The 54954-nt window shown below is 65.6% G+C and carries 58 protein-coding genes and 6 pseudogenes (1 of these 64 only partly in view); 35 read left to right on the top strand and 29 right to left on the bottom strand.

All coding sequences use genetic code 11. The features are described 5' to 3' along the window. A protein-coding gene (locus tag AAHG09_RS27630) for a hypothetical protein (RefSeq protein ID WP_342110844.1) crosses the window boundary here: on the top strand, nt 1-50 show its 3' end. 223 nt of this gene lie to the left of the window's left edge; the window shows 50 of its 273 coding nt (coding positions 224-273); the start codon falls outside the window, past its left edge; it ends in the stop codon at nt 48-50. A gap of 217 nt (nt 51-267) precedes the next feature. Here the strand turns inward: AAHG09_RS27630 and AAHG09_RS27625 are convergent, their stop codons facing one another. The 7 genes from AAHG09_RS27625 to AAHG09_RS27595 form a co-directional block, all read right to left on the bottom strand. Beyond that, on the bottom strand, nt 268-507 hold the full coding sequence (locus AAHG09_RS27625) for a hypothetical protein (RefSeq protein WP_342110842.1): 240 nt from the start codon (nt 505-507) through the stop codon (nt 268-270). Nucleotides 508-757: 250 nt separating this feature from the next. Beyond that, nucleotides 758-1180 carry an SRPBCC family protein gene (locus AAHG09_RS27620; protein WP_342110841.1) on the bottom strand — a complete coding sequence of 141 codons (423 nt, stop codon included), beginning with the start codon at nt 1178-1180 and terminating at the stop codon, nt 758-760. A 9-nt stretch (nt 1181-1189) separates the two neighbouring features. After that, entirely contained in the window at nt 1190-2203 is a 1014-nt protein-coding gene (locus AAHG09_RS27615; protein ID WP_342110839.1) for an aldo/keto reductase, read from the bottom strand. Nucleotides 2204-2391: 188 nt separating this feature from the next. Then, nucleotides 2392-3270: an AraC family transcriptional regulator gene (locus AAHG09_RS27610; protein ID WP_342110837.1), complete on the bottom strand. Its 879-nt coding sequence runs from the start codon at nt 3268-3270 to the stop codon at nt 2392-2394. Between the two features lie 358 nt (nt 3271-3628). Next, nucleotides 3629-4240, bottom strand: coding sequence for a DUF892 family protein (locus AAHG09_RS27605; RefSeq protein ID WP_342110835.1), 612 nt, complete (start codon nt 4238-4240; stop codon nt 3629-3631). A gap of 459 nt (nt 4241-4699) precedes the next feature. Next, nucleotides 4700-5269 (bottom strand): type 1 glutamine amidotransferase domain-containing protein, encoded by a 570-nt coding sequence (locus AAHG09_RS27600; protein ID WP_342110833.1) that lies wholly within the window; start codon nt 5267-5269, stop codon nt 4700-4702. Nucleotides 5270-5306: 37 nt separating this feature from the next. Next, nucleotides 5307-6389 (bottom strand): catalase family protein, encoded by a 1083-nt coding sequence (locus AAHG09_RS27595; RefSeq protein WP_342110830.1) that lies wholly within the window; start codon nt 6387-6389, stop codon nt 5307-5309. A gap of 255 nt (nt 6390-6644) precedes the next feature. Between AAHG09_RS27595 and AAHG09_RS27590 the strand changes: the two genes are divergently transcribed. Beyond that, entirely contained in the window at nt 6645-7709 is a 1065-nt protein-coding gene (locus AAHG09_RS27590) for a catalase family protein (protein WP_342110828.1), read from the top strand. Nucleotides 7710-8552: 843 nt separating this feature from the next. Here AAHG09_RS27590 and AAHG09_RS27585 read toward each other — a convergent pair. After that, the gene (locus tag AAHG09_RS27585; RefSeq protein ID WP_342110826.1) at nt 8553-9311 is read right to left on the bottom strand and encodes a S1 family peptidase; all 759 of its coding nucleotides are present in this window, start codon (nt 9309-9311) and stop codon (nt 8553-8555) included. 399 nt (nt 9312-9710) lie between these two features. On the opposite strand from AAHG09_RS27585, the gene AAHG09_RS27580 reads away from it, so the two are divergent. The 18 genes from AAHG09_RS27580 to AAHG09_RS27495 all read left to right on the top strand — a co-directional run bounded on the left by AAHG09_RS27580 (nt 9711) and on the right by AAHG09_RS27495 (nt 23862). Further along, nucleotides 9711-11600, top strand: coding sequence for a methanol/ethanol family PQQ-dependent dehydrogenase (locus AAHG09_RS27580; protein ID WP_342110824.1), 1890 nt, complete (start codon nt 9711-9713; stop codon nt 11598-11600). A 125-nt stretch (nt 11601-11725) separates the two neighbouring features. Next, entirely contained in the window at nt 11726-12628 is a 903-nt protein-coding gene (moxJ, locus tag AAHG09_RS27575; RefSeq protein ID WP_342110852.1) for a methanol oxidation system protein MoxJ, read from the top strand. A gap of 49 nt (nt 12629-12677) precedes the next feature. Beyond that, nucleotides 12678-13277 (top strand): cytochrome c(L), periplasmic, encoded by a 600-nt coding sequence (moxG, locus tag AAHG09_RS27570; RefSeq protein WP_342110822.1) that lies wholly within the window; start codon nt 12678-12680, stop codon nt 13275-13277. 79 nt (nt 13278-13356) lie between these two features. Continuing rightward, nucleotides 13357-13647 carry a methanol dehydrogenase [cytochrome c] subunit gene (locus tag AAHG09_RS27565; RefSeq protein WP_342110820.1) on the top strand — a complete coding sequence of 97 codons (291 nt, stop codon included), beginning with the start codon at nt 13357-13359 and terminating at the stop codon, nt 13645-13647. Between the two features lie 69 nt (nt 13648-13716). After that, nucleotides 13717-14748, top strand: coding sequence for an AAA family ATPase (locus AAHG09_RS27560; protein WP_342110817.1), 1032 nt, complete (start codon nt 13717-13719; stop codon nt 14746-14748). After that, nucleotides 14745-15602, top strand: a complete 858-nt coding sequence (locus AAHG09_RS27555) for a DUF58 domain-containing protein (RefSeq protein WP_342110815.1) — start codon at nt 14745-14747, stop codon at nt 15600-15602. The genes AAHG09_RS27560 and AAHG09_RS27555 overlap by 4 nt, the downstream gene beginning before the upstream one ends. 2 nt (nt 15603-15604) lie before the next feature. Next, complete coding sequence (locus AAHG09_RS27550; RefSeq protein WP_342110813.1) at nt 15605-16510, top strand: nonribosomal peptide synthetase MxaA; 906 nt, start codon at nt 15605-15607, stop codon at nt 16508-16510. 1 nt (nt 16511) lies between these two features. Continuing rightward, a complete protein-coding gene (locus AAHG09_RS27545) occupies nt 16512-17588 on the top strand; it encodes a vWA domain-containing protein (protein WP_342110810.1) in 1077 nt (358 codons plus the stop codon). Next, nucleotides 17585-18181: an MxaK protein gene (locus AAHG09_RS27540; protein WP_342110809.1), complete on the top strand. Its 597-nt coding sequence runs from the start codon at nt 17585-17587 to the stop codon at nt 18179-18181. The genes AAHG09_RS27545 and AAHG09_RS27540 overlap by 4 nt, the downstream gene beginning before the upstream one ends. Beyond that, a complete protein-coding gene (locus AAHG09_RS27535) occupies nt 18178-19182 on the top strand; it encodes a vWA domain-containing protein (RefSeq protein ID WP_342110806.1) in 1005 nt (334 codons plus the stop codon). Before AAHG09_RS27540 ends, AAHG09_RS27535 begins: the two co-directional genes overlap by 4 nt. Nucleotides 19183-19184: 2 nt before the next feature. Further along, nucleotides 19185-19718, top strand: a complete 534-nt coding sequence (locus tag AAHG09_RS27530) for an SRPBCC family protein (protein ID WP_342110804.1) — start codon at nt 19185-19187, stop codon at nt 19716-19718. A 38-nt stretch (nt 19719-19756) separates the two neighbouring features. After that, nucleotides 19757-20734: a YncE family protein gene (locus AAHG09_RS27525; protein WP_412760099.1), complete on the top strand. Its 978-nt coding sequence runs from the start codon at nt 19757-19759 to the stop codon at nt 20732-20734. Further along, nucleotides 20731-21258, top strand: coding sequence for an MxaH protein (locus tag AAHG09_RS27520; protein ID WP_342110800.1), 528 nt, complete (start codon nt 20731-20733; stop codon nt 21256-21258). The genes AAHG09_RS27525 and AAHG09_RS27520 overlap by 4 nt, the downstream gene beginning before the upstream one ends. Beyond that, complete coding sequence (locus tag AAHG09_RS27515) at nt 21255-21944, top strand: response regulator transcription factor (RefSeq protein WP_342110798.1); 690 nt, start codon at nt 21255-21257, stop codon at nt 21942-21944. The genes AAHG09_RS27520 and AAHG09_RS27515 overlap by 4 nt, the downstream gene beginning before the upstream one ends. A 323-nt stretch (nt 21945-22267) precedes the next feature. Continuing rightward, a complete protein-coding gene (locus AAHG09_RS27510) occupies nt 22268-22459 on the top strand; it encodes a hypothetical protein (protein WP_342110796.1) in 192 nt (63 codons plus the stop codon). 61 nt (nt 22460-22520) lie between these two features. Beyond that, nucleotides 22521-23012 (top strand): hypothetical protein, encoded by a 492-nt coding sequence (locus AAHG09_RS27505; protein ID WP_342110794.1) that lies wholly within the window; start codon nt 22521-22523, stop codon nt 23010-23012. Further along, nucleotides 23009-23479: a hypothetical protein gene (locus tag AAHG09_RS27500; protein WP_342110792.1), complete on the top strand. Its 471-nt coding sequence runs from the start codon at nt 23009-23011 to the stop codon at nt 23477-23479. Before AAHG09_RS27505 ends, AAHG09_RS27500 begins: the two co-directional genes overlap by 4 nt. A gap of 29 nt (nt 23480-23508) precedes the next feature. After that, nucleotides 23509-23862 (top strand): hypothetical protein, encoded by a 354-nt coding sequence (locus tag AAHG09_RS27495; RefSeq protein WP_342110790.1) that lies wholly within the window; start codon nt 23509-23511, stop codon nt 23860-23862. A gap of 241 nt (nt 23863-24103) precedes the next feature. Here AAHG09_RS27495 and AAHG09_RS27490 read toward each other — a convergent pair whose 3' ends face one another. Next, nucleotides 24104-24805, bottom strand: a complete 702-nt coding sequence (locus AAHG09_RS27490) for a response regulator transcription factor (protein ID WP_342110788.1) — start codon at nt 24803-24805, stop codon at nt 24104-24106. 395 nt (nt 24806-25200) lie between these two features. On the opposite strand from AAHG09_RS27490, the pseudogene AAHG09_RS27485 reads away from it, so the two are divergent. After that, nucleotides 25201-25421, top strand: a pseudogene (locus tag AAHG09_RS27485) (transposase); the annotation flags it as partial. Nucleotides 25422-25713: 292 nt separating this feature from the next. Here the strand turns inward: AAHG09_RS27485 and AAHG09_RS27480 are convergent. Continuing rightward, nucleotides 25714-28398 (bottom strand): MHYT domain-containing protein, encoded by a 2685-nt coding sequence (locus tag AAHG09_RS27480; RefSeq protein WP_342110786.1) that lies wholly within the window; start codon nt 28396-28398, stop codon nt 25714-25716. A gap of 473 nt (nt 28399-28871) precedes the next feature. Here AAHG09_RS27480 and AAHG09_RS27475 point away from each other — a divergent pair, with 473 nt between their 5' ends. Together AAHG09_RS27475 and AAHG09_RS27470 are read left to right on the top strand one after the other, a co-directional pair. Then, nucleotides 28872-29366, top strand: a complete 495-nt coding sequence (locus AAHG09_RS27475) for a hypothetical protein (protein WP_342110784.1) — start codon at nt 28872-28874, stop codon at nt 29364-29366. A gap of 2 nt (nt 29367-29368) precedes the next feature. Next, nucleotides 29369-29809 (top strand): DUF421 domain-containing protein, encoded by a 441-nt coding sequence (locus AAHG09_RS27470; protein ID WP_132368816.1) that lies wholly within the window; start codon nt 29369-29371, stop codon nt 29807-29809. A gap of 432 nt (nt 29810-30241) precedes the next feature. On the opposite strand, the gene AAHG09_RS27465 is transcribed toward AAHG09_RS27470, so the two are convergent. After that, nucleotides 30242-31447, bottom strand: a complete 1206-nt coding sequence (locus tag AAHG09_RS27465) for an L-dopachrome tautomerase-related protein (protein WP_342110778.1) — start codon at nt 31445-31447, stop codon at nt 30242-30244. A 306-nt stretch (nt 31448-31753) separates the two neighbouring features. Here AAHG09_RS27465 and AAHG09_RS27460 point away from each other — a divergent pair, with 306 nt between their 5' ends. Then, nucleotides 31754-32452, top strand: a complete 699-nt coding sequence (locus tag AAHG09_RS27460) for a glutathione S-transferase family protein (protein ID WP_342110776.1) — start codon at nt 31754-31756, stop codon at nt 32450-32452. 180 nt (nt 32453-32632) lie between these two features. On the opposite strand, the gene AAHG09_RS27455 is transcribed toward AAHG09_RS27460, so the two are convergent. The 4 genes and pseudogenes from AAHG09_RS27455 to AAHG09_RS27440 form a co-directional block, all read right to left on the bottom strand. Beyond that, on the bottom strand, nt 32633-33271 hold the full coding sequence (locus tag AAHG09_RS27455; protein WP_342110774.1) for a glutathione S-transferase family protein: 639 nt from the start codon (nt 33269-33271) through the stop codon (nt 32633-32635). Between the two features lie 409 nt (nt 33272-33680). After that, a pseudogene (locus AAHG09_RS27450) lies at nt 33681-35118 on the bottom strand (IS1182 family transposase). Nucleotides 35119-35394: 276 nt separating this feature from the next. Beyond that, nucleotides 35395-35484: a hypothetical protein gene (locus AAHG09_RS27445; protein ID WP_342110772.1), complete on the bottom strand. Its 90-nt coding sequence runs from the start codon at nt 35482-35484 to the stop codon at nt 35395-35397. Nucleotides 35485-35519: 35 nt separating this feature from the next. After that, a complete protein-coding gene (locus AAHG09_RS27440; RefSeq protein WP_342110770.1) occupies nt 35520-36260 on the bottom strand; it encodes a response regulator in 741 nt (246 codons plus the stop codon). Between AAHG09_RS27440 and AAHG09_RS27435 the strand changes: the two are divergent. Further along, a pseudogene (locus AAHG09_RS27435) lies at nt 36261-36464 on the top strand (LuxR C-terminal-related transcriptional regulator); the annotation flags it as partial. It abuts the gene before it with no gap. A 39-nt stretch (nt 36465-36503) separates the two neighbouring features. Here AAHG09_RS27435 and AAHG09_RS27430 read toward each other — a convergent pair. Beyond that, nucleotides 36504-36809, bottom strand: a complete 306-nt coding sequence (locus AAHG09_RS27430) for a hypothetical protein (protein ID WP_342110768.1) — start codon at nt 36807-36809, stop codon at nt 36504-36506. 187 nt (nt 36810-36996) lie between these two features. Between AAHG09_RS27430 and AAHG09_RS27425 the strand changes: the two genes are divergently transcribed. The 5 genes from AAHG09_RS27425 (at nt 36997) to AAHG09_RS27405 (ending at nt 39913) form a co-directional block, all read left to right on the top strand. Then, nucleotides 36997-37197, top strand: coding sequence for a hypothetical protein (locus AAHG09_RS27425; RefSeq protein ID WP_342110766.1), 201 nt, complete (start codon nt 36997-36999; stop codon nt 37195-37197). 236 nt (nt 37198-37433) lie between these two features. Next, a complete protein-coding gene (locus AAHG09_RS27420) occupies nt 37434-37760 on the top strand; it encodes a hypothetical protein (protein WP_342110764.1) in 327 nt (108 codons plus the stop codon). Nucleotides 37761-37801: 41 nt separating this feature from the next. Then, a complete protein-coding gene (locus AAHG09_RS27415) occupies nt 37802-38101 on the top strand; it encodes a DUF2171 domain-containing protein (RefSeq protein ID WP_342110762.1) in 300 nt (99 codons plus the stop codon). A 223-nt stretch (nt 38102-38324) separates the two neighbouring features. Continuing rightward, nucleotides 38325-38732, top strand: a complete 408-nt coding sequence (locus AAHG09_RS27410; RefSeq protein ID WP_342110760.1) for a hypothetical protein — start codon at nt 38325-38327, stop codon at nt 38730-38732. Between the two features lie 83 nt (nt 38733-38815). Further along, a complete protein-coding gene (locus AAHG09_RS27405) occupies nt 38816-39913 on the top strand; it encodes an NADH:flavin oxidoreductase (RefSeq protein WP_342110758.1) in 1098 nt (365 codons plus the stop codon). A 16-nt stretch (nt 39914-39929) separates the two neighbouring features. Here the strand turns inward: AAHG09_RS27405 and AAHG09_RS27400 are convergent, their stop codons facing one another. Beyond that, nucleotides 39930-40382: a hypothetical protein gene (locus tag AAHG09_RS27400; RefSeq protein ID WP_342110756.1), complete on the bottom strand. Its 453-nt coding sequence runs from the start codon at nt 40380-40382 to the stop codon at nt 39930-39932. Between the two features lie 805 nt (nt 40383-41187). Here AAHG09_RS27400 and AAHG09_RS27395 point away from each other — a divergent pair. Beyond that, complete coding sequence (locus tag AAHG09_RS27395; protein ID WP_342110850.1) at nt 41188-42279, top strand: AI-2E family transporter; 1092 nt, start codon at nt 41188-41190, stop codon at nt 42277-42279. A 100-nt stretch (nt 42280-42379) separates the two neighbouring features. Here AAHG09_RS27395 and AAHG09_RS27390 read toward each other — a convergent pair. Beyond that, nucleotides 42380-42634: pseudogene (locus tag AAHG09_RS27390) on the bottom strand (YihY/virulence factor BrkB family protein); the annotation flags it as partial. 209 nt (nt 42635-42843) lie between these two features. Here AAHG09_RS27390 and AAHG09_RS27385 point away from each other — a divergent pair. Further along, complete coding sequence (locus AAHG09_RS27385) at nt 42844-43035, top strand: hypothetical protein (RefSeq protein WP_342110754.1); 192 nt, start codon at nt 42844-42846, stop codon at nt 43033-43035. Nucleotides 43036-43065: 30 nt separating this feature from the next. Here AAHG09_RS27385 and AAHG09_RS27380 read toward each other — a convergent pair whose 3' ends face one another. The 6 genes and pseudogenes from AAHG09_RS27380 to AAHG09_RS27355 all read right to left on the bottom strand — a co-directional run bounded on the left by AAHG09_RS27380 (nt 43066) and on the right by AAHG09_RS27355 (nt 48159). Next, complete coding sequence (locus AAHG09_RS27380) at nt 43066-43392, bottom strand: hypothetical protein (RefSeq protein ID WP_342110752.1); 327 nt, start codon at nt 43390-43392, stop codon at nt 43066-43068. Next, nucleotides 43389-43592: pseudogene (locus AAHG09_RS27375) on the bottom strand (transposase); the annotation flags it as partial. The pseudogene AAHG09_RS27375 and the gene AAHG09_RS27380, both read right to left, overlap by 4 nt. 376 nt (nt 43593-43968) lie before the next feature. After that, nucleotides 43969-44214 (bottom strand): hypothetical protein, encoded by a 246-nt coding sequence (locus tag AAHG09_RS27370; RefSeq protein WP_342110750.1) that lies wholly within the window; start codon nt 44212-44214, stop codon nt 43969-43971. Between the two features lie 581 nt (nt 44215-44795). Then, complete coding sequence (locus AAHG09_RS27365; protein WP_342110748.1) at nt 44796-46535, bottom strand: hypothetical protein; 1740 nt, start codon at nt 46533-46535, stop codon at nt 44796-44798. A 134-nt stretch (nt 46536-46669) separates the two neighbouring features. After that, nucleotides 46670-47158, bottom strand: a complete 489-nt coding sequence (locus AAHG09_RS27360; RefSeq protein ID WP_342110747.1) for an ABC-three component system middle component 2 — start codon at nt 47156-47158, stop codon at nt 46670-46672. Continuing rightward, on the bottom strand, nt 47155-48159 hold the full coding sequence (locus AAHG09_RS27355; protein ID WP_342110745.1) for an ABC-three component system protein: 1005 nt from the start codon (nt 48157-48159) through the stop codon (nt 47155-47157). The genes AAHG09_RS27360 and AAHG09_RS27355 overlap by 4 nt, the downstream gene beginning before the upstream one ends. 405 nt (nt 48160-48564) lie before the next feature. Between AAHG09_RS27355 and AAHG09_RS27350 the strand changes: the two genes are divergently transcribed. Both AAHG09_RS27350 and AAHG09_RS27345 read left to right on the top strand, forming a co-directional pair. Next, on the top strand, nt 48565-49173 hold the full coding sequence (locus tag AAHG09_RS27350; RefSeq protein ID WP_342110743.1) for a hypothetical protein: 609 nt from the start codon (nt 48565-48567) through the stop codon (nt 49171-49173). Then, nucleotides 49170-50090: a Kiwa anti-phage protein KwaB-like domain-containing protein gene (locus AAHG09_RS27345; RefSeq protein WP_342110741.1), complete on the top strand. Its 921-nt coding sequence runs from the start codon at nt 49170-49172 to the stop codon at nt 50088-50090. Before AAHG09_RS27350 ends, AAHG09_RS27345 begins: the two co-directional genes overlap by 4 nt. A gap of 637 nt (nt 50091-50727) precedes the next feature. Here the strand turns inward: AAHG09_RS27345 and AAHG09_RS27340 are convergent. Genes AAHG09_RS27340 through AAHG09_RS27325 form a run of 4 tightly spaced genes read right to left on the bottom strand, consistent with a single transcriptional unit; the run spans nt 50728 to nt 53711 of the window. Continuing rightward, complete coding sequence (locus AAHG09_RS27340) at nt 50728-51060, bottom strand: hypothetical protein (RefSeq protein ID WP_342110739.1); 333 nt, start codon at nt 51058-51060, stop codon at nt 50728-50730. Then, on the bottom strand, nt 51060-51425 hold the full coding sequence (locus AAHG09_RS27335; RefSeq protein ID WP_342110737.1) for a hypothetical protein: 366 nt from the start codon (nt 51423-51425) through the stop codon (nt 51060-51062). Before AAHG09_RS27335 ends, AAHG09_RS27340 begins: the two co-directional genes overlap by 1 nt. After that, nucleotides 51400-51990, bottom strand: a complete 591-nt coding sequence (locus AAHG09_RS27330) for a hypothetical protein (protein WP_342110735.1) — start codon at nt 51988-51990, stop codon at nt 51400-51402. Before AAHG09_RS27330 ends, AAHG09_RS27335 begins: the two co-directional genes overlap by 26 nt. Before the next feature lie 23 nt (nt 51991-52013). Further along, a complete protein-coding gene (locus AAHG09_RS27325; RefSeq protein WP_342110733.1) occupies nt 52014-53711 on the bottom strand; it encodes an AAA family ATPase in 1698 nt (565 codons plus the stop codon). 419 nt (nt 53712-54130) lie between these two features. Between AAHG09_RS27325 and AAHG09_RS27320 the strand changes: the two genes are divergently transcribed. Next, entirely contained in the window at nt 54131-54544 is a 414-nt protein-coding gene (locus tag AAHG09_RS27320; protein WP_342110731.1) for a hypothetical protein, read from the top strand. Nucleotides 54545-54840: 296 nt separating this feature from the next. Here the strand turns inward: AAHG09_RS27320 and AAHG09_RS27315 are convergent. Next, nucleotides 54841-54954, bottom strand: a pseudogene (locus tag AAHG09_RS27315) (IS5/IS1182 family transposase); the annotation flags it as partial.

Below are 54954 nucleotides of genomic sequence, written 5' to 3'. Positions count from 1 at the left end.
AAGACGCTACGCGGTGGGTGCGAAAGCGGTTCAGAGAGAACGCAAGCTGAGGGCTGTAAGCCAAAGTCGGCTTTACGAACTTAATACCCAAAAGCAGACGGGCGGGAATCCACCCTTCTCGGACGTTCACCCGTTCCCTTCGCCGCGGCCGATGCTGGCCGAAAGCGGAACGGCCGCTTCCGAGCGCGGCGCTGATAAAAGCGGACGGCCTCCTATCGACCCACCGCAGTCGTTCACGGCAGCATCCGCGCTTCTCGAAAGCGGCCGTTAGTCGACCTTCTCAGGGAGCGGCGGCCAGCGATGTGAAAGGGCGGTGCCGCGAGCAAATTCGAAGGAGAACACGAACTCACGTAGGACGCCGGGCTCGTCAATCTCCTTCGCGAGCTTGATCTTGAGCGACTTCATCGCCGGCAGCAGCGTGTCTGGTGGAAACACCTTGTAGGCCCCATCCTGACGCGCGAGCCGCTCCTCGCCCTTCGCGAAGTCCTGAACGAGGTAGAAATCCACCGTGATCGGTGCCGGCCTGTCCTGGGGCTTATCCATTGCCTTTTCTTGCAGCCGACCGCCACGTCCGCAACAGGACGTGAGAGGTCCTCGTGGCTACGCATCGGCCTTCGGAAGCGGACAGACCGCAAACCACCCTGAACAGCCGTCCCGCTACCGACCCAACGTGGTCGTTCATGCACAGCCGCGCCTTCCCTGAAAGCGGACGCAAGTTCCGCCGCCACTATGACAGTGATGCGGTGGCCTCAGCCGTTCAGCCCTTGTCGGCGTAGTGCTGCCTCAGGGCGGCGAGACCATCCTCGTAGATGCCCTGAAAAAGCTTCGAGATTTCCGCGTCGCTGACCCCGACCGGCTGGAATTCGCCGGACCAGTCAACGCGCGACCGCTGCCCGTCGCCAGTCTCTCGGACTCGTAAAGTTGAGAGGTAACCCTGTTGCGGAAAGGGGGACTGTAGGATGTGGTAGCTGTAGCTCCGTCCGGTCTCATCGAAAGCCATCAGCCGCTCGACGATGAGGCCACCGTCGGGGTTCGCTAGGTGCCGAACGCGACCGCCCTCGTGCAACTCAGACTTGGGGATGTAAGGCAGCCAGTCGGGCAGGGAGCCGAACCCGCCGATGAGCCGCCATACCTCGGAGGCTGGAGCTGGGATCTCGACGCTTGCCGATGCCGTCGCCATGGCCGCCCCCTACTGACCGGACGGGAGGGGCGCGTCAGGCGCCACGACTCCGCTTTGGCGCAGGTCGCGCCAGAAATCCCCGGGCACCTCGAAGCTGATGGCGGCATGGTCCTCAGCGATCCGCTCCGGCCGGCTCGCCCCGGGGATGACCGCCGCGGAGGCGGGGTGGGCGAGCGAGAAGTGGAGTACCGCAGCCTTGATCGGCACGCCGTGCCTTCCGCACAGCCCCTTGATGGTCTCGACCTTAGCGGCGATCTCCGGCGGCACCGAGCCGTACTCGAAGTGCTTGCCGCCCGCGAGCACGCCTGAGCTGTACGGGCCGCCGATGACGATCTCGACCCTCTTCTCGACCGCAGTGGGCATAAGGCGCTCAAGCGCCCTCCCGTGGTCGAGGACCGTGTATCGGCCCGCGAGCAGGGTGCCGTTCGGGTGCACCTCGTCGAGCGAGAGCAGGAGCTCCACCGGCTCGACGTTGTTTACCCCGAGCCCCCAGGCCTCGATCACGCCCTCGTCGCGCAGGCGGTCGAGGGCGGGAAAGGCTCCGGTGCGCGCCTGCTCGAACAGCCCGATCCACTTGTCGCCGTGGAAATCCTTGGCGATGTCGTGGACCCACACGAAGTCGAGCCGGTCGACGCCCATGCGCTTCAGGCTGTCCTCGATGGACCGCTTCGCGCCGTCAGCCGTGTAGTCGTAGATGACCTTGTTCGGGCGCCCGTACTTGAAGATCTCGCCCTTCTCGCCCTGGTCGCGCGCGCCTGTCTCGACCTCGTCGAGGATGATGCGCCCCACCTTGGTGCTGAGGCGGTACGCGTCGCGCGGGTACTTCGACAGGGCCTTGCCGAGCCTGATCTCAGACAGGCCACTCCCGTAGAACGGGGCGGTATCGAAGTAGCGCGTTCCGGCCTGCCACGCCGCGTCGACCGTAGCTTCCGCCTCGTCGTCGGGAATGTCGCGGAACATGTTGCCGAGCGGTGCAGCGCCGAAGCCGAGCGGGCCGGCGAGCAGGGCGTCCCTGATGGTCATGGCTCCTCCGAGCGTGGGGAAGTCAGCGCGACATCGGGGCCATTGTCTGCAAGCCGGTCGCCGCAGACCGTGCCGCCAAGCCCCGCATGACGGCGTACATTTCCGCGGCACCGACGTATCGGCCGTTCTTGCGGTCCTACCGGCCGTTCTTGCGGTGTTTGGGTCGAACGATGAGGGGATGTGCCGCTTCAGCGGCGGAACATGGCCCGGTACTGCCCAGGTGTCATGCCGGTGCTTCTCCGGAACACCCTGGTGAAGTTGTCCTGGGAGCCGAAGCCCTGCTCTACGGCCACCTCATGAAGCGTGGCCCGGTCGAGCGCCAACGCCTCTCGGGCGGCGCGGACCCGTCGCTCCGTCACGTAGCGGTGCGGGGCCAGGCCGGTCGCCTCCCGGAATAGGCGCGCGAAGTGGAAGGGGCTGAGGCAGGCTTCGGCGGCGAGGCGTTCGAGCGGTATGGGTTCGGCGTAGTGGGCATCGATGTAGTCGGTCACTCGCCTGAGCCGTCGCTCGTCGAGCTTCCGGGCCGCGGTGGACGGCTTCCAGCGGTCGACCGTGTAGTTGGCGATTAGGTGGGCTGCCAGCGCGGTCGTCAGACCGTCGACGAACAGCCGGTCCGTCGGCAACTGCGGTCTGACCAGCATGCCCTCGAACGCCCGTGCGAAGGTGACGAGGAGCGGATCGGCCAAGCCACCGACGAAGGCGAGCTCGATCAAGGAGGCGTCAATGCCGTAGTCCGCCAGGGCACTGTGCTCGATGAGGGCCGGCGGCAGGCACACGTGCAGGCACGAGATCGCCTCCGAGAGCTCAGCCTTCTCCATGAAGCCGACCGGTCCGGTCCAGGCCGTTCCGGCCCCGGCAAGGCATTTCTCGTCCCGGCCGTCACCGCTCCGTCGTACGACCGCGCGGCCCTCCAGCATCACGATGAGCTCGTTGCAGGGGTAAGCTTGCCTCGGGTGCGAGCCGGCGCCGTTGATACGGCGTTCGACGACTAGGCGGGCCCGATGGTCGACCCGACCGAGCACCTGGCATGTACCTCGCCGCTGGTCCCCCATCGTCTCGAACGACATCAAGGCACCTCGGGTAGTAGCGCTGGCGCATCAAAGCCGCGCACAGTCTTCCAGGCAGATCCTGATCCATCGCAAGCCGTTACGGCAAGGGTGCGCGCGATCAGTTCGGCGATGCGGGAGGACCTGGCGCCGCTGGGGAGGCAGGGTGCGCAATGTCTACCCGAGCGTCACGGTGGCGTGAGAAATTGTCGTGAGAAGGTCCGCTTCAATACATTTGCCGCTCGGCAGCGGACGGGCAGGAAACCACCCGTAGCCGCCATTCGGCTTCCGACCCAACCTGGCCATTCGAGATATATTGGCCCGTCCCCTGAAGCAGACGGCAGCTGGCCCCACATAAGAGCCATGCTGCGTCCGCCCTTCAGCGTCGCTTGGATCGCCCTGCTTCCGAGAGCGCGACCGCAACCAAGATACCGCCAAGCGCTAGCCCAACCGTAAGGCGGGGGTGCATGTACGCCGTGGTGGCGAGCGCGGTTTCGTCCGGATAGCGGGTCGAGGTGCGGCGTGCCAGTAGATGATTGTAGAGCTGTGTGAAGGCCTGATCGATCGCTCGGGTCTCGACAAGCGTACGATCTAAAAGCTTGGCGGCTTTGGTATGTCCGAGCGCGTGTGCAGCACTACGGAGTGTCCCATACCGGGCGATGTAGAAATGTGCCGCAACTTGACCATACTCAATGTTGATGAGGTCGCGGTCGGCGGCATTCCTGTGCTTGGTTATTTCTGCTTCGTTGAGATCGCAGATGCCCTGCATGGCCGGATCTTGTTTGGGATCGGGCCTGATGCTGATTAATTCAAATACTTCGTCCAACCGCTTCTGCTGGACGATGTTCTGCTTAGATCCCGCCTCGAGCATCTGCTTGAGCTTTGGCAGCGTCGACGTCTTGTAGTTGCGTGCCGCCTGTGCCGCCCCCTGCCGATGCGCTTCGTGGAGCAGATGTAACCCGTCCCCGAAAAGTCGCCGGTTCCCTGACATCGTTTCACGCCTCGTGTTCGCCGTTCTTGGCTCAATGTCTGTTTGACAGACCTGACCACGCGAGCCGTTCGGTTGATGCGAGCGACCACGACGGCCAACGCGTCGGGCGAACGCCGGGTCCAACTCGGGATCCCTTCGGCTCTGCGAGCGATAGTCCGGGCTGGTGGAGTTCACTCACGGTCGACCTTTCCAACGATCTGGAACGGTTGTGAATAGCTCTGGCTGCGAGGTCCGTTTTGCCGCAGGATCTGCCCCGCAGCGGACCCTCATCAATCCACCCCAAGCCGCCGATCCGGTGTCGACCCAACCCAGCCGTCGTTGTGAGGAAGCAGAGCTCCATAAAGCAGCCGTCCGGTGCGTGCATCAGCACCGAACGGCTGCTGGTCTGGGAAAGCGGTGTTCGGTCGACTGGCGTCGAGCGCCGGGGCTCGCCGATGCCGAAGCTGACGTCAGACGGCTTCAAGCGCTGCGGGCTTGGTCCGGATGACGCCCTTCCGCAAACTCCTCGACTATCTTGGCGCAGAACGCCGGCAGGTCCTTCGGGTTGCGGCTGGTGACGAGGCCCTTGTCGACCACCACCTCCGCGTCGACCCATTCCCCGCCCGCGTTGCGGATGTCGGTCTTCACGGTCGGGAACGACGTCAGCTTGCGCCCTTTCACGACGTCGGCCTCCACCAGCGTCCAGGGCCCGTGGCAGATGACGCCAACCGGCTTGGCCTGCTGGAAGAAGTCCCGGACGAAGCCGACCACAGCCTCGCTGCCCCGGAGCTTGTCGGCTCCCACGCTACCGCCGGGGATGACGAGGCCGTCAAAGTCTGAGGCGGACAAGCCGTCGATGACCTTGTCGACCGGATATTTTCCAGCCGGGTCGAGGTCGTTGTTGACCGTCTCGGCCTCGCCCGCCTCAAGCCCGACCACCGTTACCGTCGCGCCGGCCGCGAGCAGTGCGTCGCGGGGCTTTGTGAACTCCGGCTCCTCCGTTCCCCTGGGGGCGATCAGGATCGCGATGGTCTTGCCCTGAAGAGACATGGGTCGTTCTTTCTGCGTGATGTGGGCAGGGGTTGGCTCAAGCCGGGATGCTCTCCGGCGAGGCGGTGTTCTCGGCGGTCACACCGTTCTCCCGGTGGCGGAAGTCGCTCAGCGCTCGGTAGACCTGGAGCCGCGCCCGCATCACCGAACCGAGCGGCTGGTGTGCCGCGAGGCTGTGCGCGGGGCGGAAGGTCATCACCTCGTCGAAGTAGCGAACCCGCCCGGGGGAGTAGGCATCCTGCCGGGGCAGGCGGAGCGTCGCCACCGTGCGGTACGGACTGATTGCGACCGGCCAATCGACCGAGGCATCCTCGATGGGTTGCCGCTCGGCATCGGCCCAGAGCTGCGCCTTTAGATCGTAGACCACCGTGTTGTCGCGGAAGAAGGCCGCAGCCGCGTGGCGGAAACCGTCCTCGTCACTGTGCGGGTCGAGCTGCCATTCAGCGAGGTTCCGTTGCGCGGGCGAAGCCGGCACCGCCCCGAGCTTGGCGACGTAATCGCCGAACCGCATCGGGGCCTGACTGAAGTAGCTGTCGGCGAGCGGGTGGCTGTAGGGATGGCCGAGGAAATCGGCCATGGCGCTCTCGGTGCCGAACGCGTGCAGCACTCGGTTGAGGTTGCGAGCCGTGGCCGCGACGGCACTCTTCACGCCCTCCGGAAGGCCCGTCGATTTCCCGACGACCGTGCCGTCGCGCAGGAAGCCCGCCGCGGTGCCCGACGGGAAGGTCGTGCCCGTGGCGAGCACGAAGTCCTGAGTGTCGACGTCGTGCCCGGGGAGCTTCTCGCCCGGCACTCCGAAGACCTTGATCGACATCCCGCGGTGGGTCGACACCCGGTCGCCCAGGATCTCCCCGGGCCCTTGCGCGAAGCGCACGGCCACCTCGTACGTACCCGGCCTAGCGAACAGGCCCTGCGCGAGTTCCGGGGGCTGGTTCTCCGGAACGATCAACTCCCCGACGACGCAGGCCGAGCTCTTGGCGTGGCTCGCGCGCACCGCGCGGTGCTCACGCTTCTCCACGACCTGCGACTGCTGGGTCATCCCCTGGATGATGCCGTCGATGGACTTCTGCTCGTCCGGGGCGGGCGTCTCGATATCGGGAGCGTAGCGAAGGAATGTCATCGGCGTATCCTCGACGTGTCGTCCGCCTGCGGGGTGATTTCACGAAGGCTGGGATCGGGACGCGGGGTCGGAAGGCCGCCGGATCGCGGCCGCGCCCTGGCAAATAGAAAGACCGCACCGCCGACAAGCCGCGCCGGCCCCCTGCCGTTCCCCACCTCGTTCATGGGCGATTGAATGCCGCACAACCCGGAACGTCGTCGGGTGAGCGGGTGTTCTGTCCTGGCCGCCAGCGGGAGACAGACCTTGCGATCACCGGTGCGATACACTCCCGACGTCGAGGCGGTGCTGCCGGACGAAGGACAGACCATCGAGCAGCTCAACCAGACCTTCGATAAGATCCTGAACCGGGTCGCGGAGGATTCTGGGCACGCCGTGCGCTCGGTTCACGCCAAGTCCCACGGCATCCTCGAAGGGGTGCTCACCATTGATGCTGGCCTTCCGCCGGAACTGGCCCAAGGCCTGTTCGCCACTCCCGGCCAGCACAAGGTCTACATGCGGTTGTCGACCAACGCCGGCGACATCCTCCCCGATGCGGTCTCCCTGCCCCGAGGCCTCGCCCTCAAGGTGCTGGACGTCGAGGGCGAGCGCCTGCCGGATGCGGAGGGGACGACCCAGAACTTCATCATGGTGAACGGCAAGGTGTTCCAGGCGCCGAACGCCGAGAAGTTTTTGGGCAGCCTCAAGCTGCTGGCCGGCACCACGGACCGCGCCGAGGGGCTGAAGGTCGCCGCCTCTACGGTCCTGCGCGGCGTCAACAAGGCTCTGCATGCGGTGGGCATCGACAGCCCCACCATCGGCTCTCTGGGCGGTGCGCCCAATGTCGACCCGCTCGGCGAGACCTACTACAGCCTGACCCCGTTCCGGTACGGCGATTACATCGCCAAGTTCTCGCTGGCCCCCGTCGCGCCGGCTCTCACCGCCCTGACCGGCACCGAGATCGATGCCTCCGGCCGCCCGAACGCCATCCGCGAAACCGTTCAATCCGAGATGACCGGCATCGCCGGCGAGTGGGAATTCCGCGTGCAACTCTGCCGTGACCTCGAACGGCAGCCGGTCGAGGACCCGACGGTGGAGTGGAAGGAGGACGAGGCACCGTTCCAGCGGGTCGGGATTGTCTGGGTTCAACCGCAAGACAGTTGGGATCCTGCACGGGTCCAGGCCGTGGACGAGGAGATGCGGTTCAGCGTGTGGACCGGCCTTGCGGCGCACCGGCCTCTCGGCAACATCAACCGCGCCCGCAACGCCCCCTATCGGCATTCGGCCGAGTTCCGTGAGCGGTTCAACCGCTGCCCGATCCACGAGCCATGTGCGGTGCGCTGAAGCGACATCCTGAAGATGCAACGCTGCAGATCTTAGCTCGGGCGCAACGGCGATGTCTGCTTCATCGCTAATCCGCTCGAAAGCGGTCGGACAGGAAACCACCCGACGCAGTCATTCAAAGGCAAACGCCTGCGTGACGGGGGCTGGCCGTAAGCAGAATGGCCGCTTCGAAGCAGTTCTCCTAGAAAAGCGGACGGCCTCCTAACGACCCAGACTGGCCATGCGGACCGTCGTTGGCATTTCCCGATAGCCGATCTTCTTCGACCATGTGGCACTATTGGCTCAGAGTGGCGTCTTCCCTGTCCTACTTCTACCGGAGGTGCACAGCACGAGCCGACGCTGAAATGCCATACCTCAAGCTAGCCGGCTTCTGGCAGTGCGCCGTCTGTTGATTCTGGCCTGTCGCTTTGTGTTGCGGTAGCAGCCCTTGGGCGGGGAGTAGGATGCTGACGCAATCCATCATTGGGATGTCACGGCGGCGCTGGCAAGCGGAGCGGCCGTTCGAAGGGCACACGAAAGAAAGCCTTCGACGCAAGCTTCAGAGCCCAGCCGTGCGCGATGACGTAAAAGAGCGAGTGCGCCAGGAGCTGGCCCGGCGCGAGCGGGATCCGATCTCTGACTAAAGCCTCACCGTGTGAGGCGGCGTATGGCCGCCGTGGAGCTTACCAGTCTGACGATAAATTGTTCGATCTTCCGTCTTCTAAGAATAATTCGAATTATTCTAGAATAAAATTCCAATATCGACCCTTTGTTTTCATTAAAAAACGCGGGTGTTGTTTTTGTCTCATGACATAGATAGTGCACCATATCTTTGAATACGATATGATGCCATACATGCTTGCCCTAAATGCCTGCCGCTTTACGCAAAGTCGCAAGCAATTGCCCTTCGATCAATAAAGCCGAGCCGTAGTGAAATTCGGGATCGAAAGCGCGCTTGGCGTTCATGACCGATGAGGCACTCTGCATAGCGACAAGGTGACCGGCTTCGTCAAACAGTCCTGATCCGGAACCCCCGTAACCATCATTACAATCGTGTCGAACGCGACGGATCCCGTCTTCGCTAGGCGGATCGATCCTTCGAATCGTACAATGCTCCAGGCTCGTCGCACCGCGGTAGTTTTCGTGGCCGGCAGGCGAAACCATGGTGATGGGCATCGATACTTCACCGATGGGCAGCCTTTGAGGTTCTGGTAGAGGTTGAGGGGCGGCATCAGCAGGCTGCGTCAATCGCAAGATCGCCCAGTCATCTGTGATATGAAGATTTTGCGCGTTTGTTGCAGTCCCGAGCACGAGGCTACTGGGCACGAAATCATAGTTGCGCCCGGCAATCTGGAAGTAACAATCCGAGATCGAACGGGTGACGCCCAATTTACGGTCCCGGAAATTGTGGGCGTTCAGCATAACGATCGATCGATCGGCGATCAGCCAAGCTGCGGCAGCCTTCTGCGGAACACCGTCTGCGCGGTGACACCACAGCATGCCAGCGCCCTTATACTGTTCAAAATCCGAGCTCGTCAGTTCGCGCCGCTCATCGCGTGGGTACAAGGCGGCAAGATGAACGGGCTCAGCGGCGGCAGGGTCGAGCGCCAACAACACGAACATCAGCGCCCTCGTCTGTCTCAGAGTTCTGCGCTGTCCAAGCCGCAACCGAGTCAGTTTCATTCCGACCTCCAAGCCGCCACGGCACGCCTCGCCTTGAGGCAGACAATCCTCACCGACAAATGCCGGCGGTCAAGCGCGTAGCATGCGTCCAATCGCTCCGTAATAAGTTTGCCAAATTATCCCGATCGAAAGTATCGAAATTCCTAGAGACACGTAACGAAGTGTTTGATAGGACTCGAATGCGTCAACGGATGTAATAAGTCTCTCATAAGAAAGTGTTTTTCTTCATTTTACGGAAAAACATACGTCCGGCGCGGTAGCGGGAACGCTATTGCGCACCGCAATAATTACAACAGCCGCGAAGCCGGAAGGCGCGACGGCTTGGCGAGGAGATGCATAATGAGGACGAGAAGGCTTACGCGTTCGGTCTCGACCCTGGCGATCCTGGCGATGGCGCCCGTCGCCATGGCCAGCATGGCGACCGCTAACGACAAGCTCGTTGAGCAGTCGAAGAGCGATGAGAACTGGGTGATGCCCGGTAAGAACTACGACTCGAACAACTACAGCGATCTGACCCAGATCAATAAGAGCAACGTCAAGCAGCTCAAGCCGGCCTGGACGTTCTCGACCGGCCTGCTCAACGGCCACGAGGGTGCGCCGCTCGTCGTCGACGGCAAGATGTACATCCACACCTCGTTCCCGAACAACACCTTCGCGCTCGGGCTCGACGATCCGGGCCACATCCTTTGGCAGGACAAGCCGAAGCAGAACCCGGCCGCCCGCTCGGTCGCCTGCTGCGACCTCGTCAACCGCGGCCTGGCCTACTGGCCGGGCGACGGCAAGACCGGTCCGCTGATCCTGAAGACCCAGCTCGACGGCAACGTCGTGGCGCTGAACGCCCAGACCGGCGAGACGGTCTGGAAGGTCGAGAACTCCGACATCAAGGTCGGATCGACGCTGACGATCGCCCCCTATGTGGTCAAGGACAAGGTGATCATCGGCTCGTCCGGCGCCGAGCTCGGCGTGCGCGGTTATCTGACCGCCTACGACGTGAAGACCGGCGCGCAGGTCTGGCGTGCCTACGCCACCGGTCCCGACCAGGATCTGCTGCTCGCCAAGGACTTCAACATCCACAACGCGCATTACGGCCAGAAGGGCCTCGGCACCTCGACCTGGGAGGGCGACGCCTGGAAGATCGGCGGCGGCACCAACTGGGGCTGGTATGCCTACGATCCCGGCACGAACCTGATCTACTTCGGCACCGGCAACCCGGCGCCGTGGAACGAGACCATGCGTCCCGGCGACAACAAGTGGACCATGACGATCTTCGGCCGCGACGCCGATACGGGTGAAGCCAAGTTCGGCTACCAGAAGACCCCGCACGATGAGTGGGACTACGCCGGCGTCAACGTGATGATGCTGTCCGAGCAGAAGGACAAGGACGGGAAGATGAGGAAGCTCCTCACCCACCCGGACCGCAACGGCATCGTCTACACCCTCGATCGGACGGACGGGACGCTAGTCTCGGCCAACAAGATCGACGACACCGTCAACGTGTTCAAGTCGGTCGACCTGAAGTCCGGCACCCCGGTCCGCGATCCGGAATACGGCACCCGGATGGACCACCTCGCCAAGGACATCTGCCCCTCGGCGATGGGCTACCACAACCAGGGCCACGATTCGTACGATCCGAAGCGTGAAGCCTTCTTCATGGGCATCAACCACATCTGCATGGATTGGGAGCCCTTCATGCTGCCCTACCGGGCGGGTCAGTTCTTCGTCGGCGCGACGCTGAACATGTATCCCGGCCCGAAGGGTGACCGGCAGAACTACGAGGGACTTGGCCAGATCAAGAGCTACAACGCGATCACGGGCAAGTTCAACTGGGAGAAGATGGAGCGCTTCGCGGTCTGGGGCGGCACCACCGCCACCGCCGGCAACATCGTCCTCTACGGGACGCTGGATGGCTTCATCAAGGCGCGAGACTCCGACAACGGCGACCTCCTCTGGAAGTTCAAGCTGCCGTCGGGCGCCATCGGCTACCCGATCACCTACACCCACAAGGGCACGCAGTACGTCGCCATCTACTACGGCGTCGGCGGCTGGCCGGGCGTGGGTCTGGTATTCGACCTGCAGGACCCGACCGCCGGCCTCGGCGCGGTGGGCGCCTTCAAGAAGCTCGCCAACTACACCCAGATGGGCGGCGGCGTGATGGTGTTCTCGCTCGACGGTAAGGGCCCGTACGACGACCCGAACGTCGGCGAGTACCAGCAGGCTGCTGCGAAGTAAGGACGCTCCGGGGTCTGCCGGCTCGTGGGCCGGCAGACCCCACCCTCGAACGAGGTTCCGTCCGGACCACGCCATGGTCCGGCACCGCGGCACCCGAACAAGAATCAGATCAGGGAATGAAACCGATGCCGCTGATCGGCCGATCGATCCTGCGTGCGGCGACCTGCGCCGCAGCCCTCGCCCTCGCCACCGTCCCGGGGATCGCCCAGGAATCGGAGGCCCAGGCCATCCAGTCGGATCAGGGCAAAGCCCCCGCCGCCCCGCCGGCAGACCCCGCGTCCCTGCGCATCTGCGCCTCCGCCAAGCAGCCGCCGCTCTCTATGCGCGACGGTTCCGGGCTGGAGAACCGGATCGCCACCGCCGTAGCAGACGCAATGGGCAAGAAGCCGGTCTTCGTCTGGCTCGACAAGCCGGCGATCTACCTCGTGCGGGACGGTCTGGAGAAGAAGATCTGCGACGTCGTCGTCGGCCTCGACAGCGACGATCCGCGGGTGCTGACCACCAAGCCGTATTATCGCAGCGGCTACGTCTTCATCACGCGCGCCGACAAGGATCTCGACGTGAAGTCGTGGTCCGACCCGCGGCTGAAGAGCGTCGACCACATGGTGGTGCCGTTCGGCTCCCCGGGCGAGGCGATGCTCAAAGATATCGGCCGCTACGAGGAGGACATGGCCTACCTCTACTCGCTGGTGAACTTCCGATCGCCGCGCAACCAGTACACGCAGATCGACCCGGCCCGGATCGTCAGCGAGGTCGCCAACGACAAGGCCGACGTCGGTGTTGCCTTCGCCCCGGACGTGGCGCGCTACGTCCAGGCCTCGACCGTGCCCCTGCGCATCACCCTCGTGCCCAACGACACGGTGAGCAGCGACGGACGTCCCATGCCTCAAATGTTCGACCAGGCGATGGGCGTGCGCAAGGACGACCCGGCTCTGAAGGGCGCCCTCGACGCGGCCATCACCAAGGCGAAGCCGGAGATCGCGGCGATCCTCAAGCAGGACGGCGTGCCCGTCGCGGCGACGAACTAGCCGCCTTCGCCTGCACGCCCCCCGTCATCATCAGAGTCTCGGACCACGCATGTCCTACTACAAGCCGTATTTTCCAGTCCTGATCGGTCTGTGTCTCGCGACCGTATCGGTCGGCGGGGTCGTCCTGGCTCAACCGCAAGCGGGGGCTCAGACCGGCATCCAGTTCCACAACACGATCACCGGCGAGGTGATGGACACGAACGAGGGCAAGCCCGGCGGGCGCGATACCAAGGCCGTCCAGACCTTCTTCCAGACCGGCAAGAACATCTACATCGACGACAAGTCCTGCCTGCGCAACGGCGAGAGCCTGTTTCTGACCTCGTGCTCGGGCTGCCACGGCCATCTCGCCGAGGGCAAGGTCGGGCCCGGCCTCAATGACAATTACTGGACCTACCCGGCCAACACCGAAGACGTCGGCCTGTTCTCCACCCTGTGGGGCGGTGCCAACGGCATGATGGGCCCGCACAACGAGGATCTCAATCCGGACGAGATGCTGCAGGTCATCGCTTGGATCCGGCATCTCTATACGGGCCCGGTGAAGGACGCGGCTTGGCTCACGGACGAGCAGAAGAAGACCTACACGCCCTTCAAGGAGGGCGAGACCTTCGCCAAGGACGCCCCCGGCCAGTGCAAGCCACTGGCGGAATGAGCGTTCGCGCGATGCTGCGCCCGTTCGGGACGCGGTCGAACGGCCTGACTGGCCACTTTGGGAGAGAAGGAGCCTGACGATGCGGATGATGATCACGGCGGCGGTTCTGGCCGCGGGGACGATCCTGGCGGTGCCGGCCCTCGCCTATGACGGGCAGACCTGCAAAGCGCCCGGCAACTGCTGGGAGCCCAAGCCCGGTTTCCCCGAGAAGGTCGCCGGATCCAAGTACGATCCGAAGCACGACCCCAAGGAAGTCAGCAAGCAGGCCGAGTCCATCAAGCAGATGGAGGAGCGCAACAAGCAGCGCATCGCCAACGCGGAGAAGACGGGCAAGTTCGAGTACGACGTCAGCAAGATTTCGTCGAAGTAACCAGTTCGCGGGCACGGATCGTCGTCACAGCGCGATCCGTGCCAGACCAGACAGCGTCGAGTGGCCGCCATGAACAACCCTCGCTCCGGCGACGCGATGCTGATCGATTGGCGGGCCGCGGCAACCCGGTTCGAAGCCGAGGTCGCCAAGGCCGTGATCGGCCAGGACCGGGCGATCCGCCTCGTGACCATCGCGATCTTCGCCCGCGGACACGTCATGCTCGAAGGCGATGTCGGCGTCGGTAAGACCACCCTGCTGCGTGCGGTCGCCCGGGCGCTGGGCGGCGCCTACGAGCGCGTCGAGGGGACGGTGGACCTGATGCCGACCGACCTCATCTATCACACCTACCTCGCCGAGGACGGCCGGCCCCGAATCGAGCCCGGGCCCGTGCTGCGCCGGGCGGAGGACCTGTCGGTCTTCTTCTTCAACGAGATCAACCGCGCCCGGCCGCAGGTTCACGCGCTGCTCCTGCGGATCATGGCCGAGCGGACGGTCAGCGCCTTCAATCGCGAATACCGGTTCCCGAACCTCCAAGTGTTCGCCGACCGCAACCGCGTCGAGCGCGAGGAAACCTTCGAGCTGCCGGCCGCCGCCCGAGACCGGTTCCTGATGGAGATCGGCCTGGAGGCCCCCCGCGACGCGGCGGCCCGGCGCGCCCTGGTGTTCGACCCACGCTTCCACGACACCGATCGCCTCATCGAGAGCGTGGCCGAAGGTGTCCTCGACCACGCGGGCATCGGCGGCATCAGCGCCGCGATCCAGCACGCAATCCAGGCCGCGCCCGAGATCGAAGCCTATGTGGTCGCACTCTGGGAAGCCCTGGTGCGGCCGGCCGAGGCCGGCATCCGCTTGCCCGACATCGACATGGACGGGCTCGTGCAGGGCGGTGCCTCCCCCCGCGGCGTCGCCTTCCTGGTGCGGGCCGCCCGGGTCCGCGCCTGGCTGGAGGGCCGGGACTGGCTGGTGCCCGAGGACGTGCGGGCGGTCTTCCCCGAGGTGATGGCGCACCGGGTGTTCCTCGAACCGATCTACGAGATCCGCCGGGCCGAGATCGTGCCGGCCCTGTGCCGGGCGGTGTTCGAGACGGTGCCAGCTCCATGAGCGGCCGGCCGACCGCCGAAATTCTCTACCTGCCGCGCTGGCGGCCGCGGGGCAGCCGCGTCGGCGCCCATCGCGGGCGGGATGCCGGCGGGCTGGGCACCTACCGCGATCAGGTCCCGTTCCTGAGCCTGCCGGATGCCCGCCGGATCGACATGCGCGCGACCTTGCGCGACCCGTTCGAGGGGGTGCATGTCCGGCGCTTCGAGGCCCGCACCGCGGTCGAGGTCTGGGCGCTCGTCGATCTCTCGGCCTCGATGCGGTTTCAGGGTGCGGCCGACCGGATGGCGCTGGCCCGCGATCTCTGTGTGGGATTGGCCGGTTCAGCGACGCGGATCGGCGACGGTTTCGGCTTGATCGGCTGTGACGAGGCGATCCGGCGGGATCTCTATCTGCCGGCCACCCGGCGTCGCGGTCCCGCGCTTTCGATGGCCGACCGTCTGGGGGCGGTCGAAGGTGTGACGACCAGTGCCGCGGGGATGTTGGACGCTGCGCATCAGCTGGCCGGCCGGCCGAAGCTCGTGTTCGTCATCTCCGATTTCCGCTGGCCGGAGACGCTCATCGGCCGGGTCTTCGCATCCCTGGCCCTGCACGACACCGTGCCGGTGCTTCTCGCCGACAGTGCCGAGGACGAGGGTCTGCCGGACTGGGGGCTGGCCGAACTCGAAGACCTGGAGGGCGCCGGCCGGCGCCTCGTATTCCTGCGGCCGAGCCTCCGGCGGCGCTGGATCGACCAGGAGCGCGAGCGCCGTGAACGGCTCAGGGCCGCCGCGGTGACGGCCGGGGTGCGTGCCCCGTTCGTCCTCTACGACCGCTTCGATGCGGACGCCCTCAGCCGTCACCTGCTGTCGAGGTGACGATGCGCATCGCGTCAATCGCCCTCATCGCCCTGCTCCTCGCGGCCCTTCACCCGGGGGCTGCGATCGCGCAAATCCGCGACGTCGAGGTGCGCGTTCCGCGGGCGTTCGGCTACTTCCTCGGCGATGTCCTGCACACCCAGGTCGATATCGCCGTCGATCCGGGGTTCAGTCTCCAGAAGGCCTCGCTGCCGCAGCCGGGCCCGGTGACATACTGGCTCGACCTGCGTGCCACCGCCGTGGACGAGGTACCGGGCCGGATCCGCCTGCGCCTGACCTACCAGACCTTCTACGCGGCCCTCGACACACGTCAGGTCGTCGTGCCGGGCTTCTCGGTCGTGCTGGAGAACCAGAGTGCGGGCGGCACGACGTCGGCCAAAGCCGAGATTCCAGGCTGGTCGCTCGGCATGTCGTCGCTGCGCGAGATCCAGCCCCCCCAGCGCGACGATCCAGCCGATTACCTGCGCCCGGACGGGCGCGGCGGGCGGCTCGACTCCACGCCGCTCCTGGTAGCGGCCCTCGTCAGCCTCGGCCTCGCCGTCCTGTCCCTGGCTGCGCTGGCCTACGACCGGGCATGGTTTGGCAGTCGGCGCAAGCGGCCGTTCACGCGGGCCGCCCGGGCGCTGAGTCGCCTCGGACGAGATGGCGACGGCTATCGCGAGGCCCTGCGTCTCGTCCATCGCGGTCTCGACGAGACCGACGCGCGCCGCGTGCTGGCCGACGACCTGCCCGCGTTCCTCGCCCGGCATCCGGCGTTCCAGGGGGAGGCAGCCGCGCTGGCCCGCTTCTTCGCCGCCTCGCGCCGGGCGTTTTTCGGCCGGGATCCAGCCGCTGCACAGGCCGCATGCCCCCGGTCCGAGATTGAGGCGAGCCTACGCCGTCTGGCGGCGGTCGAGCGAGCGGCTTGAGATGGGCGCGATCTCCTCTCTTCTCGCTTGGCTCACCGGCTTTGGCTCTGCCTCGCCGCGGGTTCTGTGGCTGCTGCCGCTCGCGCTGATCCCGTTGGCAACTTCCGGCCGGCACCGGGCCGCGATCCCGGCCGTCTCCGCCGTCCCAATGGATCCGGTCTCCGGTTGGATCCGCCGTGCTCTGACGACGGCGGGTATCCTGGCGCTCGGCGGCCTCGTCCTGGCGCTCGCCGGTCCGTATCGGGCGGGCGAGCGGATCACCCGGATCGGCATCGGCGCGCAGGTCTCGATGCTGATCGACCGCTCGGGAAGCATGAACGAGACCTTCGCCGGCCGTCAGCCCTCGGGCGTGGAGGAGTCGAAGGCGGCCGCCTCCCGGCGCCTGCTGGCGGGCTTCGTCGGCGCACGCAGCCACGACCTGTTCGCCGTCACGGCGTTCTCGACTGCCCCGATGCTGGTGATGCCGATGACCGATCGGCACGAAGCGGTGCGGGCCGCCATCGCGGCGATCGACCGGCCGGGCCTCGACTACACCAACGTCGCCCGCGGCCTCGCGCTGGCGCTGTCGCAGTTCGGGCCGGAGGGCAGCGGCTCCCGGGTGCTGCTGTTCATCTCGGACGGCGCCGCCGTGATCGACCCCCGGGTGCAGGACCAGCTCCGTGCCACCTTCACGAAGTTGCGGCCGAACCTGTACTGGCTGTTCCTGCGCACGAAGGGCGCCCCATCGATCTACGATCGACCGGCCGGGGAGGACACACCCCAGGCCGCGCCCGAGCGCCACCTCGATCTGTTCTTCAAGAGCCTCGGCGTGCCCTACCGCGCCTTCGAGGCCGAGGGGCCACAGGCGGTCGCCGACGCGATCGCGCAGATCGAGGCGCTGGAGCGCGATCCGATCCCGTATACCGAGATACGCCCCCGCCACGACCTGACGTGGGTCGCTTATGCGGTGGCGGGTCTGGGCCTCGTGCTCCTCGTTCTGGCGGCCCTCGCCGAGGCGGACCTGTCCCGGCGGCCGGCTCCGGCACGACCGATGTCCGGCGCGACACCGAGGCCCGCGGCCATGAGGAGGGCCGCATGAGAACGCCCCGGCCTCGTCCCTCGACCGCACGCCGCGGCTGGGCCCCCGTGCGGCCGAAGCTGCTCCTCGCGCTGCCGATCCTGTTTGCGCTGGCCGCCGCCGGCTTCGGCGTCGCAGCGTGGCGGGCGGAGCGGGCGAACGCCGTGATCGCCGCCCTGGAGGCCGGCAAGGATTTGGAGGTCGGTCCGGATGCGACGGCCCAGGTCCTCCTAGGGCGCGTCCGGTTCCTGGCCAAGCGCGACCGGCTGGGAGAGACCGAGCCCCTGGTGGCGGCCCTCGACCGGGCCAACGCACCCGAAACCGCCGCGCGCGCGCGCTATCTCGTCGCCAACGCGCGGGTGCGCGACGCCTTCACGCTCATCACGCGCAGCGAACTCGACAAGGCCGGCCCGCAGGTCACGCTCGCCCGCCAGGATTACCGCCGCGCCCTGCACGACCAGCCGGAGTTCTGGGACGCAAAGTTCAACCTCGACGTCGCCTCGCGCCTGATCCGGGATTACCCGGAATTCGAGCGCAAGGAAGGCGAGGAGATGCAGGCCGATCCCAAGAAGATCTGGACCGACATCCCTGGCCAGCCGCAGGGGGGCCCATGATGGCTCTGCTGCCCCTGGCGCACAACCTGCGCGGGCGTCGCTTCCAGGCGCTGGCGCTGGCCCTCGGCCTCGTCCTCCTGGCGCTCGTCGTGCCGCCGGTGCCGGTGACGCGCACGGGCGTCGCGGTGCTTGCCGTCGTGGATATCACCGGCTCGATGAACACCCGCGACTACACGATCGACGGGCATCCCGAGAGCCGGCTCGAAACCGTCAAGCTGGCGCTCCGCCGTCTCGTGGCCGACGTGCCCTGCGGCTCGCGGATGGCGCTCGGCCTGTTCACCGAGCGCCGCCCGTTCCTCCTGTTCACGCCGGTGGAGGTCTGCGCCGACTTTACGCCGCTGGACGGGGAGCTGGCGGCGCTGGACTGGCGCATGGCCTGGGAGGGCGACAGCCGCATCGCCGCCGGCCTCGACCGAGCCATCGCGATGGCGGCCGACTTAGGGGTCGACCTGCTGTTCGTCACGGACGGGCAGGAGACGCCGCCGCTCCCCGCCGGGCGCACACCGGCCTTCGACGCCAAGCCCGGCGCGGTGCGCGGCCTGATCGTCGGCGCAGGCGGATACGGGCTCTCGCCGATCCCGAAATTCGATGACCGCGGGCGCGAGCGCGGCTTCTACACCGAGACCGACGTCCAGCAGGAGAATCGCTTCGGGCCGCCGCCGGAGGATGCGGAGATGCGGGAAGGCTACGAGCCGCGCAACGCCCCCTTCGGCGCAACGGCCGCGCATGGCACCGAGCACTTCTCGTCGGTGCGCGAGACCTACCTGAAGAGCCTCGCGTCGGCCACCGGCCTCGCCTACGCGCATCTCGACGGACCCGATGGTCTGGCGACGCCGCTCGTCGCGGCGGCGACGCCCCGGCCCCTGCCCGGACGGATCGATCCCCGGCCGTTCCTCGGCGCTGCGGCGCTGCTCCTCGTGCTGGGCGTGCTGCTCGCCGCACCGCTGTCCGCACGCGGCAATCCCGTCCGCCTTCCCGTCTCGCGTCCCCGGAACACCTGACCATGCGTCGTACCGTCCCCGCCCTGCTGTTCGTCCTCGCGGCCGGCGCTGCCCTGGCTCATGGGCCGACCCCGCAGAAGGTCGATCAGACGGTCACGATTCACGCCAGTCCGGACGCGGTCTGGAAGGTCGTCGGCCCGTTCGGCGGCATCGGCGCCTGGCATCCGGACGTCGCGAAGGTCGAGGCGACCGGTGGCGACGCCGAGGGCGGCGTCCGCAAGGTCACGCTCAAGAAGGGTGGCACGCTGGTTGAAGGGCTCGACGAATGGAAGGGCCCCGAGCACACCTATTCCTACCGGATGTCCGATCCCGATCTGAAGGCTCTGCCGGTCTCGTCGTATTCCGCCACCCTCACGGTGACGCCGGACGGCGACGGCTCGAAGGTCGAGTGGATGGGCCGCTTCTATCGCGGCGACACCGGCAACGAGCCGCCCGAGGAGCTCTCCGACGCCGCCGGCCGGGAGGCGATGAACCGCTACTTCGCCGACGGGCTGAAGGGCCTGAAGGCCAAGGTGGAGGGCGGGGCGACGCAATGAACGCCGCCGGGACCATCAGACGGGGATTTGTCCAGCGGATGCGTCGGTGCGCCATGCTGGCGATCGGGCTGATCGCCGTGTCGGGGCCCCTTGGATTCGCCGGGGCGCAGGATCTGGCGGTGGTGAGCCAGCAGGGGGCGCGGGTCTCGCGGATCGCGGCCGGCGCCGTCACGGCCGCTCTGGCTGTGACGGCGTCCCCGGCCGTCGTGGCCGCGGATGCGAGCGGACGCCTCTACATCAGCCATCCGGACGGGCACGCGATCACAGTGGTCGCACCGGACGGATCGGCACGCCACCTGCCCTTCGCCGGCCAGGCCTTCGGGCTGGCGGTCGAGCCGGACGGGCGGGCGATCTATGTCGGCGACTGGTCGGGCAACCGGGTCGTGCGCATCGCGCCTTCGGACGGGGCGGTCGAGGGTGAAGTCGCCGTCGGGCGCGATCCCGCCCACCTCACCCTCGGAGAAGACGGGCGGCTCTACGTCGCCGAGCGGGAGAGCCGTTCCGTCGGCGTGATCGATACACGCCGGATGGTGCGCGTCGCCGCCCTGTCGGTCGGGGACGGACCGTTCGCACTCGCCTACGATCCGATCCGTCGGCGGCTCTACGTCGCCAATGTCCGCAGCAACGACATGACGGTGATCGACACGGCCGGAGGCCGGATCCTGGCGACCGTGCCGGCCGGGCCGAGCCCGTACGGGGTCGCCATCAGTGCGGATGGGGCCCGGATCGTCGTCACCGACCAGCATGCCGCTTCCGTCTCGGTGATCGATGCCGACGCCCTCTCGATCACGGCGACCGTTCCGGTCGGCAAATACCCGGAGGGCGTAGTGATCCGGGGGGATCGCGCCTACGTCGCCAACTGGTTCTCGGACGACATAGCGATCGTCGATCTGACGAGCCTGACTACTGTCGGTCGTATCCCGGTCGCCGAAGGTCCGCGTTCGATCGTGGCGGTGCCCCCTGCGGCAGCCGCCTCGACGCTGGCTGGTCGGGCTACGCCAGGAATAGCGCGATGAGACCGATGCTCGTCATCCTCGCCATGCTGACGGTGTCGGCCTGCGATCGCGGCGGCGGGGCAGACACGGCGGATCAGGCGGTGGTGGCCCGCACTTCGGAGAGCGAACTGCCGGCTTGGCTCGCGCCCACTGACGGCACCGATCCTGCCCGATGGCTTGCGGGCCGCGAGGCCGGTCACCCCCTGCCGGCCGACGCTGGGCCGGTGCGGTCGATGCGCACGGCCCTGAATGCTGCTGCGAGCGGGTTCATCGAAGATCCGCGCATGATCGCCAACCGCACGGTCCAACTCGGACAGATGCTGGCGGAGGTCGGCAAGGGCGAGCGCTATGGCGCCTTGATCGACGGGCTCGGACGGATCGCAGCCCGGCACGGTCGGCACAAACGCCTCTACGGCGAGATGTGCCAACACTACTTCAACACGCGCAATCGTGGGCTCGACCACGATGCGGCCTTGGCCGATCTCGCCGCGCACGACGTCCAGCCGATCGATGAGAGCCGAAGCGAGAACAGGAGGGCGCCATGACCCCGGTGATGGAGAGGCCTTCGCATACCAAGCGGGCCCCTTCGCTCAAGCATGACGCGCTCCTCGTCATCGACGATCACCCGGTCATCTCCGAGGGATTCCGCCGGCTCGCGGGCAAGATTGGCATCGCGCATGTGCTGGAGGCGGGTGACATCGCCACCGGCTACGCGGCATTCCACAATCATAGGCCGCAACTAGTCGTGACCGATCTGTACTTCGAGGACGACGGCCTATCCGGCTTGACCTTGATCCGCCAGATGCGCGCCGCCAATCCCGCATCGCGGATACTGGTGTTCAGCGAAACGGACGATCCCGTCATCGTCGCGCACGCGCTCAAGGTCGGTGCGCGCGGCTTCGCCCTCAAGCACGCGCCCATCGCGACGCTGCTGGAAGCGCTCGCGACCGTTCAGGCCGGGCGCGGATACCTGCCGCACGACATCGCGACAAAAATCGCGATGCTGGACGCTCGCGACCATGTGGATCCGCTTGGGAGCCTGACCGCAAGAGAATTGCAGATCTTATCGCTGATCGGACGGGGTAAATCCAATAAGGATATCGTCGCGATTTTGCCGATCAAATACCGCAGCCTCATCAGTGTGATGTCGACCATTCGCGTGAAGCTTGGCGCTGAAAGCTTGGTTGATCTCATTCAGGTCGCCCATTCGCATATCGATGTGAGGACCTAAGCGACCGATCGGTTTCGCCCGACATTTCCCTTCGCCCAGCCGAGTCCGATCGGATGGAGTTCACCCCGCCAACATCCGGATCCACGGTGTCAAGACGCGAACACAGGACGTCTCGACAGTGCAAAGCTGGGTTTGTCGCCGGATCGTCACGGTGTCTGCCTCTGTACAAGTGCTCGACACCACATGAATGTCATATCGATAAGCGAGGTAGACCAGTGAAAAGTTTTATAGCCACTACATTAGCTTCATCCATTCTTTTGATTGGTCCGGCGTGGGCCCGTCTAAAGATAGACGATCTGGCATCATCCTGGCCGCGGGCTTCGATGTCCGACAAGATCGATTTCACGAACCGCATGGGCAAGGCGATGAGTACGCTGTCACCCGACCTGACACGAGAATACTTCATGCGCTGTCTGGAGGAGATCGCCAATGTTGGCGATACGAAGCAGCTGACGTTGAGCGACATGGTTCGCACATGCGTATCGCTGCAGGGTGCCTCACCATCCGATGATTAATAGCCGGTCAGGCCGTCGCCGGGCGCGCGGCGGCGAAGTGGGCGAACCGGCACACTCCGCCGTGAAACGCGTCCTGTTCGCCGCGATCGCCGCGACCGCGATCCTCGCAGTGCCGATCATCGCATCGTTGGTCAGGTCCGACCGGTCCGGCCCGGAAATGGTCGCCGCGCCGGCCCAGCGCTTGATCGCTGGGCCACGGACATCGGCCTCGTTCCTGTACTGCGAATTCAACAACTTCGCGGATCAGACCCCGTTCGTCGGGTTCTACTTCCGAGTCGAGGGTATTCCGTCCGCGCTGGCTGTCTCGCTGCTCTTCCAACGCGAACGGGACGGAAGCCAAACTAATTTCGGCGGCCAGGACGGGCCATCGCCACAGTGGGCCTTCGACGGTTCCTCCAGCCCGCCTGCGATTCACGCCCCGGAAGGGGACATGCAGATCAACCTCTACGGCTACGATCCGCGTGAGCCGGGCAAGATCTGGTTCGAGGCCGGACTGCGCAGCATCCGCTACAAGAACCTCGGCGGCCGCTGCCGCCAGGGGGGCGGGGCATGAGGCTGGCCGCCGTAGCCAAGGCGCGGGCTCATGGGCGGGCAGGCCTGTCGTCCGTTTTGCGATCGCCGGCTGGCGGTGCAATCACCCTTTGCCTGCTCGTCGGGGCCGTCCCCGCTGCGGAGGCCCAGCCTGCCCGCGCCCAAAACATTGTCGACGGCTCGGATGCGACCGTCGGGCAGGCGCAGGTACAGGCCATCCTCGACGCGGTCGGCCGGGCGTTGCCCAGCACAGACGCCAGAGTGACGGAGCTTCGGCGGGGCCGGCAAGGTGCAATCTGTGGCGCCGTCGAGGTCCGGAACCGCATGGGCAACTATACCGGCGCGCGCCCGTTCGTCTTCGACCCGGAGTCGCGCATCTTCGGCCGGCTCCCCGAGGATCCGGAACTGCGCAACCCGGCGAGCATGGCGGACTTCACCGCCATGGAGCAGGCCCGGACACGCTACCTACAGAACTGCATCGACCGGTGACTCGGATGCCGGGCTAGAAGGAACATTTCATGCACCGCCACGCCCTTCTCTGGGTCGTTATCCTCTGTCTCGGCGCAGTCACTCCGCGGGCCGAAGAGATGCCGGACATCCCTGCCCCCAAGCGCAACGCCGCGAAACTCGCCGGGTTGGTCGGCTTCGTGAATCTGCACTGCGACAAGCTCCGGACCAACCAGGACCGCTTCAAGGGGGCGATACAGGCGATGGGTGTCGATCCGGCCGAACTGGACCGCGACATCCTGATGCTCCAAGCGAGATCCTATCTGGCCGCTTACCAGAAAGATATCTCAGGTAGCTGCAAGCGGGCTCAAGATCTGTTCGGCCAGAGCGGTACGATCATCCCTGGCGTATTTTCCCCACGGTGACCGAGCCATCAGGTCGGCGGCATTCTCGATCGCCAGCCATCGCCGCCGTGCGTACGGTTGCACGCGATCTGGAGTGCCGCTGCATGCTCGATCCCAGATCAGCAGTGTCTGCACGTCGGTTCGAGGCTGTTTCGCTGCGCACACGAACGGCGCCGTTGTCAGCTGTGGCCGCTGGCGAGGTCCGTCAAGCTGGGGGCATCGAGCGAGCCTCTTAGTACAATCAGATCTCGCCCCCCCTGTGTCAGCGGTAGTTGAGACCGCGCCGCTCCAGCAAGAAGCCTTTGCCTCGAACTGTGGCGAGGCATAGACCACCGTGACGCATAAGGTCAGTCATCTTCGAGCGAAGGTAACCGATGTAGACGTCGACCACGTTCAGCGAAGACCCACCGTGATCTGCCCAGAGCCGATCATAGATTTCTGTCCTGGAGAGGGGCCGATCGACGTTCCTCATCAGCAGCGCCAGAAGGTCGGCTTCACGAGAGGTCAGTTTGATGGTCGACGCGCCGCAATTCGCGCGGCCGGTATCCAAGTCGAGTACGAGTTTGCCAATTGTGACGCGCGAGCGCGCGGCCTCGGCATGCTCACGGCGCAACAACTGGGTGCGTAGGCGCGCCAACAGCTCATCGAAGACGAACGGCTTGACGATGTAGTCGTCAGCCCCGAGCGCAAGCCCCTCGGCTCGGTCATTGACTTCATCACGGGCAGACAGAAACAGGATCGGACCTGAGAACCCGTCCGCCCGCAGAGATCGGCAAACGTCGTGACCTGAGCCATCCGATAGGGTGATGTCGAGGATCACGGCCCCGGGAGCCGGGCCATGCGCTGCCTTCAGCGCTTCGTCGACGCGCGCGGCGGTGCCTATCTCGAAGCCCTCCGCCATGAGGCCTCGCGCCAGGAGGTTTTGAATATCGCCATCGTCCTCAACGATCAGGATCAAGGTCATTGAACGGATGTTCTCGAGCTTCAAATTTTGGGTTGAGCCTGGTGTTCTCAGCCACGCCCGGACATTTCTTTCGAGGATTGGCGCATCTTCCCACTCAAAAGTCCAGAATACAGGCATCAATATGAAGCGCTACTGTGATATTGCGGATATATTAGGACAATTTTGCAAATTATTTAGGGGCATTCGCTACCCGACTGGCGTTATTTTCAATAATAATATTATTATGATAAAATAATCATATGGTATGAGTGGATGTCATTCGTCAAGCGATTTGAAAGGGCTTTCACTGTTTGGGAGCAGAGGCTCCAGACCATGCCGCGCGTGAGCCAAATGAAAGCATTGTATTGCCTATAGTTTTGTGCCTCCGGGCCGCGGCTTGCAAAGTGGAGGCTGCAATAGCAAACCTGTTCCGGCTCTCGTATGAGCATTGGGCGGTGATCGAGCCGTCTATGCCCAAGGATCAGCCCGGCCCCGAGCGAAAGGACGGCCGGCAGATCATCTAGGCATCTTGCATGTTCTCATGTCGGGCTGCTGCTAGCGCGATTGCCCCACCGACTACGGCCCGCGCACCGCGATCTACAACCGCTTCAACCGCTGGTCGCGGCGCGGCTTCTGGAGCCCGGACCGACGACGGACGTGGCAGTGTCGTGATCTCAGACTGGCAGACCGCTCCTTCCGCAGACGAACTGCGTCGTGGGGTTTGTCTGCTTTGGAGAAGTAGGAGGAAGATGCTGAATGACCGGGTTGGGCGCAAAGCCGAGCGGCCGGTTTTGCGCGGCCTGGCGATCTAGCTTGGCGTAGTCTGGCCGAAAGCTGCCGGTCCGCTTCGGAGTTAGTCTGCCGCAACAGCAGACCGCGACGTGGTCCGACGAGGCCTATCCCAGATAAGTCCCAGCGCTAAGAATGGCTCATTCGCCAATCACCGTGGGCAAGGTCAGCAGCCGCAGCCGCTCGACCAAATCGCTTGAGCTGAGATCGCCGGCATTCAGGACTTGGCTCGCCCCACGCAGCGCCAAACGGTCCTCCGCTGACAGCGTCCGCCCCGTCAGCACCATGACGGGAGTCGCGGCGCAGCCGGGCAGTTCGCGGAACCGCCTCAGGAAGGTAAAGCCGTCCATGACCGGCATGTTCAGGTCCAGCACAGCGACCTGGGGCGGTGTGGAAGCCGCACTGCGAAGGGCCTGCTCGCCGTCCTCCGCCTCCGCGACGCTCCACCCGTCGTCTTCGAGGCTCTGCCGCATCGACAGGCGCGCGATGGGATCGTCCTCGACGATCAGGACGGCACCGCGGGTGTTCGTCCCCGAGGATCGATAGCGATCCATGACCCCGCTGAACCGCGTCCAGTCCACAGGTTTCAGCATGTAATCGGCCGCGCCGAGCGAGGCCGCGAGATTGCGTTGGTCTACCGCGGTCACCATGACCACGGGGATCGCGCACAGCTCTGGGTCGGCCTTGATCTGGCTCAGCACCGACCAGCCGTCCACGCCGGGCATCATCACGTCGAGCAGGATGGCGCGCGGTCGGAGCCGGCGAGTGAGGTCCAGTCCGGTCTGACCATCGGCAGCGACCCGCACCCGGAAGCCCTCGCGGCGCAGGAAGCGCGTCATGAGTTCGCGCTGGGCCGCGTCGTCGTCGATGACGAGGATCAGTTCTCCGCTCGTCCCCGCATCGACCGCATCGTCCGCGATCTCGATCGGCTGCGGCTCAGCTCGGCTGTCTGGGGGCCTGACGTAGGTCGTGGGCAGGGTCAAGGTGAAGGTCGAGCCCGCACCGCTGCGGCTGGCGACGGATACGGTGCCGCCCAGCATCTCCGAGAAGGCCTTCGTCAAAGCCAGCCCGAGCCCCGTCCCGCCGAACCTGCGCGTGGTCGAGCTGTCCGCCTGCTCGAAGCGCTGGAACAGGCGCGCGGTCTGCTCGTCCGTCATGCCGATGCCGGTGTCCGATATGGCGAAGACCAACCGATCGCCCTCCGGATGATCCACCTCTCGTCGGGCCGCAAGGTGGATCTGTCCGCCCTCTGTGAATTTGGCGGCGTTCGATAAAAAGTTGAGAAGGATCTGGCGGGTCTTCGTCAGATCCGAGTGCATGTCGCCGAGATCAGCCGCGAGTTCGAGCGTGAGCGTGTTCCTCTTCTTGGTCATCAGGCTGGCGACCGTGGCAGCCAGATCCCGCAGCATCGGTTCGACCGCGAAGCTTTCGGCGTAGACCTCCATCTTGCCGCTCTCGATCTTGGACAAGTCGAGCACGTCGTTGATGAGGCCCAGAAGATGGCGTGCGTTGCCCTCGATCTTGCCGATGTCGCTGGCGATCGCGTCCGCCTCGGCGCCGTCCTCAACCTCTTCGATCAGCATCTCCGCGTAGCCGATGATGGCCGAGAGCGGCGTGCGCAGTTCGTGGCTCATGTTGGCCAGAAACTCACTCTTGGCACGGTTGGCGGCCTCAGCGGCGGCTTGTGCCTCCTCGGCCGCGTCGCGCGCATCGCGCAGCGCCGCCTCGTGCGCGTGCCGTTCCGTGATGTCCTCGTGCACGCCCACCCACTCGCGCACCGCCCCACCCTCGTCGCGCACCGGCATCGCGCGGGCGAGGAAGTACCGCCAAGTTCCATCGGCGACGCGCACGCGATGCTCCACCGCGTAGGGCGCGCCCGTCCGCACCGCCTCCGCCCAAGCCGCCGCAGTCGCAAGCACGTCGTCGGGGTGGACGACGTGGGTCCAACCGTCCCCGCGCATCTCGGCGAAGGTCTGTCCGGTCAGGGCGGCCCAGGCGGGCTGATCCTCCTCGAAGGCCCCTTGGGCGCCGGTGGTCCACATCACTCCGTTGACGGCCTGCACGGCGGCGCGGAAGCGCTCTTCGCTGCGGTGTAGTCGCCGCTGCACCCGGCGCTGATCGAGTGAGGCTGCCAGCATGCCCAGGAGCAGGATCAGGAACGTCGCCGCGGCGACGGCGAGGGCGAGGTTCTGCTGACTGTCGCTGAGTGTCACGGTGTGTGCGGCATGGGCGCCGGCCTCCTCGGCGGTGAAGGTCGCCGCGGCCATGCCGGTGTAGTGCATGCCGGCCACCGCCAAGCCCATGACGCAGGCAGCGGCCAGCTTCTGCCAAGGGCGGCTGCGGCGGAACGCCAGCCAGAGCGCGGCCGTAGCGGCCAGAACGGCGATCGCCACTGATAGGACGACGATGGCCGGGGCGTAGGCGAGATTGCCCGGCACGTGCATCGCCGCCATGCCGACGTAGTGCATGCCCGCCACGCCGAGGCCCATCAACGGTCCGGCGACGGCCAACGCTCCCGCACCAGTGCCCTGTAAGACGACCCAGGCGAAAGCCGCGCCGGTCACGCCGATGGCGAGGGCGAGCGAGAGGAGCGTGAGCCCGAGATCGTAGGCGGCGGGCAGGCCCATCTCGAATGCGAGCATGCCGACGAAGTGCATCGCCCAGATGCCGCCACCCATGGCGACGGCTGCACCGCCGACCCAAGCCCAGCGTGGCCCAGCCCTACCCGGCACCCTCGCGGCGAGGTCGAGGGCGGTGTAGGCGGCGAAGACCGCGATGGCGATCGAGAGGGCGACGAGGAGCGGGTTATAACCGGTGTGGATCATAGGCGGGCTCACACACGGGTTCGGGCCATCCCCAGGTAGCGTCTACGAGCATCCCGCCGAGCGGACGTGCGCTCGACACCTCTACAGATATCTCAATGCGTCTGCGCGAGCCTCTGGCGGCATGGCGCAAACGTGATCGCCAACGCAGCACGCGCGCTTAGGATGCTCTGTCGCCGCAAATGCCCGTCCTGTTTGACGACAGCTAGGCGCTTGGATGATCGAGAGCCCTGAGGGCTGAGGCGCACCTTGGCTTCGGCACAGATCTGCAGCAAAGCCTTAGCCGACGCGTCCGTTCGCGGTGCTCAGCGAGTTGCCGCGGCCCGGAAAACGGTCACGCTTATGATGGCTGCTGAACGGCTCGGTTCAGCACCGATTGTTCGGTATGCGCCAGATCCCGCCCCCTGAGTGTTTGCGCGGAAGTAGCCGCACCCGGAAGGACGCACGCCTTGGAAGTCATCCACGACGATCCTCCGATGCCAGTGGAGATCGCGAACGGGTTCTACCCGGCCTTCGAACAGCGCTGGCGATGGGCCGAGATGGCAGGCCGGTTCGCCATGCTCGGCTTCGTGCTGATCTGCGCCGCCGGCCTGCTCGGGCATGGGCCGTTCAGCGAGCGCGCGCTGTCCAACGGTGACGGGTCGATCAGCATCCGGTACGAGCCGGTGGTGCGCTTCGGCGCCCCGACGATCATCAAGTTCGACACGAAGGTTCCCCCGGGGGGCGACAGGGTCGCGGTAACAATCGCCAAGGACCTCGTCGACCAGTTCGGCCTGGAGAGCATCACGCCGCGGCCGGCGACCTGGGAGGCCGCGGGCAGCGGCATCCGCCTCGTCTTCCCGGTCCAAGCCGGCGAGAGCCATGCGCTGATCCGCTTCACCGGGTCTCCGGTTTTCCGCGGCGGGGTGAACCTCACGGCCCGGCTTGATGCCGGCGAGACCCTGTCTTGGTCCCAGTACGCGGTGCCCTGACCATGAACACCGTCGTCAAGGCCGCAGCGGCCTACCTCATCGTGCTGTTCGTCATCCGGCTGATCGGGCGGCGCACGGCCAGCCAGCAGGCACCCATCGACATGGTGGTGCTGTTCCTGTTCGGCGGCCTGAGTGTCAGCGCCATCCTGGGTGACGACCACTCGTTCACGGGTGCGATGAGCGCGCTCTTCACCGTCGGGCTGATGCACGTATCGGTTTCGTGGCTGAAGCTGCGCTTCGTCTGGTTCGAGCGCATCGTCGACGGCACGCCCATCGTGGTCTACCGCGACGGCGACTGGGACGAGACCAACATGCGCCGCCTGCGCATGCAGCAGGCCGATGTGCGCACGGCGGCGCGCCAGCAAGGGCTGGACGACTTGGCGAAGGTCGCGGTCGCCATCGTGGAGCGGGACGGCAAGGTCTCCGTCATCGAGAAGAGCTGACCGGTTCGAGGCAGGCGTGTCGAACAAGCAGACGGGATCGAACCAAGCTAATCCAGTCGCCGATACTGCTGTCGGCGCCTCGCCAAAGCGGCCGTTCATCAGTCGTATGCCCGCTTCGGCTCGGTGTGGAAAGCCGTCTGGCCGGCTATGGAATAAAGCTCGAAGGAAGCAGATGGTGGTTGATCTCGGCGCCGCCGAGAAGGGTGCAAATGCTCCGGGGCCGAGTTGGGACTTCGTTCTTCCCACCTTGCCGCTCCAGGAGAATCGATCACTCAAAGTGGCTGCCGCAAAGCGACGTGTCTTTGCGACGGTGATACAATTGCTCGAATAAAGTTCCAGCGGATGCCGTGCGGCGGGTGTCTCATCGAAAGGAGCCCGCCGCGGCGGTTACTGGGCGGGCTCTTGTGTCGCGATACAGGATCCCGCCTGTCTTCAGCGGGCGGTTCCCGAACCGGTCGACCCTGTGACAGCGGCTTGGTTAGTCTTGATGGCCCACAATTCGGTCGGCAAGCTGATAGGAGCGCCGGGCTTGTAATCCGCCGAATCCTGGATGTGGGACGTCGTCACGTAGATCGTGCCATCGGGCCCTTCGCTAAACGTATCCGGCCAGCGGAGCCTGTCGTCCTGAACCAGCGTGGTCAGACCACCGTCCGGCTTGGTCAGGTCGCGGACCTTCACTGCGTTGTCCTGCGGTGAGGTGACATACATCCGCCCGTCCTTGCGGGCGATCAGTAGCCCGTCGGCCGGTCCGTTCTCGCCGACCGTGGCGATCTTCCCGCTCAGGGTTCTGTCACTCAGCAACTCGGGCACGAATGATGCCGTGGCCCAACCTGTCAGTGCTTCAGTCGGGAGGCTGTAGAGGGTCTTACCCTTGATAGCCTGCCAGTAAAGCGTCTTGCCGTCAGGTGAAAGTGCAATACCGTCGGCGGAGAACTCGACGCCGCGCCCATCGGGGCGACGTAGTGGCTTGCCGTCGTACTGTATGGTCACGCTCTTGTCCGGCATCGTCGAGGGGTGGCCGGACAACACGCGTTTGGCTGAACCGCTGTCGAGATCGACCACGATCAACGCCCCCTCAGCCCCGGAGTCCGTCAGGTAAGCGGTCTTGCCATCGGGCGAGATGCGTACGTCGTTGATGTAAGAGGCCTGCATCACTGTGTTGGTATCGAACGGGATTGTCTTCACGACCTGATTGGTCTTCAAGTCGATACCGACGAGCTTGGCTCCGTCCTTGACCACATGCGCCATCGCCGGTGCGGCGGCGTCGACCACCCAAAGACGATCCTGACCGTCGGCGACGACACTCTGAACGCAGACGAAGTGGGTTTTGGGATCGACCTCGTCCTTTCTAGCATTGCGCCAGCTATTCCAGTCGTCGTTCGGATAAGCGACCGGCTTGCCATCCTTCAACTCGGCAACCGAGACCGGAGCGTCCTCACTCCAACGCGGGAAGTTGACGAACATACGTCCGTCTCGGCTCACGGTGATCCCTGTGACCTGATGCGCGAAGCTCGCGATCTGGGTGAGGTTGCCTTCGTTTGGAGCGCGACTTTGGGCTGCGGCGGGCCCCACCAACACTGCGGTGCTGGACATCAGGACCAGGACCAGACCGAAATGGGCGCTCGCTAAAAGTTTCATAGTGGGCACTCTCTGAGAGGTATGTCAGCCAACTCCTCAGCACGATCTCGGCTCCCCGCCACGGGTAAGCGCTCGCACCGGGTAAACATCGGGCGTATGCCCAGTGCCGGGGTTGCGCATCTTCCCTCACCGCCGCTGGGAACGTCATTTGCGTTTCTCCAAGCGGTCGTTCGCCGGATCTCCGGCACGTTCGGCACGTTCGGCAGGTTGGGGAGCAGGCATGAAGCCAACGTCTGCGTCCCTCTGTTGCCGCTTAGAACCAACCCTACCTGCCGTGACGTCGAAAGCACGCTCTGCTGAGGATTTATGGACAAGCTTACCCTCTACACCTCGCCGTCAGCCTTCCCGAACCCGCAGCGGGTGCGCCTGCTGATGCACGAGAAGGGTATTGCGCAGCATGTCGAGGAACGTGTGCTCGACATGGCACCGGGCGGTGAGCAGCGCGGCTGGCGACATCTCAAGCGCAATCCGTGGGGCGAGACCCCGACCCTTGAACTGCCGGGTGGCGGTTATCTGGCCGAGAGCGTCGCAATCGCGCGCTATCTCGACGAGAGCTTCCCGGGCCGCAAAATCCTGGGCGAAGGCGCATTGGAGCAGGCACAGGACGTGATGTGGAACGACCGGATCTGGGTGCAGATCCTGTACCGGCTCACGACGCTGTTCCACGTGGTCCACCAGGGCCTGGGGCCGAAGCTGGAACTGACTAGCAACCCGCAATGGGGCGAGCATTGCCGTAAGGAGGCGCTCTCTCATACCGGGCTCGTCGACCGACACCTGTCGGACGGGCGAGATTGGATCCTCGGCGGCGAGCACCCAACCTTCGCCGACATCACGCTGTGCACGGCGATCGCGTTCTCAAAGTTCGGTCCTGTCGCGACCCCGCTGGATGAGCGTTACGAGCAGATCGACCGGTTCTGGCAGCGCTGGAAGGCGCGCCCAAGCTTCCGCCTCGCCTATGCGGACGGCGGCGGCCTTGAGGAATTGAGTGAATATCGGCCAGCCTGATTGGCGCATGAACCGGCGCAAGGGTCCGTCTTGCGCCGGGCCGCCAAGCTCAAATGGCGAATCCAAGAACGTGAGGCCGAACCCAACATGGGTGGTCGGCAGGCGTAGTCGCTCACACCAAAGAGCGCGTGTGATCGCGATCACTCCTGGTCTTGCGGGGATCGGTGGCCCCCCGTCCGGTTATGTCTCCCCCCAGATCGCACGAACCCGCTCCACGGCAGGGCGCGCGACCATCCGCTCGTAATGTTTGGCAAGGTGAGGTGGGAGCGCGATACCCTCCTGCGGTGCCCAACGCGTCGCGTAGAATAGCGCGGTATCGCCGATCGTGAGGGTCTCGCCCGCCACGTAGGCCCTCCCGGCCATTTGCCGATCGAGGATGGTCAGAGCCGCGTCGATGATTGCACGCCCCTGTTCCTTCACCGAAGCTTGCCCGAGCTTGAGCGTATGGTGGAGGATGTCCTGGGGCTCGTAGTTCGCCGTCTTGAACAGGCGCCCGAACCCCTGCAGATGCAGCGTGCCGACAGCGTAGTCCATGATCTCGATGCCCTGGCGCTCGGCCTCGGGGTCAGCGGGTATTAGCCCCTTGTCGGGGTTCGTGCGCGCCAGCCACGTGGCGATGGCGCCATACTCGGTCATGACCGTCCCATCGTCGCGCACGAGGGTCGGGACCTTCCCCTTCGGATTGATCGCCGTGAATGGTTCCCGTCCGGTCTCGCCTCCGGCCACATCCATTTTCACACTGTCGTAGGGGATGCCGATCTCCTCCAGCAAGATGTGGATGCCGATCGCGCAGGTATGGGGACCCCAGAAGAACTTCATTGTCCGTTGCTTGTCCTGGATGATTGGGGACGTAGCGGCACTGTCGGGCGGTGTTCCTGCCCCATGCGGTTCAGTCGAGCTGCAACAGGTCAGGAAAGCGAGAGAGCCGCGATCAGGTTCCGGCGTCGATACGGCGGTCCGGTAACTGCCATGCTGTCTACCAGCGTCCGCTTCCCGGCCGCTTCTCGCACGCATTGGACCGCCGGAATGGGCGCCAAGGCGAATGTCTGGTTTTGCGCTCACCGGCGACCTGGCATGGCGTAGTCTGGCCGTAAGCGGAATGGCTGCTTCGGAGCTGGTGGCGCGTAAAAGCGGTCGCGCGGCTTCCGACTGAGGCTGTGTCAAAACGCATTGATCGTGGTCGTCAGCGTCGCTTGGCAGGATGATGACGGCGCCGCGGTGGGCCGCCTCAGGCTCGAATGGCCTGGACGAGCCAGGTTGCGCCGAACAGGCGGATCATCCGCTTCATGTTGTAGGCGAGGATCGCGAGGCTCATCTCGGTTCGCGCGCCTTTCAGGCCCTTCGTCAGGAAGGGCGTGCTGCCCATCCAGGCTTTCAGCGTTCCGAAGACATGCTCGACCGTGGCGCGCCGGATCGCCATGGCGTCCGGCATGGCATCAAGCCGTCTCTGCATGGCCTCCAGAACCGCCTCGTGCTTCCAGCGCTTGAAGCGTTTGAACTTTTTGGTCGTACAGCGCACCCGCATCGCGCAGCCATGACAGGCGTCCAGGTTGCGGTAGTGGTCGATGTCGCCGTGTCGATCGGAGCGCGTTAGACTTCGGCAGCACAGCGCCGGCGGGACAGACGTAGTGATCGGCCGCGGCGTCGTAGACGAAGTCGGCGCGCACGAAGAGCCCCTTCTTGGCTCGACCCGACGTGCCGGCCCGTGGCATGGCCGGCAGGATGCCCGTGCCTTCGCGGGCCAGAACCTCGTCGCCGCTGTAGTAGCCGCGATCGGCCAAGACCACGATCTCCCCCGCGTCGGTCGCTTGCTTGGCCCGATCGCCCATCGGCACGAGCTGGGTGTGGTCGTGACCCTCGTTGACGACCTCATGGGCCACGACGAGATGATGCTCAGGGTCGACGGCGATCTGGACAGTGTAGCCGACGATGCCGGTGCCTCGCCCGCTCGTCGCCATCGAGCGCGCGTCCGGGTCGGTCAGCGAGACCTGTCCGTCGTCTGCGGCCTCTACCTGCGCCTCCATCGCGCGCAGGAAGGCCATCTGGCGGCGTAGGGCGGTGATCTTCTCGCCGATGCGCTGCGTGCGTGCCTCGGGTACGTCGCTGCCCTCCCTATCCGCCCGGTCGAGCGCCGCGAGGTAGCGGGCGATGCTGGCCTCCACCTGTTCCAGGCGCTTGGCGACCTTGGCCACGGTGTAGTTACGGTCCCGGTTGTTGACCGCCTTGAACTTCGACCCGTCCACGGCGACGGTCGCCCCGGCGAAGAGCCGCAGATCCCGGCACAGCACCACGAACTGCCGGCAGGCCGCCCGGATCGCAGGCCCGTTGTCGCGTCTGAAGTTGGCGATCGTCTTGTGATCGGGAGCCAAGCGACCGGTCAGCCCCATCACCTCGATGTTGCGCTGTGCCTCACGCTCAAGTCGCCGGCTCGACGGCACGCGGTTGAGATAGCCGTAGAGGTAGAGCTTCAGAAGCGTGGCCGGGTCATAGGCAGGCCGCCCGGTCGCCGCGGGCTCGGAGCGGGTGAAGCCAAGCGCGCCCAGATCGAGTTCGTCGATGAAGACCTCGATCACCCGAACCGGATTGTCGGCGGTGACGTAGTCATCCAGCGAACTGGGCAGCAACCAGGACTGCCGACGGTCCTGCCCTTCGACGAACCGACCCATGCTGGCCTCCGCAGATGAGGCCGCAAGTCTATCTCGGAAGGGACTTTCGACACAGCCCCGACCCAACTCAGTCATCGGAAGCGCTGTCGGCGTTCCCGCGAAGCGGACGTTCGTTAGCCGTCCGGCAACTTCAGCTCGGGGTGGTGAACCGTCATCGGGCTGCTGCCTGAAAGCTGACGTTCGGCTTCAGCGTCCACCGCGGTTACCTCTGACGTTCACCGGCAGTCGTAGGGCGCGTGGCGGCCCGCCTATTACCTAGGCGCCGGACTGCGTGCCCTAGTCGCCGTCGTGACTGGCGGGAAGCACGCCGCCCGCCGTCGCGATCAGCACAGCTTCGGGCAAGGTGTGAGCGCCGAGCATCTCCATGACGCGGGCCCGGTGAACCTCTACCGTGCGCGGGCTTAAGCCAGCGTCCGGGCGATGGTCTTGTTGGTCCCTCCCGCAAGCAAGCCCTCCAGCACCTCGCGTTCACGAACGGAGAGCGCCGCAATCCGCGCGCGAGCCGCGTCGCGCCCGAGCGCCTGATCGGCGGCGGCGTGGATCTCGGCGAGCGCCGTTCTCACCGCGAACAGCAGTGCTTCCACCGTCCAGGGCGCTTCGAGGAAATCGAACGCTCCTGCCTTCATGGCGCGGACCCCGAAGCCGACATCGCCCCCGCTCGCTCCGACCACGACCACAGGCAGGTGCGAGCGTGCCGCCTTCAGCTCGCTTGCGACAACCAAGCCACCGTCTTCCCTCAGATCGAGTACGACGCAGCCCGGCAGCAGCGAACCCACCATCTTGAGTAGGGCCTGACCGCTCCCAAAGGCTCCCACCTCGTACCCGCCGGCCTGCAGGGCACCGACGAGGACGCGCCGGGCATCGTCACCGACCGCGACCACGTAGGCGCGCAGGCCAGTGTCGATGGTGACGTCCTGTGCGATCCCGCCCGCGGACCGGATGTGCCCGTCAATGCCCGGGATTGGGAAGAAGGTGTCCCGTATGCGGCGCACTGCGTCATCCGAGGCGCGCAAGATGCGATATTTCAATACGAATGTCTCGCCACCGCTCACGCGCGCCAGCGCCTGCTTGGCGGCGTCGCGGTCCTCCGGGTGGACGCTGGCGAGCCAACCCGCGAGGTCCAGCCTGTCTTCGACGGCCATGCCCCAGACGCGCGCGAGATACTGGAGGGTTTGCTCGCGGGCGGCACTAACAAAACCATCGCCCGGACGCTGGGCCTCAGCCCGCGCACGGTGGAGGTTCACCGGGCCCGGGTCATGGAGGTGCTCGGCGCACACACCTAGCCTGAGGCCGTCAGGATCGCGACGACGGCCGGCGTGCATCCCGCCGATCACGACGGCGACTAGGTCGCAGCCCGGCACCTGGGAGAGAACCGGGTCGCGAGATCAGCCTGTCGTGCCGTAAGCCTGCACCTCCGGCACGCTGGTAAAGCCCTCAGCGTCGCGAGCATGCTCCCATACAGGCGGAAGCAGGGTTTGGAGACCCTGCGCGACGCCGTACTGGATCGGCCGAGACTCGGTCATGCTCATCGGAGATCCGGAAGGTGCGCCGTAGAGGAGATCCACGGCATGCCAGAAGGCGGCGCGCTCGGCGGGCGTCAGGCGGCTTAAGGAGATCCGAATCTTGGCCATTGCGGCCGCCGCACAGGCACCAAGGTCTTCGGGCGTGAAAGAAGCGTGGGATCCGTCCATGTCATACCCTCCGCAGATGTCGCGTTGTCCCCGAATTGAGCATGGTGCTGCAGCCCGCAATTCGGATGACTCCTAGGTCAAGGCCCTGAACGACTTGCCCGTCCGGCATCTCACTTAGGATCGATCCGGATGCCGCGGCGGGGCGAGAACCCCATCTGACTTCGACGCGAAGGCAGGGAGGCGCAGCATGGGTGCGAATGGCCTGGATGCGTTCGACAAGACACCGCATGCGACGCGGGCGCGGCTGGCTGACCTGATGCGGCGCGAGGCGATCGGGCCCGGCCAACAGGCGACGTGGCCTGTAGTGGGAGCCGGGCTGCGGACGGTGGTGATCCTGGGTTGCTGGCCCTCGCGGCTCATCTCGGCGCGCAGCGCCCGCTCCGCATAGGCGGCGCCTCTCACGATCGGTGACCTGCGCCGGGGCACATGCATCAGGGCCGCAAAGGCCGGCCCCTAGACGGCTTCATGAGGCCGGTCCGGGTGCAAGTCAGGGGCAAGCACAGAGCCGAACGGCCTCTTGGCTAGCGACAGGCTCGACAGCGGATCATCACAACCTTCCTCTACCCGGAGATAGATAATCCCGATTACATCGGTCGCCTTGCTAGGAGCACCAGTGTCGCGGAAGTGCACACCGAAATTAAAGGGGCGTCTTCCGCGGCATTGGATTTCTATTCGAGATTTGATCTCGCGAACAGTCTGAATGAATATCCGGAGGCGCTATCGATGCAGTCAGAAATTGCACGTGAGATCCTGACATACTTGCGCAGTACGCATCGGCTGCCCGGGGCACGCCTGCGCATCACGACGCTGGATGAACGGTTCGGGACCGACCCCGCCGTTGCGGTGGCGGTCTCGGAACTCGCGCGCATCGGGTATGTCGCCACGCCGGACGCAGACACGGTTGAACTGACCCCGCGTGGATACGAGGCGCTGTTGAGCAACCAGTTCTGATCTCAACGCAAGCAATCGTTCATACAACTGGAGAGTAAAATATGTCGATGAAAGGACAGGATAGCGCGGGAGGTCGTCCACTGCTCGCTCTGATCAACAGGGACATGTCGGTCGTCGATAGCGACGGAACTCGGATTGGAACTGTCGACAAGGTCGAAGGTGGTCACCTCAAGATCTCTCGTGTCGACCAGAAGCCTCGAAACCAGCACCAATACGTCACCCCGGATTGGATCGCTGCCGTGGATGACCGGGTCACACTGAACCGGACATTCGACGAGGCAAAACGCCTTTGGGCGAGCGAGCCCTACGCGAAGCGCCACCACCTTGAGCGCGCGATCTGAAGCCGGCGTCGCGCGGAGTTTTGCCGGCACGGACGTGCCCTCGAGGTCTTCAAGGATGCTGACGGTCCACGCCGAGCCGGACCACGCCCGATCTGCCAGCGCTGCCCGGCGAAGCGGATCAGATCCTGGCTGATCCATCAAGCTCCAGCCCAAAATTCAGGGAGCCCAGCATGAGCGACGGAATCTACGATATCTGTGGGGTGCGGCCGGCCACATCTGTGGGGTGCGGCCGGCCACCATACGGGCTCAGGTGGTCAGCATGCAGCTGGAGCGTGTCCGACGCACGGCACAGGGGCAGGGTGTCGAGCTCGTCACGGACCAGAGCCTCGTCGACCATCTCGCGGCGGCGGGGTTCCGTCCAGAGTTCGGCGCGCGCGAGTTGCGGCGCCTAATCCGCACGGAGCTGGAGACGTTGCTGGCCCGCGCGAAGTTGGCCGACACCGTGCACGAGGGAGACCGCGTTCTGGCCCGCTGGGACGGAAGCCAGCAGACGGTGGTGCTGGAGCCGCAACCGGGTGCAGCCGGGGGCGAGTCCAATCCCGCCGGCAAGCGCTCACACCGTCAGCGCAGCGGGATCGAGGCGGCGCAGACCCCGACCACGCCGGGCGAAAGTCCGACTGCGGCCGAGTAGCGGCCCGCTTCGAGCCGTGCCGCGCAACGGTTTTCCGCCCCGGATGATCGTCCGGGACGGACGCGCTGATCCTGGAGCGTGCCATGAACCTCGACACCTTGTTCCGCCCCTTCGCGTACAAGTCGCTCCGGCTGAAGAATCGGATCGTCATGGCGCCGATGACGCGCTCGTTCTCTCCCGGTGGCGTTCCGACACCCGAAGTGGCCAGCTATTACCGGCGACGTGCCCCCGAGGTAGGGCTCATCATCTCGGAAGGCACCGTCATCGACCGGCCAGCATCGTCGAACGATCCTGCCATCCCTCATTTCTATGGCGAGCAGGCGCTCGCCGGATGGAAGCACGTCATCGACGACGTGCATGCCACCGGAGGCGCGATGGCGCCGCAGATCTGGCACATGGGTATCGTGGCGCCTCACGCGTCGGGATGGAGACCGCCCGCTCCCATGGAAGGCCCGTCCGGGTTCGTCGTCCCCGGCGAGGCCGGCGGCGTCGCGATGTCCGAGAGCGACATAGCCGATACGATCGCGGCGTTCGGCCGTGCCGCCGCGGAGACCAAGCGGCTGGGCTTCGACGCGGTCGAGATCCACGGCGCGCACGGCTACCTCATCGATCAGTTCTTCTGGGCCGGCGTGAACAGGCGCCAGGACCGCTACGGCGGCGCGACCTTGCCCGAGCGGAGTCGCTTCGCCATCGAAGTCGTGCGCGCGGTTCGCTCTGCGGTCGGCGAGGACTTCGCCGTAATCCTGCGTCTCTCGCAGTGGAAGCAGCAAGATTTCGCGGTGAAGCTCGCCCGGACACCCGACGAGATGGCTGCGTGGCTCAACCCGTTTGCCGAAGCGGGCGTCGATATCTTCCACTGCTCGCAGCGGCGTTTCTGGCAGCCGGAGTTCGAAGGCTCAGACCTCAACTTCGCAGGTTGGGCGAAGAAACTGACGGGGAGGCCCTCGATCACGGTCGGCTCGGTCGGTCTCTCGGGCGAGTTCATCGCCGCCTTCCAGGGCGAGAGTTCGCGTCCCGATCCGCTTGACGAACTCATCCGCCGTCTCACGCGCGGCGACTTCGACCTCGTGGCCGTCGGCCGGGCCATGCTGTCCGACCCGCATTGGGTGAGCAAGATCCGCGAGGGACGGCACGAGCAGCTGAAGGATTTTACCCGCGAAGCACTCGCCACGCTCACCTGAGGATCGGGGCTTGCGATCATGCGGGCCGAACGACCGACGACATGAAGCCGCCCGCGATCATCAGCGCCAGCCCCAGGACGAAGAAGATCCCCGCGCTCGTCAAGGAATTGGCGGCGAATCTGCTTAGCTGTCTCGACTTCCGGGGCGGCCGCTTTTCATTCTGTCCCCAGAGCATGTGACGCGCAGAATTCCAACTGAGCGCCATCGACACACCGCACATCGTAATGGATAACAGCAAAAATGCCCACGATGCAAGCAAAACATATTTATAAGATGATGGAGAGTTTTGTATACCTCCAAGCTTGTCAGAAAAATTTACTGAAAACAAGAGTATGCCGCTGATTATGCCGATCGATTGCTTCGCCAACTCGATTGGCTCGCGATAATTATAATTAAGAAAATCTTCCCGTTCCGCAATATCCTCCTGCTCACTCCTGCGCCCGCGATCAGTGTCTCCGGCATCTGTCATCGTACACCTAGCCTAAATCTTTCCGTCGCGACACGTGGCATGACTTGATCGGCTAAAGGCAGGATGGCCTGTTCCCGCCCCCTGTAAAACACGAACTCCTCCGGCGAAGTTTCGCTTCACGGTCAGCTTGAGACCAATCATTTTCCCTGGCGCAGACGCTTTTGTCGGAGGCACCATGGTCCGCGTCTACGGATGTGTGCCGGAGACGGCTGCGTCGACGCCGGCTGGTAAGTAGAGCACCACGACACCAAGCCGAGAGATTTGCGTTGTGTGAGCGTGTGATCATCGGAGCATCGTCGCGCTCCCGCACCGATGACCGCCTTTGAGCACTCTGACGCCCACCCGGCACCTGGGTCAGTCCTAAGGGCAAAACCTTATAGACGCCCGTCGATCCGGCCCGATATACCGAAAAGCAGAGGTCGGACCCCTGGGAGGGCCGAGCCTACACTCCGCCCGGCGAAGCGTCTCCGCCCCCTGAGCGCGGGGACATGCGCGGAAACATCGCGACGTAAAAAGGCGAGATCCGCTGGCATCCAGTTCGGACGACACATCCGGCAAGCGGGCGAGCGGAAGCGACAAGGGCGTAAGCCCTGATCACGTCGGAGGCGACCAGATCCGGAAGGCGCAGCAATGGGGCGGCGGCTCGAAGGCCTCCAAGGGGCCGATTACCCACGCCAACAAGCGCAATCAGAACTCGAGCGCCAAAGTCTGATCACCGGGTCCGCATGCTGGACCGCGCCGGCCTTCGGCGGTCAGGGCCGTTCACTCAGGCTTCAGGGGTGAGATCTTGGACGTTCAGGCGCAGATGCACCCAATCGAGCGTCCCTTAACGGGGGACCCATCTCGCCGCAGGCGCAGGGCGTGTTTCGGCGGAGTTGTGCTTCTCATCGCGCTTTGGACGGCGCGCTCATACTTGGCCGCGGTTGCCTGGGCGATTATCATCGCCGTTGCGATCTGGCCCCTTTACCGGCGGGCACCGCGAACCAAGACATCGCGCGAACGGCTCGTCCCCGCTGTGGCCACCCTCTTGTGTGCGGCCGTGCTGGTGACGCCGTTGGTGCTGGCCACTGCCGAGCTCGGCCGGGAAGGACAGGCCGTTCTCGGATGGATCAGTCGCGCCCAGCAAGGTGGCATCGAGGTGCCGAGCTGGCTGACGCGCCTCCCCATTTTGGGCGAGCACGCGGATCGCTGGTGGCGCTCTCACGTCAGCAACCCAGCAGGACTGCGGGCGCTATTCACCGACGTGAACTTCGAAGCGTGGGCGGCTTGGATGCGCAGCTTCGGCGGGGAGATCGCCTATCGCGCGCTCCTGGCCTTTGTCACCTTTCTGACGCTTTTCGCGCTCCTCCGGGACGGGGATAGGGTCGGGACGCGCATGCTCTGCCTTGCTGAGGAGTTGTTGGGGAAACCCGGCGAGCGGCTGTTCGAGAAAGTGGCCCTTGCGATCAGAGGCGTTGTGAACGGTACGGTGTTGGTCGCCATCGGAGAGGGATTGCTGATCGGCGTTGGTTACTGGGTTGCCGGGCTACCGCAGGCTGGGCTTTTCACGCTGCTCACCGTCACGTTTGCGATGCTGCCCTTCGGAGCCTGGTTTGCATTCACGGCCGCGGCCTTGATTCTCGCGATCCAGCATGACGCATGGTTTGGTGCGGCCGGCGTGTTCGGTTGGGGAGCCACCGTCATGCTGGCTGGCGACAACTTCGTTCAGCCGGCCGTCATCGGAGGAGCCGCGCGGCTGCCGCTGGTCTGGACCCTGATCGGGATCCTGGGTGGCCTCGAAACCTTCGGGCTTGTCGGCCTTTTTGCTGGGCCGGTCGTGATGGCGGCGCTCTACGCAATTTGGCGGGACTGGACAACGCCTGGAGCGGCAGTTGTCGATAGAGAGGGTCGGTGCTGACGGGCCTACGCAGATGACGGTAGCGAACAGCAGCACTCTTATAAATTTAGATTCCCGTGGCTTCAATCCAGAGGCCTGGCAGGTCTGACTGGGGTCGATACTATGGCGACGCTGCGACAGTGTCGGCCTTGCTAGCCTGCAGGGCGACGAGGAGCTTCTGGCCGCCGACCGTGGCGTCGCGGGCGGTCTGGTTCTCCATCTCGGCGTTCAGCTCTGCGCCAAGCAGCACGACCGTCGTCGACAGCCAGATCCAAGTCATGAAGCCGACGATCGCGCCGAGCGATCCGTAGGTGTCATTGTAGCTGCCAAAGTGTGCCACATACCAAGAGAACAGGGCTGACACGATCAGCCACAGCGCATGGCGCGCTGGTCGGCCCCGATCTTCACGATCGTGACCATCGCATGGATCTGCGGAGTTGCACGCACATGGTCCTCATCGCACAACCACTTTGTCTGACGGCAGTATCTGTCGCGCTTGCGAACCGGATGCCGGCAGGCCGGTTGTGTTTGTGAGGAGCCCGGTCAAACCAGAGCGCCCTCGAAGCTTCTATAGGGAGAAGCTGGATGCCGAAAATCAGCGTGAAGCTTGCTGGCGACGGTACCCACATGGTTGTGCAGGGTCACGACCCTGTGGCATGCGGCATGAGCCTTGAAGAGGCGGAAAACTTCCTGACTTTCCTGCGGGCGTCGGCGCGCGTTCGGCGAACGCAGCGGCTACCGGAAGCGTTGCGTCTGCGTGGAGCTTTGGCTGTTTAGCGCCCGCCCAAGCAGGTTACTGCAGGCGCCCTAACAGGCTGTAGAAGAACTCGGCCAGCGGTGAGCGCTGAAGGGGAGTTTATCGGCGGCGTGGATGCCGATTGCGCCCCGAAGCAAGCCGTCGGCCTGGATCTCGGCCCATCCGGAGCCGCGGGCCTCGTCCATCTCGTCGTTCCCGGAGCAGTCGAACTCAACGGCTGCGTGATTGCCGCCACCAGCAAACGTCCCGGTGACGCATCCGAAGGCAAACTCGCCGCCAGTAGCCTCGAAGAGGATGTAGGCCGGCTCGACCATGTCGGCATAGTAGTCCGCGTAGCCGGGCAGCTCGACGATCCGCCACTTGCCCAGGACGCTCACGCCGAAGCTCCGAGCAGCTTGGGCAGGCGGACGAGGTTGTAGCACGCCGCGGTGAAGGCGAAGGCCCATCCGACCTTGTCGCGGCCTCTGAAGCGGGTTTTCCGCTGGCCACTCGCCGTCTTGATCCAGCCAAAGCCCTCCTCGCTGCGCTTGCGGATCTTCTGGCTCATGCCATAGCCGGCATGGCGGGGGGTTCGCCTGCGGGTAATGCGCAGGTGGTTATGGTCGGAGAGGCAGAGCCAAAAATCGGTGTCGGTGTAAAAGCTGGAGTCAGCTGGCCTGCGGCAAGGTCCGCTCGTTTTACCAGCATCGGCCTCTTTACCGCTCTCGCGTGACGGACTGTTTTTGGCGCAAGCCTGACATGTGAATTGGCCGGAGCCGATGTCCGCTTCGGAGCAGCGGCAGAAGGCGGCTGAATGGCCGAGATGGGCGCATTGCAGAACGTCCGCTTCTAGGCGGCAGTCCATTTCCGCGGTTGACCCGTTGCGGGCCTTCCGCCCCGCCCAGTCGAATGTCCGCTCGGGAAGTAAAGCGGCCCCGAAAGCGGCGGCCATGACGTCAGCAGGTTCGGACATACTAGCGACCGGTAGCAGAGGCCGGGTAGCGAGCCTGCCTGTCGGCCGTTGCGGAGGCTCGCATCATCCCGACATCGAAGGTATCACCGTTGACTTTCTCCCGGAGCTTGCCGGGGCAGATGGTCCTCTTCTCGCCGGCCTTGCCGTACCAACGCGTGGCCTCGCCCCAACCGGGTGGGAGCCTGTTCAGGGTGTCGTCCACGGAGAGCGGGCCGGCCTCCAGCAGCAGGTCGTGCACCTCCGCCACGAAGAGCTTCTAAAAGCGGGCTCCCGACAGCATCGGGGGGACGGGATCTCCCGTCCCCGGAGCCTCGATGGCCGGCGGCGCGGGCGGGACGGTTTCGACCAAAGTGAAGCGGCCCCCGACCTCGGCGACGCCTCCCCCAGCCTCCGCCCTGCGCAGCAGGTGGTAGCGCAGCCAGGCGGGCGTGAGAGCAGCACGGCGGTCGCGAACATGACCCATCGCAGGATCTCCGCGCCTGTGATCTGGGAAGCCGTCGGTGACTTCAGCGCCAGCACGACACCGGCGATTGCGAAATCGCGCCACAGTGATGAGCGGAGGTCGCGTGTCACCGAGCCGGGCAGCGGACCGCATACCGCGGCGAAGCCCCGGGCCGAAATTGCTTGCTTCAAGGGTAGAAGGTAAGACTTCCCTCTACCATTGGTGTCAATCGTCAGACGTGGGCGTCGTTTGCGATGTGACGGCATGACGGCGCGGAAAGGGCACCCATGCGAACGACCGCATCGTCGCCCCCAAGGCTGCGAAGCTCGTGAAGGAGGCGGGGCGACAAATAGGCACCCGACAACGATGCCTCCGCTGCGCGCGGGCTAGGCCGGGAAGAAGCCCCTCCGGCCTCCCGAGCCCTCGCTGCCGACGAACGTCGTCACCCTGGCTGCGTCGCCAAGGTCGAAGGGCGGGGCGTCGTTCTCAATGACCACGAACTGAGCCTTGTCCGCGTTGTCGAGCAGGAACCGGTAGAAGTGCGCGTTGAGGCCACTCTCGGCGACTTGCTTCTCATCCGCGCCGGGCGCGCCGTGCCGCGAAAGCGAGTCGCGGTAGCTGAGCAAGGGACTGTCCAGGGCGACGATGCCGGGGTGCGGCAGCGCCTTCGACCGGCAATAAAGCATTACGCCGATCTTGAAGGCGGCGTTCATGAGAGCACGCACGCCCTTGCCGTTCGCGCGACGGTTCTTGCCGTTGATGAGGATGTCGTGCGTGCCCGGGTCGAACGCCACCGTGGGCAGGCCCGGGAAGTACCAAGCGTGCAGGACCGACTGGATCGTCGAGGCCAACTCGTGGCCGACGACCCCGCCAATGCCCGCGGTGACCGACCCCCTCGGTACCGACGTGGGCCGGAAGGCCGCGAGCCTAGCGCGCCTGGCCCGAAGTCCCTCGACGTACCGAAGGTGGGCGATGCCCTTGCGAACTTCGTGGCGGGTTCGGTCGAGTTCCTCGTAGGCTAGGCGGCTGGAGGCCTCCGCCGGCTTCGCCTCAGCGATGTCGGCTTCGAGCGCCTCGACCTCCGAGACGAGGCGCTCGCCGCGACGGTGCAGCCCTTCCCGCTCGGCTTCAAGCGAGGCCATAGCCTTGCGCAGGTCCGAGCGTTCGAGACGGATCTTCGCGATCTCGGCGCGGGTGGCAGCCTGCGTGACCTCGATTTCCCCGAACCCGTGCTCGTGCTGCTGGTGGGCCGGATCGGCCCCGCAGACCGGACAAATTCGTCGCGCGCCGGCCAGAAGGGCAGCCCCGCCCTCCTCAAGCGCCTCAAGCCGCGTGACGTCGCTGTCATAAACGGCGTCGAGGAGCGCGAACCTGTCGAGGGTGACAGAGATGTCCGACCGCCGCTCCATCGCCTCGTTGGCGGCTTCGACCTTCGAGCGCCGCTCACGGCGCATCCCGTCAAGCAGCGCCTGACGCTCGGTCATCGCCTGCTGGAGGCCTTCGACCGTCGTCGATATGCGCTCCAACTGGCCTTCGAGGTCGGCGCTGTCCGGCCAGCGCCGTTCCAGTTCCTCCTCGGCCGTTGTGATCATGTCGTCGATGAGCTCGATCTTGCCGAGGTTCGCCGTCTTCTGCGCGTCGACGCTCCGTGTCGTCTGCATCGCGCTGTCGTCGAGGCCGGTGACGATGAACTTCAGGACGTTCTTGTCGAAGGTCTCGCCGCTCTGCGCCGAGATCCGGATGGGGCTCCACTCGCCCATCATGTTCGTCTCTTCGGTGAAGACGTAGGGTGCGAAGTGGCGGAAGGTGAAAGGGTTCTTCTCGCCGATCAGGGTGCGGGCGATCTTCCGGTCGACGACGCCGAGCTCGGCCAGGAGGAAGGAGGAGATGTTCTCGCCCTTGCTCCGGTGATCGGCACCAAGCGTCCGGTTGGGCTCGACGATATCGGCGCCGGGCTCCTTCGTGCCCTCGTAGATGCCGTACGCCCCGCCGCTCAGCGCCCGGACCAGCGTAACCCGCCCGCTCACCGGCAGGTCGAGTTCGAGCCATGCCCGTTCGTAACCTTGGATCTGCTCGATGTCGGGAAGGGCTGATCCGGCGCCCGTCATGAAGTCGAGCGCCTTCATGATGAACGTCTTCCCGGCGTTGGACGCGCCCCAAACGACGTTCACGCCCGGGACGAACCCAATGTCGGCGAGGGGAACGCGCGGCCCCGTAAAGGAGAGCCGCCGCAGGACGAAGCGGGCGGGATCGGGCATGGTCAGGCTGGGCTCGTACCGACGCCGACGCCGAACGCCTCGCTCCAGTCGCCGATGTACTCGCGGACCCGCGCCTTGAAGGCGTCCTTGTCCTGCGCGCGCACCTCGCGGGCGATCCACGACGCGCACGCCTTGAGATGCTCCGAGTACGGTGTCTCTAACAGCTCGACGTAGGAGGCGGCCTCATCCGAGGCGCGGTAGAAGATCCCGTCCGGCCCGCTTTCCTGGCGCACCAGGTGGCAGCGGCGCATCAATTCGAGGCTGCTCTCCACGAGGCGCCGGCGGACGAGGAGCTCGCCTTTCCGCCCGGGCACGTCCGGATGAAGGCTCGGCGGGCCGCCCACGTCCGCGGTGTGGACGACGACGTGGTCGAGCAGCACCATCTCGGCGAGGTCGACCCTCTCCGGGCGCAGGTGTTCCAGGACGATGACCGCCCGTATCCCGGCCTCCAAGGGCGAGTTGAAAAGGCGCCCGAACGAATCGACGCTCACGGAGTCCACTTCATCAGCCCTTCGTTGGCGAGGTGGTGGCACATGCCTTGGCGGACCGGGATGCGGGCGAGTTTACCCTTGATGGCGCAGGTCATCGTCGAGGCATGGCGCATGACGGCTCCGACCCGTTCGAGGCGGCTCTCGTACGGCAGCCTGTATACGTCGACGACACCATGGTGGACCTCGGCCTCGAATTCCACGAGCGCCTCGACCGACGTGTTGTCGCGATGGAAGAGCCTGAACGAGGTGGCGTCGAAGAACCGGTTGCGCTGCTCGCGCAGATGGTCGCCGTGCATCCCGTCGGCGAGCACGTCGTCAGCGGTGGCGAACGGAGTTCCCCTCGCCTCGCCGTACACTTGGCGCAGTTGGTCGATGTACGCCATCTCTTCGGCCTGGAGGGTTGCCGGCGCCGTGCCGACCGGAGCGTCTCCCGGCGCCAGGCCGAGGACCTGGGTCAGCGCCTTCAAGGAGGCGGGATGCTTAGCCAGGCCGGTCGCGCCGAGATGGCTGACATTGCCGAAGTCGTAGCCCTCGATCAGTGCCCTCAGTTCGGGGGTAAGCGCGATCCTACGGCGCTGGGTGATGTACCCGGCGCAATGGTCATCCCACTTCGCGATCAGCGCGGCCTTGAGGTCCGACGGGTTGAAGGTCAGGTCTTGCAGTGGCCCCGTCACGCCCCGCGGCGCGACGAAGACGTGCTTCTCGGGCATCGTGCGGTAGGCGCCCTCGGAATGGTGATGGAAGACCTTCCCGAGTTCGCCGAGCGCCTCCGGTACGCCGAGGGCGCTGCCGCGCGTCTTTCGCTTGCACTGATAGAGGTGCCAGGGGCCCTCATGTTTGGCCTGGGTTAGGAAGCCGATGACGTCGCGGCCCTTGTCGTTGGCTTTCCCAATCCGTTCAACGGACACGTAGCCGGAGCCGACGCGGTCGCACCAGAGTTCGATGAACTCCTCAAGCTCGTCCTCCTCCAGTTCCTTCAGGCGTATGGCGACGCTGGTCACGCAACCTATCCTGGCGATGCGATGGCTGGAGGGAAGTCCGGCGTGCGATGGGCAGGACCCGTCGCGGAAGATAGCCCGTCGGACCTTAACGGCCAAGCATCGCCAGGCTGGCCGCCGCCCTTGATATGAGGGAACGGAGCTGCCCGACGCAGACTTCGCGAACCCGCACCAATCCCGCATGCCCTCGTTTCGCGCCGGCTTGATCCCATATACGAACATATCAGGAACAGTCGTATCAAGTGCCGTGTCGAAGCCGCGCGAGGGTATTCGGGCCCGGGTCCAAGGCGAGACGCCCCCCTTCCGCTAGCCGCGGCGCGGTTCGGCCGTCATGATCCCGTGGCACTTCAACGGCATGGGCGGTCACGACGGCTTCCGGCAGGTGTGTGTGATCGGAACCCCGCAGCCATGCAGCTCAGGATCCTCTTCGCGGCGGCCATCTACCTGGGGTCCTACCTGCCCCTCAGCCTGATTCTGCTCGCGCAGGACCTAGACATCGAGGTCGTGAAGCGCGGCATCTGCCCGGTCGGGTCGATGGTCGCGCTCGGGTGCGCGAGCCCGCTCAAGAACCCGCTCTTTTCCCTGGCGGCGGTCGCCGTCTGCGCGGTCGGCATGCTGGCCACCTTTCTCGCGCTCCGCGTCCTGCGGACCGCACAGCGCGTGAAGGTGACCGAGAGCAAGCATATACCGGCGGACCTGATCAACTACGTCATACCGTACGTCGTTTCGTTCATCAGCCTGGACTTTGAGCAGGGCACCAAGCTCATCGGCTTTGCGGTGTTCCTGGGCTGGATCTTCTGGATCACCTACAGGTCCGGCCAGATCGTCCTCAATCCCGTTCTCGCGGCATTCGGCTGGAAGCTGTTTGAGGTGAAGTACGTCCATCATGGCGCGACGGCGATTTTCGTGGGTCGCATGCTGTCTAAGGTCGATATCGAGCCTGACCGTACCTACCTTCAGGGTCACCTCCAGGACGTGATGGTCGTCCAGGACAACGAGGATGACGCCAGTCGATGACCACGCTTCCGGACCTGAAGGGTTTCGATCTGGCGGGTGCGGACGTCACGGTATGGGTGTTCAAGACCTCGTCCGGCCAGGACGGCAGGCCGAGGTTCACGGGGCGTTGGGTCGGCATCACCGAGGATCTCGCCGCCAGGCTCAGGGAGGCGGTCGGTGGCGCGCTCGCTGGCATCACGGAAACCATTGAGTACGACGTTCTGGCCCAGAACAACGAGGGCAGTGCCCTTACGATCGAGACCGACGAGACGTACGTTCACCTGATCGCAGGCGCGGTGGCGGACGACACGCCCGGGCGGAAGGCGCGAAACATCAAGGACCTGGCCAACAGCAAGTTCACCGTCATCAAGTTCGTCCGGGAAGACCTGACCTTGCTGGCCGTGAGCCGGACCGACGCGAGCTGGTCGACGCGGAAGGCCTCAGGCCTCATCCGGGCGGTCTTCTCAGACAACGAGCTGGACGTGGAGGAGGACCCTGTCTTCACCATCCACCCCGTCTTCGACTTCTTCGTGCTCGGGGACCAGATCTTCATCAAGAGCAAGCCGAATTTCGAGTCAGTGCTGGTGTACAAGGCCGGGCATCAGCAGGCGTTCACCGCCCTAAAAGAGGAAGCCGAGTTCGTCGCGATCTTCTCTGAGCTCGGTCCGCTGGAGGCGTTCGTGGGATCGAACAAGATCCATCTCCGTCGGGCCATCGCGATCCAGTCGAAGGGGCACTACAAGGACGCCGGCTTCATGGACCGGCTCAGGGCCGAGCATGGCAACATGAGGCTTGTTATTGCCTTTGACGACAAGGGGCGGATCGTACCTACCCCGGAGACCTGCCGCCACATCTTCCAAGCCCTCCTCAACCACAGGCTCGAATCCAGGCTGGATTCACAGTTCTACGATGTGCCGAGCACGGAACCCGTCGCCTAAGCTTCCTGCACCGGTGTTGGCGCGACATGATTCGGCGGTGGACGGAGCGGTCGCGCCCACGCCCGGCGATTGCCGGACGGCTCCGTCCAGGCGATCACATATCTCCCTTCGAGATGTGGCCGCCGGAGCGATCATTTCACCTCAATGGCAGCTATTGAGCACTAAGCGGGTGTTCGCGTGGTTGCAATTGAAGGTCCGCTGATGGCGCAAATCAGAAGGGTCGCTTGGTTTGACCCTGCCAAATGATAGGCTTGTCTAGCAGTCCACGCCTACGTCGCGGCTCTGGAGCGCCGTGTCCGCCGTTGGCGCGTCGGCGAGGAGGCGAACGACCAGACGGGGGTGTCCCGCCTAGCGTCGGCCATGTGCTGCTTGGCGATCCTCCACGACGCCCGGAAGCCAAGACGCTTTTCTACCACCGGCGCAGCAGCCCCGGCGTCCTTGCAATCATGGACCGGTACGACGCGTCCTCGATGCCCGTCCTGAAGCCCCTCTGACCCCTGTTAACGCAAATCCTGAAATATGCCGATTGCTACAACCGGGTGCAAAATCCTATTTAGGCAACGGTATTCAGGAAAGTATAGGCAAGGGTATACGGAGGGCGCACAGGTGGCGCACACCGTACTCAGGTGGGCGCACGTCAGCCCGCGGGGCACATCCCGGGCCGGGGCACCCGCCTGAACAGCGTGCCGTAACGCGAGAGCTCGCCCGTCGGCAGGACCTCGACGTCCAGGGGGTACGTCCCGCCCGTGTCGGTCAAGCTGTTCGTGAAGCAGGTCGCGCGCAGCTTACCCTGGACCGTGCGCACGTCGTGGCATTCCATCCCGTCGATGGAGATATCGCGCGGGCCAGGGCCCACGAAAATCGGCCGGTAGTCCTCTCCGGAAGGGCAGTACATCCCCGGGGCAGGGAGCACCGGGGCGGGGAGCGGGCCGGCGGCGGCGAGGGCGGCGGCGAGGGTGAGGATACGCATCACGGGAACTCCGAACAGGGGGCGAGGCACCACGCGCTGCCGTCAGCTTCGAGCCAGACGGCGGCCGCGCTTGTGAGGGGGGCGCCGTCCGGGAGACGGAATCCCGGGCGGTCGAGGCGGTATGAGAACCGGAGGGCCCCGGGCGGTCGCGGAACGCCCACCAGGGGGAGGCCCCGGGCCCAGGCGTGGACGTCCCGGGACCCGGTCCGGAGGCAGCGCAGGCGGGCCGCCTCCGAGGCCCTGAGCCTCACCCCGGCCAGCGCGATCGCCGGGACGTGCCCGACGACCCGGCCGCCGGCGCGGACGCTCCAGGACCGCCGCGTCAGGTTCCGGTAGGCCTCAACGCCGTCGCTTCTGGTCGGCATGGTCGTCGCACAGCGTGCGGATCCACCCGCCGGGCCGCACGGATCCCGGCGCGCCGCAGTGCTCGCAGACGGCGCCGCTCAGCCACTCCGCGGAGTTGATGACCAGCAGCATGCTCTCGGGCGTGGAGCCCCGGACGTACCAGCGCAAAGTCCCCAGCTTCTGCTTCACTTGGCAGGTCCTGGACCCCTCGGGGACGCCCTGCTCCAGGATCGCCTCCGCCGCGGCTTCCAGCATCCAGTGCCAGCCCGCCGGCGTCTCCAGCGTGTCCGTGAACACCGTGGGGTAGTCCCGGTGCAGGTCGAGGTAGCTCTCGGGCGGTGGCTCCCGGTGCTCCTGGCCGCCCGCCCAGCGAAGGGCGATCATGCGGCTGATGAGGTCCGTGACGCCGTGCCGGTAGATCTCTCCGCGGTCCGAGACGCGGGGCCGCGACAGCCGGGGGATCTCCCATCGGACCCGTGGCCCGGGCCCGCCGGTGTCGATCCCCGTGATGCGGATTCCGGCGGCGTTGTCGCCCAGGGTGCCGGTGAGGTAGGCCATCGCCTGGGCGTGGATCACGTCTTCCATGTCGGTCTCCATCGCTCCGGGGGTCACTGCCGGGGGCCGGCTTCGCGGGCATCGAGGACGGCCTCGACGAGGCGGCGCAGGGCGCGCAGGCTGCCCCCGCACCAGTGCTCCGCGAGGGCCTCCCACTCCACGCCGTCGAAGGCGGGCACCCACCGCTCGTCGAGGCCCCAGTCGGCCCGGACGTCGGCCAGGATCGAGGTCGCCAGCGGACGCAGGTGCTCCGGGCTCGGGTCGGGCATGCGCAGGATCAGGCAGCGGTCGAGCAGTGGGCGCGGGACGGTGTCCAGAGTATTGGCGGTGAGGATCCATTGGACGTGACTGATGTCCACGTCCGCCTGCAGGTAGATATCCTTGTATCTCGCAGCGGTCTCCACTCCGAGCTGGTTGATCAGGGCGTCGGCCGCGTTGCCGTTCTGCCTGGACGTGGCCATCTTATCGACCTCGTCCATCACGACGAGCGGGTTGGCGACCTTGGTCCGGATCAGCTCGCGCACGGGGGCGCTGAATCCGCCGCTCGACCAGCCGCGCGCCAGCCCGGCCACGGTCATGGCATCCATGGCGCCGCCCATGCTGTAGAGCGCCGGGTTCAGGCCGAGGGTCTCGCCGTACCGCCGGGCGAGCCTGGTCTTCCCGCAGCCTGGCTCCCCGACGAGGAGGAGCGGCGGGTTGCGCACGACGTCCTGGCCCGCGAGCGGCCGGAGCAGCCGGTCGATGATGGCGTGCCCGTGGGGGCAGTCGGCGAGCAGCTCGGCCCGCGTCGCCGTCAGGTCCGCCGGCGGCGTCACCAGCGGCAGAGCCACGCCCACGATCGCGGCCGCTTCCTTGACCGCGTCGTTCTCCCCCTTGCCCGCCCGCTTGACGTGACTGACGTCCTTGACGACGACCACGCTCGGGACGCCGGGCAGCGCGTCGACGGGGTCGCTGTAGGTCTTCCCGTCCTCTCGCGCCTTGGCCTCGGCGTTCCGGGCGACTTCGGCGCGGTCCTCCTGGATCAGCAGCCCGAGCACGGAAAGGTCGTCTACCAGCGGCTCCGGCGGGGCCGGGGGCTCGTCGAGCACGTCCTGGACGAGCCCGAGGACGTGCGCGAACCCGCGGATGAGGGGCGAGCTCGCCTCGATCTGGACGTGCCTCGACTCGGGCAGGTAGACCCCCGTGTCGACGTCGTCCTCGTCGAACCGGTCGAGGGCGGCCGCCGTCGCGAGGTAGTCGATCGCGGACCGGGCGAGCCCCCACGTCACGACGTCGACGTATCCGGAGATCGGGCGGTGTCCGAAATGTTCGACGCACAGCATGGCGGCGCGCCTGTTCGCATCGGCCGAGCCGATCGCCGCGAGCCAGACGGTACACCGGTCGTGGAGGTCCTCCAGGAGGCGCGCGGTCTCGGACAGGACCTTGGGGCCGCTCTTGGCGCCGTCCCACATAGACATCGCGGCGGAGATCTCGTCCTGAAGCCACCGGATCGCCCCTGTCGTCGGCGTGGCGAGCACGCCCTGGATCCCCAGCGCGATCTTCGGCGGGAGCTTGTGCGGGAAGTCCTCGTCCGCGAGCGGCCCCAGGACGGCCTTGGCGTCGGCGTAGACGTCGCCGCCGACCATCTCGGCGCCGCTCAGGACCTCCAGGGTCGACGGGATGGGATGCTCGTCGCTCGGCCAGCGCGCCTTCTCGAACAGGGCGCGATGCTGGCGTACGGACGCCTTGGCGTTCTCGAAAACCTTGGACATGGGGGGCTCACTGAAACGGACGCGCAGGGGCGCCGAGCCGGGAGGCTCAGGCGGCGGAGGGGGCGCGTTTCGGTTTCAGGAGCGTGCTCATGGGGAGGATTCTGTCAGACGAGGAATCCGGCCGCAACGGCCGGCTGAAGTCTTGGTTGAGAAATCCCTGGGCGCTGGGCCGTGTTATTTTCGAGTGATCAGGGCCGGTGGTTGTCACTCGAAAATAACATCCGTCCTTCGCCCTGGCCGGGACCGCTCGTTGCGCGGGTGTAGCGTACTCGGACGCGGAGATAGCCTGGGCTCTGGGCTTCTGCAGTGGATCGGGGGCGCCTGAGACGTCCGGACGTGTCGGAACACTGCATAGTGTGGCCCCGGCGCCTCTGTGCGAATCCGCGGGGAGTGGGAACCTGTGGGGCAGGAGGTGCCCCATGCACATCGACATCAGCGACGTCGCGCGCGTCATGGCCGCGCTGTCCCCGGAGGAGCGGGCCGCGCTCGACCTCCGTGTCGCCAAGCTCCACCGCGACGCGGCCTTCCTGAAGGAACACGCGATCGCCACCCTGCGGGCCCTGTCCGACGATGAGGTGGTCGTCCGCGCCCTGAACGCAGGCAAGAGCGCCGGCGAGGTAAGGCACGGCGACCCGACCCTAATCGACATCGACGAAGTCCTCTGCGTGCTGCGCGAGGCTGGGTTCTCTCGCGAGGGGTCCAAGCAGAAGATCGAGTTCATCTTCCCGGAGGGGCATCACATCGAGCTCTACGGAAGCTCGGAGGCACTGGGCTGCGTAAGGGAGCACCTCTGCAGCGCCTTCCCCGGCATGAAGTACAGCAAGGGGGCCTGAGCCATGGCCGACACCCTCATGGCCATCGTCCGGGCCGAGCGCGCCGCTCTGGAGGCGGACCGGGTCGGCACGGTCGACGAGCGCCTGAGCCGGGTCAACGCCCGGTTCCGGGTCGCCTGCACGGGCGTGACGGCCAACGTCCGCGCGCTCGGCCGCATCCTCCGGCTCCGCGAGCTGGAGATCCACCTGACGACGATGGACGCGCCGGTCGGCTGGCCGGCGACCTGGGTCGAGTGGGAGCTGGCCTGCATCCTGTCCCAGGCCCTGGGGCAGGGCCCGCACACTAGGTCGTGGACTCATAAAGCTCGCAACCAGACACGCAGGGCTGCGAGCTTAACGCTGGCCAGGAAGTTATCGGGATCCTTGTCGTAGCGGGTGGCGACGGCGCGGAAGTGCTTGATCTTGCTGAA

Origin of the sequence: Methylobacterium guangdongense, from assembly GCF_038442355.1 — a bacterium.
In the GTDB taxonomy this organism is placed as follows: Bacteria; Pseudomonadota; Alphaproteobacteria; order Rhizobiales; family Beijerinckiaceae; genus Methylobacterium; species Methylobacterium guangdongense.
Note: the sequence above shows the minus strand (reverse complement) of the source record. Positions and strands in the feature narration are given on the sequence as shown.

Excerpts from the sequence above, each read along its gene's own strand:
- AAHG09_RS27515 (WP_342110798.1), top strand. The coding sequence starts at position 21,255 with ATGACCCCGGTGATGGAGAGGCCTTCGCATACCAAGCGGGCCCCTTCG.
- AAHG09_RS27580 (WP_342110824.1), top strand. The coding sequence starts at position 9,711 with ATGAGGACGAGAAGGCTTACGCGTTCGGTCTCGACCCTGGCGATCCTG.
- AAHG09_RS27620 (WP_342110841.1), bottom strand. The coding sequence starts at position 1,180 with ATGGCGACGGCATCGGCAAGCGTCGAGATCCCAGCTCCAGCCTCCGAG.
- AAHG09_RS27525 (WP_412760099.1), top strand. The coding sequence starts at position 19,757 with ATGCGTCGGTGCGCCATGCTGGCGATCGGGCTGATCGCCGTGTCGGGG.
- AAHG09_RS27565 (WP_342110820.1), top strand. The coding sequence starts at position 13,357 with ATGCGGATGATGATCACGGCGGCGGTTCTGGCCGCGGGGACGATCCTG.
- AAHG09_RS27550 (WP_342110813.1), top strand. The coding sequence starts at position 15,605 with ATGCGCATCGCGTCAATCGCCCTCATCGCCCTGCTCCTCGCGGCCCTT.
- moxJ (WP_342110852.1), top strand. The coding sequence starts at position 11,726 with ATGCCGCTGATCGGCCGATCGATCCTGCGTGCGGCGACCTGCGCCGCA.
- AAHG09_RS27445 (WP_342110772.1), bottom strand. The coding sequence starts at position 35,484 with ATGGAGATGCTCGGCGCTCACACCTTGCCCGAAGCTGTGCTGATCGCG.
- moxG (WP_342110822.1), top strand. The coding sequence starts at position 12,678 with ATGTCCTACTACAAGCCGTATTTTCCAGTCCTGATCGGTCTGTGTCTC.
- AAHG09_RS27325 (WP_342110733.1), bottom strand. The coding sequence starts at position 53,711 with ATGTCCAAGGTTTTCGAGAACGCCAAGGCGTCCGTACGCCAGCATCGC.
- AAHG09_RS27535 (WP_342110806.1), top strand. The coding sequence starts at position 18,178 with ATGATGGCTCTGCTGCCCCTGGCGCACAACCTGCGCGGGCGTCGCTTC.
- AAHG09_RS27475 (WP_342110784.1), top strand. The coding sequence starts at position 28,872 with ATGCCAGTGGAGATCGCGAACGGGTTCTACCCGGCCTTCGAACAGCGC.
- AAHG09_RS27610 (WP_342110837.1), bottom strand. The coding sequence starts at position 3,270 with ATGTCGTTCGAGACGATGGGGGACCAGCGGCGAGGTACATGCCAGGTG.
- AAHG09_RS27595 (WP_342110830.1), bottom strand. The coding sequence starts at position 6,389 with ATGACATTCCTTCGCTACGCTCCCGATATCGAGACGCCCGCCCCGGAC.
- AAHG09_RS27530 (WP_342110804.1), top strand. The coding sequence starts at position 19,185 with ATGCGTCGTACCGTCCCCGCCCTGCTGTTCGTCCTCGCGGCCGGCGCT.
- AAHG09_RS27320 (WP_342110731.1), top strand. The coding sequence starts at position 54,131 with ATGCACATCGACATCAGCGACGTCGCGCGCGTCATGGCCGCGCTGTCC.
- AAHG09_RS27365 (WP_342110748.1), bottom strand. The coding sequence starts at position 46,535 with ATGAAGGCGCTCGACTTCATGACGGGCGCCGGATCAGCCCTTCCCGAC.
- AAHG09_RS27500 (WP_342110792.1), top strand. The coding sequence starts at position 23,009 with ATGAGGCTGGCCGCCGTAGCCAAGGCGCGGGCTCATGGGCGGGCAGGC.
- AAHG09_RS27605 (WP_342110835.1), bottom strand. The coding sequence starts at position 4,240 with ATGTCAGGGAACCGGCGACTTTTCGGGGACGGGTTACATCTGCTCCAC.
- AAHG09_RS27615 (WP_342110839.1), bottom strand. The coding sequence starts at position 2,203 with ATGACCATCAGGGACGCCCTGCTCGCCGGCCCGCTCGGCTTCGGCGCT.
- AAHG09_RS27425 (WP_342110766.1), top strand. The coding sequence starts at position 36,997 with ATGGGTGCGAATGGCCTGGATGCGTTCGACAAGACACCGCATGCGACG.
- AAHG09_RS27385 (WP_342110754.1), top strand. The coding sequence starts at position 42,844 with ATGCCGAAAATCAGCGTGAAGCTTGCTGGCGACGGTACCCACATGGTT.
- AAHG09_RS27345 (WP_342110741.1), top strand. The coding sequence starts at position 49,170 with ATGACCACGCTTCCGGACCTGAAGGGTTTCGATCTGGCGGGTGCGGAC.
- AAHG09_RS27480 (WP_342110786.1), bottom strand. The coding sequence starts at position 28,398 with ATGATCCACACCGGTTATAACCCGCTCCTCGTCGCCCTCTCGATCGCC.
- AAHG09_RS27350 (WP_342110743.1), top strand. The coding sequence starts at position 48,565 with ATGCAGCTCAGGATCCTCTTCGCGGCGGCCATCTACCTGGGGTCCTAC.
- AAHG09_RS27545 (WP_342110810.1), top strand. The coding sequence starts at position 16,512 with ATGGGCGCGATCTCCTCTCTTCTCGCTTGGCTCACCGGCTTTGGCTCT.
- AAHG09_RS27405 (WP_342110758.1), top strand. The coding sequence starts at position 38,816 with ATGAACCTCGACACCTTGTTCCGCCCCTTCGCGTACAAGTCGCTCCGG.
- AAHG09_RS27465 (WP_342110778.1), bottom strand. The coding sequence starts at position 31,447 with ATGAAACTTTTAGCGAGCGCCCATTTCGGTCTGGTCCTGGTCCTGATG.
- AAHG09_RS27560 (WP_342110817.1), top strand. The coding sequence starts at position 13,717 with ATGAACAACCCTCGCTCCGGCGACGCGATGCTGATCGATTGGCGGGCC.
- AAHG09_RS27335 (WP_342110737.1), bottom strand. The coding sequence starts at position 51,425 with ATGCCGACCAGAAGCGACGGCGTTGAGGCCTACCGGAACCTGACGCGG.
- AAHG09_RS27455 (WP_342110774.1), bottom strand. The coding sequence starts at position 33,271 with ATGAAGTTCTTCTGGGGTCCCCATACCTGCGCGATCGGCATCCACATC.
- AAHG09_RS27540 (WP_342110809.1), top strand. The coding sequence starts at position 17,585 with ATGAGAACGCCCCGGCCTCGTCCCTCGACCGCACGCCGCGGCTGGGCC.
- AAHG09_RS27440 (WP_342110770.1), bottom strand. The coding sequence starts at position 36,260 with ATGGCCGTCGAAGACAGGCTGGACCTCGCGGGTTGGCTCGCCAGCGTC.
- AAHG09_RS27470 (WP_132368816.1), top strand. The coding sequence starts at position 29,369 with ATGAACACCGTCGTCAAGGCCGCAGCGGCCTACCTCATCGTGCTGTTC.
- AAHG09_RS27495 (WP_342110790.1), top strand. The coding sequence starts at position 23,509 with ATGCACCGCCACGCCCTTCTCTGGGTCGTTATCCTCTGTCTCGGCGCA.
- AAHG09_RS27600 (WP_342110833.1), bottom strand. The coding sequence starts at position 5,269 with ATGTCTCTTCAGGGCAAGACCATCGCGATCCTGATCGCCCCCAGGGGA.
- AAHG09_RS27490 (WP_342110788.1), bottom strand. The coding sequence starts at position 24,805 with ATGACCTTGATCCTGATCGTTGAGGACGATGGCGATATTCAAAACCTC.
- AAHG09_RS27510 (WP_342110796.1), top strand. The coding sequence starts at position 22,268 with ATGTCCGACAAGATCGATTTCACGAACCGCATGGGCAAGGCGATGAGT.
- AAHG09_RS27430 (WP_342110768.1), bottom strand. The coding sequence starts at position 36,809 with ATGGACGGATCCCACGCTTCTTTCACGCCCGAAGACCTTGGTGCCTGT.
- AAHG09_RS27415 (WP_342110762.1), top strand. The coding sequence starts at position 37,802 with ATGTCGATGAAAGGACAGGATAGCGCGGGAGGTCGTCCACTGCTCGCT.
- AAHG09_RS27520 (WP_342110800.1), top strand. The coding sequence starts at position 20,731 with ATGAGACCGATGCTCGTCATCCTCGCCATGCTGACGGTGTCGGCCTGC.
- AAHG09_RS27395 (WP_342110850.1), top strand. The coding sequence starts at position 41,188 with ATGCACCCAATCGAGCGTCCCTTAACGGGGGACCCATCTCGCCGCAGG.
- AAHG09_RS27460 (WP_342110776.1), top strand. The coding sequence starts at position 31,754 with ATGGACAAGCTTACCCTCTACACCTCGCCGTCAGCCTTCCCGAACCCG.
- AAHG09_RS27400 (WP_342110756.1), bottom strand. The coding sequence starts at position 40,382 with ATGACAGATGCCGGAGACACTGATCGCGGGCGCAGGAGTGAGCAGGAG.
- AAHG09_RS27585 (WP_342110826.1), bottom strand. The coding sequence starts at position 9,311 with ATGTTCGTGTTGTTGGCGCTCGACCCTGCCGCCGCTGAGCCCGTTCAT.
- AAHG09_RS27330 (WP_342110735.1), bottom strand. The coding sequence starts at position 51,990 with ATGGAAGACGTGATCCACGCCCAGGCGATGGCCTACCTCACCGGCACC.
- AAHG09_RS27340 (WP_342110739.1), bottom strand. The coding sequence starts at position 51,060 with ATGCGTATCCTCACCCTCGCCGCCGCCCTCGCCGCCGCCGGCCCGCTC.
- AAHG09_RS27555 (WP_342110815.1), top strand. The coding sequence starts at position 14,745 with ATGAGCGGCCGGCCGACCGCCGAAATTCTCTACCTGCCGCGCTGGCGG.